The sequence below is a fragment of the Corynebacterium sp. HMSC14H10 genome, from assembly GCF_001807105.1.
GTDB lineage: Bacteria > Actinomycetota > Actinomycetes > Mycobacteriales > Mycobacteriaceae > Corynebacterium > Corynebacterium jeikeium_D.
Genome location: NZ_KV787426.1, coordinates 1 through 40,895, shown reverse-complemented (window position 1 = coordinate 40,895; position 40,895 = coordinate 1). Strand labels below are relative to the sequence as shown.

The window sequence follows — 40,895 nt, the reverse complement described above, 5'->3', positions numbered from 1 at the left end:
ACTCATACAGTTTCACATTTGCAGCCCGTAATCATATTTGGCGTCCGTATTTTTTGGGGTCTGCCCAGTCATTATCTTGAGAATCAGACATACTTTTGTCATGTAACGTTCTTTTTACGCTTGAAGATTTACGCTTGAAGAAAAGGAACCGACCACATGATCAGAACAAAACAACTCTCGGCGGTCGTGCTCACCATCTCCATGCTGCTGGTGCTCGTAGGCTCTTTTGCGGGAATCACAGCAGGGCGTGCACAGGCGCAAGAGGCTGCGAGTACTATCTCGCCAACCATGGTGATCCTGGATGCTTCAGGGTCAATGCTTGCCGACGACGCGGGTGGCCAAACCCGAATGGAGGCAGCGAAGACTGCCACGAGTAAGTTCGCGGGATCTGTGTCAGAGGACTCCGAAATTGGGTTCATGGTCTACGGCACGGAAGTCGGCAATTCGCCGGAGGAGCGGGAAGCTGGCTGTCAGGACATCACCACGCTGCTGCCCGTGCAGGCTGGCAACTCGGCGAAGATTCCTGCTGAAGTAGGAAAGATCCAAGCCTCCGGCCACACTCCGATGGGGCCTGCGCTGCGTCAGGCGGCCGATGAGTTGCCGAAAGAAGGGCAACGTTCGATTGTGTTGGTCTCCGATGGTGAGGACACCTGTGCTCCGCCACCGGTGTGCGAGGTAGCAAAAGAACTCAAGCAGCAGGGCATTGATCTGGTCATCAACACAGTTGGTTTCCTCGTTGATGCAGGCGCACGTGCTGAACTGGAGTGCATTGCTGAGGCCACTGGCGGCGAGTACCTGGACGCCCAGGACTCCGATTCGCTGGCTGAGTCCATGAAGACGCTGGCGACCCGCACCGCACGCACCGCGCAGTCCAGCGCGCAAGAGATACAGGGCGGCGACGTTCCTACGAGCGCTACCCAGGTGCCTGCCGACGTGGAAACGTTCTCGACCAAGCTGCGGGAAAAGACTCCTGAGTCCGAGCGCAGCTTCGGTAATCAGGAAGGCGACGGTGCTGAGTACTTCTCCGTCCCGGTTGCTGAGGGAGAGCGGCTTGCAATTAGTGCGGCCACGGTGCCGGGAGCGTCGTCAGGCGCGACTTTGATGGACCTAGATGTCCGCAACTTCGCGCTCACTATGCATTTGGACGACAGCAGTTGCTTCCTTGCCAATGATTTCGGCAATGGCATCATCGACTCCAATGGCCCCTTTTTCGCATCGATAACAACCAAGCAGCCCGGAGGAGCGGAGGGGGACTGTAAGTCGGGCAATATGGTGTTCTCCGTGGCCCGAAAAGGAGGCCCCTTCGAAGGTCAGGACATTCCTGCAGAAGTAACCATCAAGCGTTTCGCCAACGAAAACCTGACTGATGTGCCGGAGGCGTTCCCGTCCGACAAGGAGAGCTTGAACCCTCCGCCCGCGACACCGGAAGCAGATCAGGCTAAGAAGGTCACCCCAGGTTCGTGGTTCGATGACGCCACGGAACTTACTGCCGACAACATCAGCAGCGTCACGGCCGACATTGTTCCTGGTGAGACGCACGTGTACAAGATCAAGTCCGAGTATGGGCAGCAGCTCCGCGGCGCCGTCAAACTCATTGACGCCCCAGAAGCGGACAAGCTTGCACAGATCTCCGGCCTGGATATCAAGACGCTGAATTCGGCACGCCAGCTCGCCGGTAGCGAGGAAAACCGTCCGGTAAATGAACACCAGATCGGCGAAGAGACAACATTTGGTAACTCGGCCCGGATTAACTACCGCAATCGAATCGGCGAAGATAGTGAAAAGTCGGGTGATTACGAGGCTGAAAGAGCGTGGCTGGATGGTGACCAGTACATCGTTGTCTTCTTCAACAACAGTTGGGGCGCCGGTAAATCCCACGATGTCGCGGATGTTCAAAACGTCCCGGTGACTTACCAGCTGACCACGGAGTTGGTCGGCGAGAAGATCCCGGGCCCAGCTTTTGAACAGGTCGCGCACAAGTCGCCAAGTAGCGAAACCCCGACCAGCAGCCAGCAGGATCCGAAGGCCCCCGAAGAAAATGAGGATGACGGCTCTTCCAACATGATGTGGTTCTCTATTGGTGCAGTTCTGTTAGCCGTCGTCGTCGGCGCGACAATCGCGTTGACCCGTAAGTAACGCTAGAGCGTCCAGTACACGCCGAATCGGTCAGGCTTGACGACGGCTTCCGTGCCCTCGGCAACCTCAGCGCCTGTTAGGCCAAGCGCTTGGCAGGCGCTTTCGACCTCCTCGGCAGAATCGCTGGAGAGGCGCATCGCCACACCGTCGCCGAAGGTGAAATTGTGCATGCCCGGCGAGTCGAGCGTCATGAAATTCCCTGACCCGAAAAGCCGGTTGTATACCTCGGTGGCGGCGGCAGCCTGTGGTTCGTCGCCTGTCCACATGAAGTAGGGAATAACGGCGGGATTCGCTGTCTTTGCGGCAGCATCCGTGCTTGCAGCCCCGCTGGTTAAGGAATCAATCATCAGTTGCCAGTTGACCCCATTGCCGTCTACCAACCAGCCAAAGAGCGGCGAGAAATCGTAGCTGGTCAGGGGCATGAGCGTAGCACCACCGCTGATGGTTTCATCACCCGCCATCAGATGCTCCCACAGTCTGCGCAGCTGGTTTTCCTGACCAGGGGCAAATCGCACCAAAAAAGACACAGCGGGGGTTAATCGGCGGTTCCCGTCCTCAATGAGCTCGAAGTCCATCCCACCGATGGTGAGCGTGGTGGAGTTGGGCTTGATGTTGGAGTGAAAACCTTCGGCGTAAAACCGCGCAGCGGCGCGAGGGTCGTCGTTAAGCGCGATCACGGCCGAAATAGAAACAGTCATGAAAATGAGCCTAACGACGAGCGCTTAACCGCGCAGAGAACGCAGCGTTTGATCCTAGTCAGTGAAGAATCTTCATACGGTGATATCCCCAGTAACGCTGCGCTGATTAGGGGATTTCAGTTAGTGGCGTGGGCTCTGCTCGCGAACTAGGTCTGCAAATCTGTTGATGTAGTCGCGAACAAAGTCCTCAGTGCTTGACGACGTGAATTCTCCTTGTTCGTCAATGAGTGTTGGCGATTGTCCCAGGAAGACCTCTGGCTGACCGAGCATCGGCATGTCGAAGTACGACAGCGCGAGTCGCAAGTTCTTCTGAGAGCTATAACCTCCCATACGGCCGACGGAGTGGCTGATAATTCCCGCGGGCAGGTTCTTCCATGCCACATCACCGTTGGGCTTAGATCCGATGTCAACGGCATTCTTCAGAGCTGCAGGAATTGTGCGGTTGTTTTCTGGGGTGACAAATAGGATGCCATCGCTGGCTTTAATGGTTTCCCGGAAACTGGTGTATTCCGCGGGAGTCGCAATATCGGACACTGCGGGGTCGTCGTAGTCGAAGTTGTAGAGAGGGAGGTCACGAATCTCGACGATGTCGACTTTGAAGTCATCGGGGAAGTACGTGGCTGCCTTGAGTGCAATCTTTCGTGCATAGGAGGCTCGACGCAAGCTTCCTACCAGGATAGAAATCTGTGCAGTCATGCGAATGTTCCTTTCTTAGGATGTATGGGGAAAGACGCGGGTTTAGAAATCCCAGTCTTCGTCTGCGGTGTCTTCGGCTTTTCCGATGACATATGCGGAGCCGGAACCGGAGAAAAAGTCGTGGTTTTCATCTGATCCCGGGGTGAGGGCGGCGAGAATCTCGGGTTTGAAAGCGGTCTCATCATGGTTAAACCGCTGCGGATATCCCAAGTTCATAAGCGCTTTGTTGGCGTTGTATCGAATGAAGTTGGCAACGTCGTCGTAAAGCCCGAGTGGCTCGTATAGAGCTTCGGAGTACCTCAGTTCGAGCTGGTATAGCTCGTCGAGAAGCTCGAAGACGAAAGCCTTCATCTGCGTTTGCGTGGTGGCGTCGTAGGTTTCTACGCCGCGCTGGAATTTGTAGCCGGAGTAATAGCCGTGCACAGCTTTGTCACGCAGGATCAGGCGCACCATGTCGGCGGTGTTGGTCAGGATGCCTCGTGATGCGAAGTGCAGCGGGAGGTAGAAACCGGCGTAAAGCGAGAAAGACGAAAGAAGCGTTGCTGCCGCCTTTCGCTTGAGTGGAACGGCACCGTAATAGTGTTTGAGCACAGCTTTTGAACGTGCCTGCAGGATGTCATTGGCGACTGCCCATTGGTAGGCAGCGTCGATGTCAGGGGTATTGGATAGCGTAGAAAATACTGAAGAATAAGACTTTGCATGCACTGCTTGCATGAAAGCGATATTCGTGTAGACGGCCTCTTCATGTTCGGTGCGGGCATCTTGAATTTGGGAAATCTCCCCGACAGACGCCTGGACTGTGTCGAGCATGGTCAGTCCGGTGAAGACCTTCATGGTCAGCTCGCGTTCTAGATCGGTGAGACGTCGCCAGTCTGCAAGGTCATTGGACAGCGGAACTTTTTCGGGCAGCCAAAAATTTGCTGTTAGGCGATTCCACACTTCGAGATCTTTGTCATCTTGCACTCGGTTCCAGTTGATTGGCCGAAGGCGGGCAGCTGGGTCCTTTCGAAAAGACGGTGGCGTAGTTGAATAGCTGTAGATGTTCAAGAAGTAGCGCTCCTCCAGAATTTTTCCAGGCCCTCTTTGACGTTCTCCACATCGTGGTCTGTCCCCAGTAGCTCATAGTGGTATAGCTCCGGAACCTGGCATTTTGCAGAAATGATGGCTCCGGCTATGCAAAAGTCGGTGCCGAAATTTGTGTTGCCCGAGGTGATGACACCGCGGATGAAACTCCTGTTGGTTTCGTCGTTGAGAAAAGCGATGACTTGCTTAGGTACCGCGCGGCGCCGACATCCGCCACCATAAGTCGGTGTGATCAGGACAAATGGGCTGCAAACGCGAATCATTCCGTCTTTTCGCGGATGTAACGGGATGCGTGCTGCTGGTTGAGCCAGCTTTTGGACGAACCGGTGAGTGTTTTCAGAAGCACTGGAGAAGTACACGATTCGGGGTGACTCCTCCGGTGGGAGTTCCGTGAAAGTCAGCGGCGTCTTCGATGATGAAGACACTCGATTACCTCCTATGTTCAATGGATTGAACATAAAATAGAGGAGTGAATGGGGTGTCAACAAGGCGTTGCCTACATGCGGTTGAAAAGTGCTTAGTCACGCAATTGCGAAGTAAAGCCGCGACTCTTCATTAACGGCGGAAAAACCCAGCAGCTGATCTTCAAGGCGGGAAAGTGGCGGGGTTGCCGGCCGGGGGGAGAGGGAGGAGGTGGTGTCTCTCGGAGGGGGCTCCAGTCGTGCCCCGGGCAAAAGCACAACAGGGAAACAAAACCGCCGCGCTTTGGAAAGGCCCAGTCGATGAGGAGACTGGTTTTCCAAAGCGCGGCGTTTTCTACAGCGCTTTCGCATCAACTACTTCAGCGGACGAACACTTCCGGTGAAGTGCGGACGCTTCTTCTTGCGATCCCACGCGACAATGTTGACTGCGCGGCCGATGTTGGAGCTGCCCTCAGTCAGGTTGTGAGCAGCACCTGCACCGTCACCGGTGTGGGTGAGTGCGACATTGATGGTGGTCGGCAGAACGACCGGCGCACCGAAGGAAATCTGGAACTCGTACGACTGACCCGGCAGAACCTGTGCCTCAGCCAGCGCGCGGGAGGCGGTGTACATGCCGTGTGCAATCGCTGCTGGCATGCCCAGAGCCTTCGCGGAGACAGAGGTGATGTGAATCGGGTTCCAGTCACCGGAAACCTTGGCCCACTTGCGGCCGGTGTTGCCAGCCAGCTTCCACTGAGCGGTGGGGAAGGGAACCTTGAACTGCTCGCGTTTGATGGTCTCGGCGCCGGACTTGATGGCCTCACGCTGTGCCTGGACCTCTTCGAAGCCCTCGGCATCCTTCAGGCGAACGCCCTTGGCCAGATACACCGACTGCTCCTCGACCAAGGTGGCGCCGGATGTGGACGATGTAACAGTTGACTCCAGAACAACCTCAGTGCCCGAGCGGTGAGCGCGGAATGCGGCAACCTTCACCGCGATATCAACTTTGCCACCGAGTGTGACAGGCGAGATTTCGCGGTAGGTGTTCTCGGTGTGGACCAGGCCCATCATCGGCAGCGGGAAATCATCCGCAGCCATTAGCTCCATCTGGATGGGCATGATTAGGGCGTGGATGTGGCCGAAGAAAGCCTGTTCAGACTTCGGGGCGCCAACGACGTCGCGGAAGTCCTGGTCACGGTCGGCATCGACAGTGACGCCCTTGACCACTAGTTCATCGACCTTGATTTCGGTGGAGTTCGGGCGTTTCTTCGCCGAACCAGCAGCTGCCTTGGCGTAGAGCGGAACCAGATTGGGAATGGCATCCAGGGTCTTAGCCATAAGTTTTCCTCTTTCCTCCTTATCGGGAGCCTATGCGGAAGCCGCGACTTCGCTTAGGCGCCGACGATGTTCTGACCGCAGACGCGCAGGACGTGACCATTGACGCCGAGAGCGCGGTCGGAGACCAGGAAGGCGATTGCCTGGGCGACATCGCCCGGCTGGCCACCCTGCTGCAGCGAGTTCACGCGTCGAGCAACCTGGCGGTTGACGAACGGAATAGCAGCGGTCATGTCGGTCTCGATGAAGCCCGGAGCAACAGCGTTGATGTTGCCGCCGCGCTTAGCAAACTCCTCAGCGTAAGCCTCGACCATTGCGATAACGCCGGCCTTGGAGGTGGCGTAGTTGGTCTGGCCGCGGTTACCTGCGATACCGGAGGTGGAAGCCATGGTGGCAATACGCGGAGCCTTCTCGAAGGCCTTGTGGTTCAGCAGCTGCTCGTTCATCTTCAGCTGAGACTCGATGTTGACGGCGATGACCGAGCCCCACTTGGCGTCGTCCATGTTGGCGAACATCTTGTCGCGGGTGATGCCTGCGTTGTGGATGACGATGTCCAGGCGACCGTAGCGGGCCACAGCGGCATCGGCAATGGCGTTGCCGGCGTCGTCGGCAGTGATGTCCTGCTGCAGAGCCAGGCCACCGAGCTCGTTGGCAACCTTGGACAGAGCCTCGCCCGCCTGTGGAACGTCGATGACGATGACCTCTGCGCCGTCAGCCTTGAGCTGGCGAGCGATAGCGGCACCGATACCACGGGCGGAACCGGTGACAGCGGCAACCTTGCCAGCCAGCGGCTTATCCCAGTCGGACGGGATCTCGCCCGCGTCGGAGGTGACGCGGAGGAACTGGCCGTCGATGAAGGCCGAGCGGCCGGAGAGGAAGAAGTGCAGGGAGGAAATCACGGATGGCGCGGTGACCGAGACCCCCGGAGCAACGAGGATGCCGTTGGCGGTGGAGCCGCCACGAACCTCGTGGCCGAGGGAGCGAATCAGGCCCTCGATACCACCGGCGACAGCGTTCTCAGCGATCTCGGCCGGGGTTGCGTTGTGGTGAGCATCCTTGGCGCGGGAGACGGTGACGATGCGACCACCCTTGTCCAGCTTGCGCATGTGCTTTGCAGCAGCGAGCACTGGGCCCTGCAGCTCTGCCGGACGCTTGGCCTCAGTGGCGACGAGGACAATGGCACCAATCTTGTCGTCAGCGGCGTTGCCACGACGGACCTGCAGACCCCACTCAGCCAGCTGAGCTGCAACTGCGTCTGCATCTGCACCCTCGCCGGTGACGAGCACCTTGTCGTTGTTCAGCAGCGGACCGCCCGGCTTGTGGCGGCGCAGGAACGGTGGCTGCGGCAGGCCAGCGGCCTTAGCCAGTCCAGTGAGCGGACCACCGTTGACGAGTTCCTGGTACTTATCGGTCATGGAAAATTCTCCTTGAAAGTAAAAGTGTCTTTATCGGTGGTGCGCTTTTAGACGCGAGCCTCGAGAACTGCGACAACACCCTGGCCGCCCGCAGCACAAACGGAGATCAGGCCGCGAGTGGTCTTGCCGGTCTCGTCTGCCTTCTGGCGCAGCATCTTGGCGAGGGCTGCCACAATGCGGCCGCCGGTAGCGGCGAATGGGTGGCCGGCTGCCAGAGAAGAGCCCTTGACGTTGAGCTTCTCGCGCGGGATGGAGCCCAGCGGGCCTTCCAGTCCGAGCTTGGTGCGGCAGAACTCCTCGTCCTCCCATGCCTTCATGGTGGACAGGACAGTGCCGGCGAAGGCCTCGTGGATCTCGAAGAAGTCGAAGTCGTCGAAGGTCCAGCCGTTGCGGGCCAGCAGGCGCGGGGTGGCGTAAGCCGGAGCCATCAGCAGGCCCTCGTCGCCGTGGACGAAGTCAACTGCGGCCGCCTCGGAATCGACGACGTCGGCAAGCACCGGCAGACCGCGCTCAGCGGCCCACTCCGGGGTGGAGACGAGGACGGCGGAGGCGCCGTCGGTAAGCGGAGTGGAGTTACCGGCGGTCATGGTCGGCTCTGCTTCCAGGCCGCGGCCGAAGACTGGCTTGAGCTTGGCCAGCTTCTCCGGGGTGGAGTCCGGGCGCATGTTGGTGTCGCGGGAAACGCCCTTGTACGGGGTGACGAGGTCAGTGAAGAAGCCCTCGTCGTAAGCGTTTGCCATGTTCTGGTGGGAAGCGGCGGCGAGCTCGTCCTGCTCGGCGCGGGTAACGCCCCACTTGGCGGTGGTGATTGCCTGGTGCTCACCCATGGACAGGCCAGTGCGTGGCTCGCCGGTCGACGGAGTGTCTGGAGCCAGGTCGGACGGACGAGCCTTCAGGAAGACCTTTGCCATGTCCAGAGTGGACTTCTGGCGGCTGGCCTCCAGCAGGATCTTGCGCAGACGGTCGTTGACAGCAATCGGAGCGTCGGAGGTGGTGTCCACGCCGCCGGCGATGGCGGAGTCAATCTGGCCCAGCTTGATCATGTTGGAGACAGAGTTGAGGGCTTCCATGCCGGTGGCACATGCCATCTGAATGTCGAAAGCCGGGGTGTCCGGCGCCAGTGCGGAGCCGAGGACACACTCACGGGTGAGGTTAAAGTCACGGGAGTGCTTCAGTACAGCGCCGGCGGAGACTGCGCCGAGGCGCTCGCCGCCGATACCGAAGCGAGCGACGAGACCGTCGATTGCGGCGGTCAGCATGTCCTGGTTCGACTCGTTAGCGTATTCCTTGGTAGAACGAGCGAACGGAATGCGGTTACCACCGACGACGACTGCGCGGCGCAGAGAGTTATTGTTGGCCTGAGCTGCCATGTGATTGTTCCCTTCAAAATCCTTGAAGTGTGACGTGAATTACTAAATTTAGACAATACTGGTATCGGTGTTTTCTGTCACGTTTTTAGAAATATTTTTGTCCAGTCATCTACCGAGCGGGGGAGGTGAGAGGCAAACACCGTCGTCCACCTGTGAAAAATTCGATGGGCAGCACTCCGAAATCTCAAAAGTTTTCCCGCTTGACGACGGTAATTGCGTCAATCCCCACTAGTTGGGGTGGCGGCCGGAGGTATCAATAGAGTGCAAAGGCGTATAGGGGTTTAGACTTTATCGCCATGCGACCTGAACTTTCCTCGTATAACCATCTTTCCGCGGGCAAGGTCCGGGAAATCTACGAGATTGACCCTGAGACTCTGCTGCTTGTGGTCAGTGACCGTATTTCTGCCTTCGACCACATTCTGGAGACCCCGATTCCTGACAAGGGTCGAGTGCTCACCGCGATGAGCGTGTTCTTCTTCGATGAGATTGACTTCCCGAACCACATGGCTGGCCCGGCTGACGATGAGCGCATTCCGGAGGAGTGCCTAGGTCGTGCGCTGGTGTGCAAGAAGCTGGACATGCTGCCATTCGAGTGCGTCGCACGTGGCTACCTGACAGGCTCTGGCCTGGTCGAGTACAAGGAAAACGGCACTGTCTGTGGCATTGAGCTGCCAGAGGGCCTCGTCGAGGGCTCCAAGTTGCCAGAACCGATTTTTACCCCGGCCACCAAGGCTGAGCTGGGCGAGCACGACGAGAATGTCTCCTTCGACGCCGTTGTGGAGTCCCTGGGGCAGAAGCGCGCCGAAGAGCTTCGCGATGCCACCCTGCGCATCTACTCCCAGGCTGCTGAACTGGCTGCTAAGCGCGGCATCATCCTGGCCGACACCAAGTTTGAGTTCGGCCTCGACTCCGACGGCAACCTGGTGCTGGCCGACGAGGTTCTCACCCCGGACTCCTCCCGCTACTGGCCAGCCGACTCCTACCAGGAGGGTTCGGTTAACCCGAGCTTCGACAAGCAGTACGTCCGAAACTGGCTGACCTGCTCCAAGTCCGGCTGGAAGAAGGGCGAGGGCACTCCGCCGCCGGCGCTGCCGGGTAGTGTTGTGGAAGCAACTCGCGAGCGGTACGTCGAGGCCTACGAACGACTGTCGGGCCGCCGCTTCTCGGACTGGATTGGAGAACCTGCGTGAGCGAAGTGACCTTGGACTCGGCATCCGTCGGCAAGCCTGCAAAAAAGGATTTGCCCGCACCCCGTGCACAACGGAAGCCGGTGACTCGGTCCTTCCACGGAAGGGACTTCACCGATAACTTCGAGTGGCTCCGCGATAAGGAAAACTCCGAGGTTATCGACTACCTAGAGGCTGAAAATGCCTATACGGAGGCTTTTACCTCCGATCTTGACGGCACCGCGGACGCGATTTTTAAGGAGATCAAGTCGCGCGTGCAGGAGACCGACATGTCGGTCCCAACTCGCCTTAACGGCTGGTGGTACTACTCGCGCACGCAGGAGGGCAAGTCCTACGGGATGAGCTGTCGCGTGCGTGCGGAGGCCGGTGACGGTCTTGCCGCGTGGACGCCGCCGACCATCGCCGACGATGCCCCAGCACCAGGAGAACAGGTCATCCTGGATGCCAACGAGCTGGCCGAAGGCCATGATTTCTTCGCCCTCGGCGCAGCGAGCGTCTCCGCGGACGGCAATCTGCTGGCCTATTCCACCGACGTCACAGGCGACGAACGCTACACGCTGCGCGTAAAGGATCTGCGCACGGGTGAACTGCTTGATGACGAAATTGCGGGCATCGCCGCAGGTGCTACCTGGGTCGGCTCCGAGTGGATCTTCTACCAGAAGGTCGACGAAGCCTGGCGGCCGGATTCCGTGTGGCGTCACCGCGTGGGCACCTCCACCGAGGATGATGTCTGTGTCTTCCATGAGCCCGATGAGGCCTACTGGGTTGGAGTCGGCACGGTACGCAGCGAAAAGTACCTGATTATTGAGAGCTCCTCGAAGATTACTTCCGAGGTTTGGTACCTGGACGCCAGTGACCCGACCGGTGAGTTCACCTGCGTGCGCCCGCGTGAGGCCGGTGTTGAATACGACATCGATCACGCCGTCATTAGCGGCCGGGATATGTGGCTGATTACACACAATATGACTGGTTCGAACTTCGCACTGGCCATGGTGCCGGCGGGGTCTTTCGACAGCATTTCGGATCTCACTGAGCTGGTTCCGCACCGCGATGACGTCCGCGTTGAGGGCGTCGACTGCTTCGCTGGGCACATCGCGTTTGGTTACCGTCGTGGCGGTATTGGCCGTGTGGCGCTGGCGGTATTGGGTCAGGATGAGGATGGTGCTGGCTCCGCTGGTGATGCCTCTGATACAAGCCATGCTGCTGCTCCAGTGCCAGCGTCCGCTGTGAACTTCGTCGAGCTCGACTTCGACGAAGAGCTCTACTCTGCAGGCACTACCGGCAATGCTGAATGGGACACCCCGGTGTTGCGCTACGCTTACGGCTCCTTCACCACGCCGTCGCAGCTTTGGCAGATTGATATTGCCTCGGGCAAGCGGGTGCTGCTCAAGGAGCAGAAGATTCGCGGGAAGTTTAATCGCGGTGATTACGTCGCCAAGCGTGAATGGGTGAGTGCAGCCGACGGTGCCCAGATTCCGGTATCGATTATCCACCGCGCGGACCTGGACCTGAGCAAGCCGAATCCGACGCTGCTCTACGGCTACGGTTCCTATGAAGCCTCGATGGATCCTGGCTTTTCCATCGCGCGACTGTCGCTGCTGGATCGTGGGATGATTTTTGTCATTGCACACGTCCGCGGTGGTGGCGAAATGGGCCGCGGCTGGTGGGAGAACGGTCGCGCAACCACGAAGAAGAACACATTCACTGACTTCGTCGCCGTCGCTGACTACCTGCTGGATTCTGGGTGGACCACACGCGAGCAGCTGGTAGCACTCGGCGGTTCGGCGGGCGGCATGCTGATGGGCGTGGTCGCGAACATTGCTGGCGATAGGTTCGCGGGCATTCAGGCCGTGGTCCCGTTTGTCGACTGCCTGACATCCATGCTGATGCCAGAGCTGCCGCTGACCGTGGTGGAGTGGGATGAGTGGGGCGATCCCTACCACGACCCGGAGGTCTACGACTACATGGCCTCCTACGCGCCGTACGAGAACATCTCGGCCGATGCGAAGTACCCGAAGATTCTCGCGATTACTAGTTTGAACGACACCCGCGTGCTCTACGTGGAGCCGGCAAAGTGGATCGCCAAGCTGCGCGAGGTTGTCGGAGGCCAGCCGGGGCAGTTCCTGCTCAAGACCGAGATGTCCGCAGGTCATGGTGGTGTTTCCGGTCGTTACGAACGCTGGCGTCAGACTGCCTTCGAGTACGCCTGGATTGTCCACACTGCTGGTGCGGTGGAGTAACGGCATGGATATGCGCACGCTGCTGTCCGCGCAGGGTTTTGACACCGATTCGCTTTCCGACGATCAGTTGGCCGTCTACCACACCCTTTTTCGGCGGCGGGATGTGCGCCGCGAATTCGCCGGAGAAGTGGTGGACAGGGAGCGATTGATGCGCGTGTTGGCGGCGGCCCATGCAGCCCCGTCGGTGGGGCTGTCCCAACCGTGGGACTTTCATATCATTCAGAATCCGGACCGCCTGCAGCAGTTTGCCGACCACGTAGCCGGACGTCGCGCTGAATTCGCGGCCAAGCTCGAAGGCGAGCGGCGTGAGACCTTCAATCCGATTCAGATTGAAGGAATCGTGGACTCGGGAACGGGCATCGTCGTCACCTATGACCCGACCCGTGGCGGCAAGAACATTCTCGGCCGCGACACCGTCGATGACACCGGCCTCATGTCAGTCGCGCTGGCTATTCAGAATCTGTGGCTGGCTGCTACGGCAGAGGGGCTCGGCGTCGGCTGGGTCAGTTTCTACCATGAGGATTTCCTGGCTGACTTTGTCGGTGTCGAGGCACCCGTGCGCCCGGTGGCCTGGCTGTGCATTGGTCCAGTAACGCACCTGGCCGAGGAGCGTGACTTGGAGAAGTTCGGTTGGCGCAAGGGACTGGCTCTCGATGAGGTTGTGCATTGGGGATAATCCGCGCTGCAGACGCACATTGATGTGCTGCGATGGCGCTTTTTGAACTCTTATTTGAAAGGCTTCTGAGTATTCTCCAAGCCTTGTCCTCTCCGTTACCAAAAATTTACATACGCCTGTTTTTGTTGAATCCATGGCAGGCAGTGGGGTGCAAGAACAGATTCGGACGACCGACCAGGTCATTCGTCCAGCGGGCAAAGAGCTCGTAACTGTTGACGGTGGTGTGGTCGGTTCGCCGCTTTTGGTGTCGGTGTCGGGTTTGCGCGATGGCACATTGCTCGACGTCGCTCGTTTCGTGGCAGCGATGGAACAGCGCGGTATTACACCGTCTCTGCTGGTAGCGCCGCATGCGGGTAAAAACTGGTCGTTGCGGGAAGCTCCGGCGGTGCTGGATTGGCTCCGCCGTCGTAGCGATGACGGCATCGAGATTGTTCTCGCGGGGTTCGATCAGTCAGTTCGAGGCCGAGGCGCGGAATTTGCGTCGTTAAGCGAACATGAAGCGCGTTTGCGCCTGACCGCCGCAACGCGCCAGATGCGTGCGATGGGTTTTGAGACGGACGTCTTTGCACCACCGAAGTGGACCATGTCGCCCGAGACCATGAACGTGCTGCCGGAGCTGGGCTTCCGAGTGGCAGCGGACCGAAATGGTGTCCGCGACCTGACCACTGGTGCTGTTGATCCGACTCGCGTGCTGGCTATCGGCGAGGGCTTCGGCGGCGCCGGTTGGTGGCGCCGTGCGGTGCGCTCCTCGGTGCAGCGCTCGCTGGAGAAGGGCCGCGCGGTGCGCATCTCCGTTAACGCTTCGAAACTGCGGGAGCACAAGCTGCGCCAGGATGTTGTCGGCATCATTGACCAGGCGGTCGATGGGGGTGCGCAGCCGGTCAACCACTCTTCGGTGCCGCTGGGCCGCGAGCTCTTTGAAGGCATGGAGCAGGTCGGCTAGTCGCTACCTCTGACGGCTATCGGGGGACTGCCCTAGTGTGGGGTTTATGAGCAATCTCTTCGACATCCCAGTGACCACCATCGACGGCAACGAAGCAACGATGAATGACTGGGCAGGCCACGTTCTGCTTATCGTCAACACCGCCTCGGAGTGCGGTTTCACGGATCAGTACGACGATCTGCAAGGACTTTTCGACGAATTCGCACCCCGTGGCTTCTTCGTCCTCGGCTTCCCCTGCAATCAGTTCGGTGGGCAAGAGCCCGGCAACGCCGAGGAAATCAAGCAGTTCTGCCAGCGCGAATTCGGCGTTACCTTCCCGCTCTTCCAAAAGACGAAGGTCAACGGCCATGGCGCGCACCCACTGTACAAGCTGTTGAAGGAAACCCCGGACGCCGACGGCGAGGCTGGGGATGTGAAGTGGAACTTCGAAAAGTTCGTTGTCTCGCCCGAGGGTGAGGTCATCGGCCGTTTCCGCTCCAAGGTCTCGCCTGACGACGATGCTCTGCGCGACCTCATCGAGGAAAACTTGCCTATTTAAACTTGGCTATTTGGTGGCGTCCAGCGGTGCCTGCTCGAAGTAGCCCGTGGCACCGTAGCCCACGATGCCACCTCGGTTGCGCAGGGTCATGCTAGCTAGACCGACCTTGCCAAGCTCATCGCCACCGATGGTGACCCAGTCACCCTGAACCGCGACAACCATGTTGGCGTGCACCCCAAGGCCTGCGGGGTAGCGGTAGAAAATGATGTCACCCACCTGAGGAGAGAAGTCCTTGTCGGTGACGAAAGCATCATGTGCCTTGTAGGCATCCATGAGCTGTTCGACATCCGTAACCAGCCATGGGTTCTCGGCTGCGGCAGCCGAATCCTCGGGCGTATCAAAGACCGGAACACCCGCGGACGCGAGCAGGAATGACAAGAATGGCGCAGTCCAGGAACCGGAGCAGTCGACCGTGTTGCCGAATGCGTCAAGGTTTGGATTCAGCTTCGCGGTCTGGTTCGCAGCTGTGGGTGCAGAACCCGGCCTGGTGGCAGCAGCGGCGGCGACGGCATCTGCATCAGCAGTTGGGTCTGCGTCTGAATTCGGGTGCTCGCCGACCTTGGGGATAACGCTGCGGATGTCGTCATCAGTAGCGCCACACGCCAGGCCGAAGTAAACCTCAGGGGAGGGCTGCTCCTCGTACTGATAGCGCGCAACATCCTTCAGAGCCTGCTGATAGTAAGGGCGGTCTGCCTCGGTGCGGGGGAACGTGCCACCACGCCACGCCAGAACATTGATAGGACCGAAGAGCGTGAACCACCCGGCGAAGAGGAATACCGCCGTCAGTACCAGGATGGAAACAGGCGGGATAGCGGCGCGAACACGTTGCAGCATGCTCGGTGAGGATGCGTTCTCCTGGCCGTCGTCAAGCGATGGTGAGGAAGACTCAGACCGTGCTGCGTGAGGCTGCTGTGCGGGCACAGGCGCGGGTGAATCGGTGGTCATATCTTCTCAGGATAGTAGGCGGCGCTGCGCTCGTCCTTGGCGAGTGCGTCTGAGCCGTACGTAATGGCCTAGTCTGCGGCTCCTGCTGCAGAAGAGGGCGTGCAGTTAAACTGTGGTTCATGACTTCACCCGACATGCGTAACGAGGCCGAGCACGACCCTCGTGAGGATCTGCCGAGCTTCCTGCGTGAGCCGGACAAAATAGACAAGCTTCTCTATGCATCGCTGATGCTGGTTGCCGTGTACGGCTTTGCAATCATCCCGTTCCGTGCGGTTTTGCTGCTCAAGTACACGTTCTTGCACACATGGCTGACAGGATCGAATCTGTCGGTGCTGATTCTCGCGTCGGAAAACGAGGACCGGCCGCTCTTCCTCTTCGCTGTTGTAGTGATTGCGGCGCTTTCGACAATCAAGTTCATGCCGTTCTTCTACTGGATGGGCAAGAAGTGGGGCACGGAATTCATAACGATGAGTTTCGGCGGACACCCACCGCGATGGTTTAAGAAGATGGAGAACTTCATCTATGAACGCATCGGGCTGAGTGTGCTGGCATCGTTTGTGCCATTCTCGCCGATTCCGGCCACGATTGTCGTGGCCATCGGTGGTATTGCGAAGGTGCGCGGCTGGGTAGTAGGCGTGTACCTCTTCTTCTGTGCCGCAATGCTCAAGTGCTTCTACCTGTACTTGGGCCTGAAGTTTGGCCCAAGCATCCAGGGCTCCCTGCAGACGATTGACCGGTACGTCACCTACATCACCTTCGCGCTGATTGGCTGGATGTTCCTATCCATCTGGTGGAAAAACAGGAAGCCGGGTAGCCAGGCGGCTTAATCCTGTTCGCGCTCAATCAGCGGCAGCGGGCTGTACTTGTCACGCAATGCCTTCAGTGACAGATCGTGAGCGTGCAGGCGCTTGTCCTCATCCGTCGTCGGCTGGAAGTGCGGTACCGGCTGCGGGTTGAAATCGTCATCAATTGCGACATACGTCATGGTCGAATGCAGTGCCTTGCGCAGGCCGCCGACACCCTTGCGGGGCTCACAGCAGTAGACCTGCACCGACAGGTGCATCGAGGTCGTGCCTGTACGCAGGATGCGTGCGCGCACCTCAACCAGGTCGCCAATGTGGATTGGGCTGTAGAAGCGAATACCACCTGCGTAGACAGAAATGGTCTGGCGCCCTGCCCAGTTGGTGGTAACTGCCGTCGCAGCCTCGTCGATCCACTCCATGGCGGTGCCGCCGTGGACGTTTCCGCCCCAGTTGACATCGGTCGGCTTTGCCAGGAAACGTGTGGTCAGTTCGGGTGCGGAAGAGTCCGCGGAGTAGGTCTGCGCGCGCATGCTGGCTTCGATGTCGCGGCGGAGCTCAAAACGGGAAAGAGCGGCCTTCTCAACGCGCTCTTCTTCCTCCGTTTGCGGCACCCACTTCGGCACTGGAGTCGACTTACCGTTTTCATCCATGGCCACGAAGATCACCAGGCAGTCAGCTGCGCGGGTGAACTTGCCCTCGCGCGGATCAGCCGAGAGCACCTCATTGACGATGTGCATGGAACTGCGGCCGGTATGCGCAATCTTGGAGCGCACCTCGACAATGTGGCCACTGGGAATCGGGCGAGTGAAGTGAATGTGACCGAAGTACGCAGTCACGCAGTAGCGTCCCGACCAGCCGGTCGCGCAGGCGTAAGCGGCCTTGTCAATCCACTGCAACACACGGCCGCCGTGGACAGAATTGGTTCCGGCCATAATGACATCGGTCGGCGATGCCATAAAACGGAGTACAAGAGATGGTGACGCTGGAGCATGCACCTGTTCAGCTTTTTCAGTTGACTGCGTATCCATATATGAAAGCATAACTCTAGGATGAGGTTATGGTATCCAAAATCTCGCCTTTCGACGTTCGCAGCGCTCTTTCCACCGCCGCACCCTGGGCGGCGCAACGGCTTCTCGGCCGCGAATTGCTATCTGACCAAGAGGCTGCCTCCTTCATCGGGCCGGATGGGGCGCAGGGGTCGTCGTTAAGCCGTGCGAGCCTTGCCAAAGCGGTACGTCTGTCCGTGCGGATGCTCGCCCAAGAGGCTCCGGGGCATAGCGTCGAGGTGCGCGTGCCGCCCTTCGTCGCGGTCCAGTGCATTGAGGGCCCCAGGCACACGCGCGGTACGCCGCCCAATGTCGTGGAGATGTCGCCGGAGATTTGGCTGGGACTCGCGTGCGGAATGATCACGTTAGAGCAGGTGCAGGCGCACATCGATATGTCGGGAACGCGCGCGGCGGAAATTGGGAATCATCTGCCGGTGGCGCGCATTTCTTAAAGCCCGTGGGGGGATGCTGAATTGGTGCCCAGGCGGGTGGGGCTATTAGTGTGAATGTCGTGGCCGATACCAACATTTCAGGTGCACCAAAGACCAAACTTTTGCCAATTTCGCCATACGACGATTTGGGGGAGACATCCCCGCGCGAAGAATGTGGCGTTTTTGGCGTTTGGGCACCTGGCGAAGACGTGTCCAAACTCACCTACTATGGCCTGTTTGCCCTGCAGCATCGCGGCCAGGAAGCCGCCGGTATCGCAGTCGGCGACGGCGACCAAATTCTCGTATTCAAGGACCTGGGCCTTGTTTCCCAGGTTTTTGATGAGCAGACGCTCGACGCTCTGAAGGGGCACGTAGCGGTGGGGCACACGCGCTACACCACCGCTGGCGCTCCTGCGTGGGAGAATGCACAGCCGATGTTCCAGATGGCCTCCGACGGCACGGACATCGCGCTGGGGCACAACGGCAACCTGACCAACCACCTCACGCTGTTCCATGAGGCGGTCGACAAGGGCCTGCTGCGTGAAGAGGGCGAGCTGCCCAGTGACTCCGCAATCATGACCACTTTGCTTGCCGACGAAACCGGCAAGATTGACCACCCCGAAGATTACGGCTGCAGCACCAATGTAGAAGCGGCCGCGATGGCACTGCTGCCGCGTTTGAAGGGTGCTTTCTGTCTTACTTTCACCGATGGCGAGACGCTGTACGCCGCGCGTGACCCATACGGTGTGCGCCCGCTGTGCCTGGGGCGCCTGTCCGGTGGCTGGGTAGTCGCATCCGAGACTTGCGCGCTGGATATCGTCGGTGCATCGTTCGTCCGCGAGATCGAGCCAGGCGAGATGGTGACCATTGATGCTTCTGGTGTGCGTTCGCAGCGTTTTGCCGAGACCGCCCACGCTGGATGCATTTTTGAGTACGTCTACCTGGCGCGCCCGGACTCCAACATCCGTGGTCGCTCCGTCAACGCGGTGCGTCTTGAGCTGGGCCGCCAGTTGGCACGTGAGTTCCCGGCTGACGGTGACCTGGTGATGCCGGTGCCGGAATCCGGTACCCCGGCCGCTGTTGGCTACGCCCAGGAATCGGGCATCCCGTTTGGACAGGGGCTGACCAAAAACGGCTACGTGGGGCGTACCTTCATTCAGCCTTCGCAGACGATTCGTCAGCTGGGCATCCGACTGAAGCTGAACCCGCTGAAGGAAGTTATCGCCGGTAAGCGCTTGGTCGTGGTCGATGATTCCATTGTCCGCGGCAACACCCAGCGTGCCCTGATTCGCATGCTGCGTGAGGCCGGTGCAAAGGAAGTGCACGTGCGCATCGCCGCACCGCCGGTGAAATGGCCGTGCTTCTACGGCATTGACTTCGCCTCTCCGGGCGAGCTGCTGGCCAACGGTGTCGATGAGAATGACATTGTCTCCGGTATCGCAACCGCGATTGGTGCCGACAGCCTGGGATTTGTCTCCATCGATGGCATGGTCGCCGCTTCCGAACAGGCAAAGAGCGAAGTGTGCTGTGCCTGCTTCGATGGCAAGTACCCGCTGGGTCTGCCGGAGGGCAATCCGAATGCGGCAGCGGTTGAGAGGATGCAGGCAGCCCAGGCTGCCAAAGCCGCAACGAGCAATTAGCCTCGAAACCTCCTTAGAATGAACTACGAGAACTGAACCGAGAACGAAGCGCAAGCGGTGCTGTAGATTGCAGCCGTTGCTTTGTTCCCGGTCCGCCAATACTCCCGGATACGGCAGTAACGCCGCCCGGGGGAGAAAGTTTAAAGCGAGAGCCTCTAATGACCGAGAACGTTTCTGGTGCTTCCTACGCTGCAGCCGGTGTCGACATCGAAGCCGGCGACCGCGCCGTTGAACTATTCGCCCCGATTGCCAAGAAGGCCACTCGCCCAGAGGTCCGTGGCGGGCTCGGTGGTTTTGCCGGCCTGTTTGCACTGGGCAACTACGAAAAGCCGCTGCTGGCCGCATCCTCCGATGGTGTGGGAACCAAGTTGGCCGTGGCGCAGGCCGTCGGCAAGCACGACACCATTGGCCTGGACCTGGTCGCCATGGTCGTCGATGACCTGGTTGTGTGCGGCGCCGAGCCGCTGTTCCTGCAGGACTACATTGCAATTGGCAAGGTCGTGCCGGAGCACGTCGCCGAGATCGTTTCCGGCATCGCCGAGGGTTGCGTCCAGGCGGGTTGCGCCCTCCTTGGTGGCGAGACTGCAGAGCACCCGGGTGTGATGGAACCGGGTGAGTACGATGTCTCCGCTACCGGCGTCGGTGTCGTGGAAGAGGACAAGCTTCTCGGCCCGGACCGCGTGCGTGAGGGCGATGTCATTATCGCCATGGAGTCCTCTGGACTTCACTCCAATGGCTACTCGCTGGCTCGCTACGTTCTCCTGGAGAAGGCCGGTCTGGAGCTCGACGGTTACGTCGAGGACTTCGGCCGCACCCTCGGGGAGGAGCTGCTGGAGCCAACCAAGATTTATGCGAAGGACTGCCTGGCTCTGATGAACGAGGCCGAGGTCCGCACTTTCTGCCACGTCACCGGTGGTGGATTGGCTGGCAACATGGTTCGCATCATGCCGGAAGGCCTGACCGCTGACATGAGCCGCGCAACATGGACCCCGGGGCCGATCTTCAAGACCATTGCTGAGCTCGGCAACGTCTCCCGCGAGGAGATGGAGAAGACCTTCAACATGGGTGTTGGCATGGTTGCGATTGTTTCCGCAGAGGACCGCGATCGTGCACTGGCTCTGCTGACTGCCCGCCACATCAACGCTTGGGAGCTGGGTACTGTCCGCAAGAGCGAGGCTGGCGAGGACGGGGCTGTTTTGCGCGGCAGCCACCCGCGCTTCTAAGCGTCGGCCGGCCGTCGGTTTACTGCGACGGGCGGCCGGGGACTGGGCCGGCTGGTCTGCCGTGGAGGGCGGCCTACTGATGCGACGGGGCGGTCTAGATTCTGGGTTGCACAACGGAGATCCCAGAAAACCACGGGCTGCAAATGTGAAACTGTATGAGTTTATGACACTTTCGAGCCGTTTTTCGGGCGATTTTTGTCATAAACGCAGTCAGTAACTCGGATTGATCCGCCACCGCCGAACATAATCGGCGGAACATAAACGCAGTCGACTAAGCAAAAGCAAGCACCCACCAACGGAATCGTTGGTGGGTGCTTGCTTTATTGAAATAGAAACGCTTTGCGGAAAATACGACAGCGGTTAGCTTGCGCTAGCTGTCGCGACCAGCGCCTGAGGCCCATTCCTCCCAGTCAGAGTAATAGTCGTCTCGATCGGACTCGTTCGACTTGCCGACGAGTTCCCGCTGCAGACGTTCCAAATCCATTTCTGGTGAATCGTACTTGAGCTGACGGGCAACCTTCGCCTGCTTTGCTTTCGCACGGCCGCGACCCATGGCCTGACCCCCTTGTGTAATCCGTGGGGCGGCACGGGGATACGGCCGACCCACTTATGTCTTATTGCGTTAATTCCTGTAAGACACCATAGCCGATTTTTAGACGAAGGGGTTACGCGGGGAGGCCCATAGTGGGTCGTGTCCTCGCGCTCAGACAACTCAATATGTGCTGTGGCCTGGGGAAATGTCCTTTCTGAAAAAGAATGGAAAAAGTTATTTTTTCACCACTCTGTCTGGTGGCTTTACCTATTTCCTGTTACCTATTTCCCACGCAGGCGGTTGATGGCCACACGGCCCGGCGGCAGCTGCTCAACGCGGTCGATGGAGGAAGGGTCGACGGCCACGGCGCAGTCACCCACCACAAGGCCCTCGCGCTCCTGAGCTGAGCGTTTAAGCAGAGCCAAAGCAATCGGGCCGTAATCGGCATGTTGCACGACGGTGCCCACGCGGCCCACGGCGCGCTTGCCCATCATCACTGGATTGCCGGTTTCCGGCAGGGTGGCCGAGCCGTCGAGCTGCAGCATCACCAAAACTCGTGGGGAGCGACCAACATTGTGGACACGTGATACCGTCTCTTGGCCGCGATAGCAGCCCTTGTCCAAGTGCACGGCAGCCGTGTCGAATTCAGAAGCAATCCAGCGGGGAGCCTCATGCGGAATCATCTTCTCGTCTACGTCGATTCCCAGCTCGGGCCGCAAGGAGACTACGCGTTCGGCCTCCCAGCCCATCAGGCCGACTGGGGAGGCGCCAGCGGCCACCAGCGCGTCCCAAGCACCGACTAAATCCTGTCGGCGTACGAGCACATCCACACGCCCGCCGCGTGGCCACGGCAGGTGCCGGACGTAGGAATGTCCCACAGTCGTAGCTTTACCCACCTGCGGGAATGCGAGACCAGCGGCTACCAGGACCTCAGGGGCATTCGGCCCCATGACGGAAATAATCGCCCTTTCTACCTCAGCAATTTCCACCTTGGACCAGAACACCATCATGTTCAGGTACTTCAACAGGGAGTCGAAGCCGGCAGGGGGCACGTCGATAAGCACGGAATCGTCCAAAACAGTCAACGTCATGTGATGGAGAACGTGACCGTTTGCATCCAGGTTCAGTGCTTCAGTGACAGTGCCGGGAGCGGCTTCGTCGACCTTCTGCGAAAAAAGTGTGTTGAGGTAGGTCAGGCGATCCTCGCCAGTGACCTCAATAACGCGGTAGTACGAGCGATCTACTACGCCGCAGTCCTCCTGCAGGTGACGTTGCTCTACCAGCGGACGGCCGTAGTGCCATGCCACGCTAGCTTGCCCTGTGGTTTGCTCAACGTTTTTCGCTGAGTTTCCGTCTGGGGCGTTCTCTGAGGCCTTCTCCAAACCTTCCATCTGTCCGCCCAGTTCGAGGGCAGCGGCGCCAGCCACGTGAGACATCAAAGGACTTACATACTCAACACTCACTCCCTCATGTTAACCAGAAATCCTCAAATTAAGCATGGATTAAGCTTGTGTGTATGACGGATTCGCTTTCTTCTCTAGTGCTTATCGACGTCTTCGCAGACGGCGGCCCGATTGCTGTCGAGGCAGGACAGCCGTTCCTCTACGCGGATGATCTCGGAGCTATTCGCGGCGACGGAGTTTTTGAAACACTCCTGGTCAGGGGTGGTCATACCTGTAATACTGACCGGCACGAGAAGCGATTCGCATCGTCAGCGCTAATGCTGGATTTGCCAACCCCAGATCTGCAGCAGTGGCGGGCGGCTACCGAGGTCGCACTACAGGAGTTGCGCGATAGGTCAATTGAGGGGGATGCGACGTTGCGGTGGGTGTACTCGCGTGGTCGTGAGTCCACCGGAGAGCCGACTGGCTACGTTTTGGCTAGCTCCGCGGAAAAGGTGGCGGAAAACCGTCTGAAGCCGGTATCGGTCATGCTTGCAGAGCGCGGTTTCTCGCTCGACCTTGGCTCCCGTGCACCGTGGGCGCTCATCGGCGCGAAAACGTTGTCATACGCAGCTAATATGGCCGCTTTGCGCTATGCCAAGTCCAAGGGTTTTGACGATGTCATCTTCACGTCCGCAGAGGGCAAGCTCTTGGAAGGCCCAACATCGACCATCATCGTTCAGCGCGGCAATGAACTGCTGACTCCCAACCCCGGTGAAGGAGTGCTGCCGGGCACAACTCAGGCAGCGCTGTTTGAAACAGCCGCCAACTGCGGCTGGAAAGTCACCCCGACGGTCCTGGTGCCCGGGGACCTATTCACCGCCGATGCGGTATGGCTGGTGTCTTCGGTGCGTATCGCGGTCGTGGTTAAGTCCATCGATGGTGAGCCCATCCGGCAGCCGGATGCAATCGCGGAAAAGGAATTCCGCGACCTGTGTGACGAGGCGCTGGCGACGCAGTAGGGCGCCAAACGGTGGGGCTTGACGCAGTAGAGCCCCGCAGTAAGGCCACACAACGTCCGTCGTAAAGCGGGGAGAACCTAGCCCGCGTAGCGCTTGAGCTGCGCGGACATGCGGGGAGCGAATTCCTCATCCCGCAGGCGCTCGTCTACCCACCCGAGATCGTTGTTCGGCATCAGACCGTAGAGGCGCTTGCCCGGGCCAAGGGATGCAGGACCGGTAGCAGTGACCATTGTGGAGGCTGCTTGCAGCTCCCATGCGCGCTCGGAAACCGGCTTGCCGTAGTAGATCTCAGTGACGCCGGTGGAGTGGACGCAGATGAACTCAATCTCGTCCTCGTTGTTAATGCGCCAAAATCCTGTTTCGCGCTGGTCAGGGCCGGTCGGCTTGCCTTCTTCGTCCAGCTTCCAGATGCGCGACTCATACTTCAGGTAGTTCTCGCCATCGTGGCTGAAGATGAGCTGCTGGCCGAAGTTGTACTCGCCGTCGACGACAGTGTTCGCCTGCCCCTCACCGCGCCACACGCCGACCAGCGGCAGTAGTGCCAGCAGGCCGTCGTGAATATTCGGGCCGAAGCGCAGGTTAGCGGTCTCGTCGGGGATCGGGAGCCCCTCAAGCTCAGTGATGTTGCGCGTAGCGGTGCTCTTGGCCTGTTCGGCCGCGCGGTTGATGGCCTCGTTGCCGTCGAGGCGAGGGGCTTCCGCAGCTGCAGGCTCCTGTGCAGCGGCGTCTGTCTGGTTGCTGCCATTCTTCTCGGTCATGCTTCACACTCTACCGCTGAAGCTCTTGTGGCCATGTATGGGCTGTTGTCGCATGGTGCTAACGCTGCACCGACGCTTAACGGCGATGCTTGACGACGGCCTTAGCGACGCACCCGACAGTTCTTCTCCGGCAGCTTCTCCGTGGATTGAGCTGACGCCTCGGCATCCTGCTGGGATGTCGGCGGCATGAAGTTTGTTGGCGACACGGTGCACAGAATCTGTTCGCCTTCGATGGTGATAGAACCGCCCGACACGTACACGCGAGTCGCCGGCATGCCCATCGGTATATCTGAATCCCGCAGTGTCAGAGCGAAGGTGTCCATAATGTGCTGCGTATCAGCCTCAGACAGCTCAGGTTTGATGTGGCTTTTAGAATCCGTTGGGGACGAGGGCGCAGAAATAATCTCCATCGGCGTAATGACCACGTCGCGGCTGACAATGCGCAACTTCGCCGTAACCTGGGTTTTTCCCTGCCATCCGGCTGGCGTGGCCTCGAAGATAGCCTCGGTCTCCCAGCCGCCGGTGGGGGAGGAGTCCTTCAGGCTCTGGATGCTCAAATCGGTCAGTCCCAGCTTGTTTCCCAGAGAGACACCGTCGAGCGAGAGCTTAGTGAAGTACTGCTTCGTCGGCGATTCTGGGAAATTACCGCTGAGCACTGCCGATGCCGGGATCTTAACGTTGGAAGCTCCGTACTCCAGAGATACCAAGCCGAAGTCGGGCACCTCGACATCGCGGATGCGCGAGGTTACGGAGCTCCACTTACCCGTAACAAAGGAAGACAAGTAGGCCTTGCCACCAATGGCGACGTATGGGGTCATCTCCAGCTGAGCAGTCTCCTGAATATGCTCGGAGAGCTTGTACTCCGCATGGCTGGCGAAGCCCATGTCGGTGGCGACTACCAGCGCGGCAACGGCGAGGATAGAGCCACCGATCTTCTTCTGTCGTCGGGAAATGGACACACTCTATTAGTACCCCATCGCTTTTGGCTCAGACGACATCGGGGAAGTGTTGAATTCGCTGCTGTGTATAGGGTGGGGCGTATGAACGTAACCGAACTGCTTGACGTAGACACCACCGTCGCCAGTACGCTGCTGCAGCACGCCCACTCCACCGACGGCGTGGAGGCGTTCGGCGAGGCTTTCGTCCGAGGGCTTGACGACGACTCTTTCGGGCATCGACACTTTGCGATTATTGAGAACGACCGTTACTTGGGCCTGGCAGCCGTTGCGCCGGATGCAGTGGAGATGGTTGTTGATCCGGAGTTTCGTAAGCAAGGAGTCGGGGCGAAGCTGCTTGCGCACATCGATGCTGAGGTCGGCGAGCGCCTGCCTATCTGGGCTCACGGTGATGTCGCCGGTGCCAGCCGTTTGGCAGAGTTGACGGGACGCAAGGTCATCCGCGAGCTGTTGCAGATGTCCATTTCGAGCTCAGCGTTGGAGAAGGCTGCGGGGGCCGTCGATAAGCGCGATGATGTTGAAGCGCTAACCCTGACTGCGGCACGCGCGAAGTGGGGTGAGGCGGCCGTGGATCGGGCGTGGTTGGCTGTGAATAATGAGGCGTTTGACTGGCATCCGGAGCAGGGAGGTTGGTCGCAGCCACAACTCGATCGCGCTCGGAACGTGCAGTGGTTCGACCCGGAGGGCGTGTTCTTTGCTGCGGATGTGGCCGGGGCGCGCGACAGTGCGGAGGAGATTTGCGGTTTCCACTGGACGAAGTGGCACGCCGAGGAGTCTGTGCCAACTGGTGAGGTGTATGTGATCGGGCTGAGCTCGAAGGCACGCGGACGTGGCCTGGGGCGATGGCTGACCAATGTTGGGCTTTCCTATCTCCGGAACCGGGGAGCGGAAAAGGTAATTCTCTATGTGGAAGGCGACAATGCGCCGGCAGTGCGCACGTACCGTGCGGTCGGTTTCGAGGTGGCCCGCCGTGATGTGATGTACGGCGCGTAGATGCGACGGTTCGGTTTATTGGGGGAGTTATTGAAGGCGAGTTGTTGAAGGGGGAGCTTAGCTTTATCTCAGTTTTAGGTGGTTTTCCTCTGGCGCGGGGGCAATGATTCTTGTGTTTTTGAGGAGATGCTGTCCAATCCTCAGTGTTTCAGGGGCGCATTTTAGGGCCTCTTACAGGGAAAATGAGGATAAATAAAGAATTACTTGCGCCGTTCACCAATTGTTAATGTTCTGAACAGGTTCCGGTTACTATCGGTAGATAGGTTCAGCGCAGTGGACCGGAGTGTGGCGGTTCCACGTGAACTGTTTCACTCATTGTGTAAAACCCCGGAGGATTTACTGTGCTGAAGAAGAACCGTGCGGCATCTGTCATTGGTCTGGCCGCTGTTGCAAGCCTTACCCTGGCTGCTTGCTCTGAAGAGGGCGGCGAAGGCGCTTCTAACGTTGAGGGTCTGGCTGACGTCACCGGTGAGCTGCAGGGCGAGGGCGCTACCTCGCAGCAGCGCGCCATGGATCTGTTTGCCACCAAGTTTGAAGAGACCGGCTCGACCCTGTCGTACAACGCATCTGGCTCTGGTTCCGGTCAGACTCAGTTCATTGCCGGCACCGTTGCTTTCGCTGGCTCTGACTCCCCGCTGAAGGAGAAGGACGGCAAGGACCAGGTCGCAGAGGCTAAGAAGCGCTGCGACGGCAATGAAGCATGGCACCTGCCGATGGTTATCGGTCCGGTTGCCGTTGCCTACAACCTCGAGGGTGTTGACGTCGCTCTGACCCCGGCTCTGGTTGCTGAAATCTTCGACGGCAAGATCACCAAGTGGAACGACCCGAAGATCGCTGAGGTCAACGAGGGTGTCGATCTTCCGGAGAAGGACATCAAGGTTGTCTACCGCTCTGAGGAGTCCGGTACTACTGATAACTTCATGAAGTTCCTGAGCGCAGCTGCTCCGGAGCAGTGGCAGCACGAGGCTTCCAAGTCCTTCCCGACTGCTACTGGCCAGGGTGCTAACGGCTCGGCTGGTGTTGTCAACGAGGTCGCCAACATCGACGGTGCTATCACCTACGTCGAGGCTGGCTTCGCTGAGGACAAGGACCTGGGCATCGCCAAGATGGACTTCGGTCATGGTCCGGTTGAGCTGAACAACGACACCGTCGGTAAGGCTCTGGATTCCGTCACGTTTAAGACTGAGGGTCACAACATGGTTGTTGACACCGACGCTCTGTTCGCAATGGACGAGGAAGGCGCTTACCCGCTGGTTCTGACCACTTACGAAATCGTCTGCTCCGCTGGTTACGACGAGCAGACTCGTGACCTGGTTAAGAACTTCCTGAAGGTTGTTCTGGAAGAGGGCCAGGGCCCAGAGCTCGAAGAGCTGGGTTACATCCCGGTTCAGGGTGAGTTCAAGGACAAGCTGTCCGCAGCGGTTGACGCTATCAAGTAATTCTTTGCGTGCAACGCGGGTGAAAGCAGAGTTGGCTCTGTCCTTACCCGGTTGGCGCGAGGATCACTTCAGCCGGCCACGCAGATCTGAGCTGTAGGCCGAAAACCTGACGTAGACCGGTTGGCTTTATATATCGACACCTCAGTTGATTGGGTACCGCTCGTAGAGGGGTACAGAGGCCAATCGGTCTTCATGTGCGTTTAAGCACAAATCACTTCTACTTAGGAAATGAGATCATGAGTTCCTCGACTCCCATTGAAGGGAAGCAGGAGGCTGTAGACAGCAGTCTGTTGCAGTCCTCAGCACCGCAGGTGGATTCCTCCGGCGACGAGAGCTCGGAAGAGCAAGCCATTCAGACCGGCGTTGTTCGTCCTGGTGACCGAATCTTCAAGATTCTGGCGGTAGGATCTTCCGCATTGGTGACTGCTGCCATCATCGCAATTGCAGTGTTCCTGCTCCTGCGCGCAGTTCCGGCAATGTCCCGTAACGAAGCGAACTTCTTCACCTACACCGAACGATGGAACCTGGCGGATACCTCCGCCATGTACTTCGGTATTCCGAACATGTTTCTGGTGACCGTCGCGGTTTCCATCCTGGCGCTGATTCTGGCTATGCCGGTTGCGCTGGGTATTGCTATCTTCCTGACTGCCTATGCTCCAAAGAAGATGGTCAAGCCGCTGGGTTACCTCGTGGATTTGCTGGCTGCAGTGCCGTCGATTGTTTACGGTCTGTGGGGCTTTATGGCTCTCGGTCCGGCCTTGGCTGGTCTGTACGGGTGGTTGGCTAAGACACTGGGCTTTATCCCGATGTTTGCCCTGTACCCAAACTCGCCGGCATTCGAGACCGGTCGAAACCTCTTCACCGGTGGCGTTGTGCTGGCAATTATGATTCTGCCGGTTATCGCGGCTACCACCCGTGAGGTCTTTGTTCAGACCCCGCGTGGTCACATTGAGGCATCGCTGGCTCTCGGTGCGACCCGTTGGGAGATGGTCAAGCTGGCTATTCTGCCATTCGGTCGTTCTGGCTTTATCTCCGGCTCGATGCTGGGTCTGGGACGTGCTCTCGGTGAGACGATGGCTCTCTACCTCGTGATCTCCCCGTCCTCGGCATTCCGTGGCTCGCTTTTCGATGGTGGTACCACCTTCGCAACCGCAATTGCTAATGCGGCACCAGAGTTCAATGACAACCTCAAGGCCGGCGCATACATGTCCGCAGGTTTGGTGCTGTTCTTGCTGACCTTCGTGGTCAACTCCGCAGCCCGAATGATTGCGAAGAAGTAGCAAGGTCGTAGGAAAAGAAACGAGAAGTAACAATGACTAGTTCAACTACTGATTCTTCGCCTCACGGCCCTGCAGACATGGTCCCCACCACGGAGTCGGCTTTCACCCAAATTAAGGGTTCCCGCAAGGTGGCAGACAACGTCTCCACGGTCCTCATTTACTGCTGCATGGCTCTTGCCCTGATCCCGCTGGTGTGGGTTCTCTTCGAGCTTGTCGTCCGAGGCACCCCGTCACTGCTGAGTGGTGAGTGGTGGACTGCTTCCCAGCGTGGTGTCACTGTTGGTGCGTCTGCCGGTGGTGTTGCTCACGCAATCGTCGGTACCTTGGTTCAGGCTCTGGTCACGACTCTCATGACCGTGCCGTTCGGTATCTTCGTCGCCATCTACTTGGTCGAGTATGCAGGTAACTCCCGTCTGGGCAAGGTCACCACCTTCATGGTCGACATCCTCTCCGGTGTGCCGTCGATCGTCGCGTCGCTGTTCATCTACTCGATGTGGGTGGTCATGTTCGGCATGAGCCGTTCCGGTTTCGCTGTCTCGCTGGCGCTGGTTCTGCTGATGCTGCCGATCGTTGTGCGCAACACCGAGGAAATGCTGCGCATCGTTCCGCACGAGTTGCGTGAAGCCTCTTACGCTCTGGGTGTTCCGAAGTGGAAGACCATTTTGAAGATTGTGCTCCCGACCGCACTGTCGGGCATCGTCACCGGCGTCATGCTGGCCGTCGCCCGCGTCATGGGTGAGTCCGCACCGATGCTGATCCTGGTTGCAACCTCGCGAATCATCACCTATAACCCGTTCGGCCAGTCGCAGTCCTCGCTGCCGCTGTTCATGCTGGACATGTACAAGGCCGGTAATACCGGTGCGGCATTCGACAAGATGTGGGGCGCAGCGCTCACGCTGGTTCTCATCATTGCCCTCATCAATATCCTGGCGCGCTTCGTATCCGCCAAGTTCTCCGTCAAGAGCAGTTAATGCTGGGCGCCTAACGTCCGCTATTTCAAGGAAGGTTTTTGAAAGACCATGGCTAAGCGCCTAGACCTTAACGATGTCAACATCTACTACGGCGATTTCCACGCTGTGCAGAACGTCGACCTGCACGTCCCGCCGCGTTCCGTTACCGCATTCATTGGCCCGTCCGGCTGTGGTAAGTCCACCGTGCTCCGTTCGCTGAACCGTATGCACGAGGTCATCCCGGGTGCCTACGTCACTGGCGAGGTGCTTCTCGACGGCGAAAACATCTATGGCCCGAAGATCGATCCGGTCTCCGTTCGTAACACCATCGGTATGGTGTTCCAGCGTCCGAACCCGTTCCCGACCATGTCCATCGAGGACAACGTCGTGGCTGGCCTGAAGTTGGCCGGTGTTAAAAACAAGGCTCATCTCCAGGAGGTTGCCGAGAAGTCCCTGCGCGGCGCCAACCTCTGGGATGAGGTCAAGGACCGCCTGGACAAGCCGGGTGGCGGCCTCTCCGGTGGTCAGCAGCAGCGTCTATGCATCGCACGTGCAATTGCAGTTGAGCCGGAAGTTCTGCTGATGGATGAGCCGTGTTCCGCACTGGACCCGATTTCCACCCTGGCAATCGAGGACCTGATTCATGAGCTGAAGGAAGAATTCACCATCGTCATCGTGACCCACAACATGCAGCAGGCAGCTCGTGTGTCCGATCAGACCGCATTCTTCTCCCTCGAGGCAACCGGTAAGCCGGGTCGCCTGGTTGAGGTTGGCCCGACCAAGAAGATCTTCGAGAATCCAGACAAGAAGGAAACCGAGGACTACATCTCCGGTCGCTTCGGCTAAACGCTTTGCGTATGCCGTAATAAGCCAATAAGAGCCCCGTACTTCACGCGTGTTCACGCGAGGTACGGGGTTCTTATTGTTGTTGCAGTTTATGAGATTGCTATGTCGCGCACATGTTTTGCCACCTGATTGTCTAACCGCGGAGGTGATTTGTGCCGGGGAAAACAGTTTTTGTGGCGGGATCAAGCAGTTACTGACTAGGTTTATGTCAGATGAATAGCGTTTACTCACAGTAAAGTGTCATAAACCTAGTCAGTTTCTCGGTTTGAGGCGGTGTTGTGGCTGGGGAGGTGTTTAGCCTGGTGTGGCTTAAAAACGGCTCCACTCCGGCCTAAAAACCCGCGCCCCAGGCCAGCAGCCACCCCCAACATCCCTACAGCTCAGCCCAACACCCAGCCCCGCCCAGCAGCCCTACAGCCCAACCCCCAACAGCCTGCAACTTCACGGACCTACATCCGCAGGTGACGCTCCAAGGCCTGCAGGCGTTGGTTAAAGCTGCGCTGGTCGCGTTCGTCCTCAAGCTTGTCCAGGTAGACATCGCGCTTGTAACCGGTGGCCAGGTAAATAATCCGGGCGGCAACCTCGACAGCGTGATCCGCGTAACGCTCGTAGAAGCGGCTCAGCAGAGTGACATCCACTGTCTGCGCAGGGGAGTGCGGCCAATTATCGTCGTTGGTCAGCGTAAACAGGTGCTGGTGAATGTCATCGATGCTGTCATCGGTCTTATCCAAGGCCAATGCCTGGTCAACGTCGTAGTCGATGAGCACCTGACGGGTTTCGTGCGTCATCTGCTCAGATACGGAGGCCATCTCGCGGAAGAACCCCTCCACGGGCTCCGGCAGTGCCTTGTTCGGGTGGCGACGCCGGGCAACGTTGGCAATATGCACACTCAACGCGCCCATGCGGGAGATGTCCTCGACAATGTAGAGGCCACTGACAATCTGTCGGAGATCACCAGCCACAGGAGCTTCGCGGGCCAACAGCTCGAAGGCTCGCTGCTCCGCATCCTGGCGTAGGTCCTCAAGAGAATCAATCTGGGAAAGAACTGTTTCAGCCGAGACCAAATCAGCCTCGAAGAGGGCCTTGTTCGCAAGCTTGTGCATGGAGCCAACTCGGTCACACATCACAATCAGGCTGTGGGCCAAGTTGTCCATTTGTTCTCGGTAGACAGTGCGCATGCGTTCCATAGTAGGCAATCCTCAACAACGTCGCGCGTTAGTGGGGAGCCCCCAATTACCCCTCGTAAAGTTATGTAAACACTCGCTCAGAACCGAAGCTTAGCCACCGGAGTGCATAATCTCCGCGCCCTCGGGCACGGTGTCGTCCTCCGGGTCGTCCAGCCAGCCCTCCGGCAAGACCACCTTTGCAGGGGACCCCTGTCGGCCGCGGGCGCCGTCGGCGTCCTCCGGGCGGGCGTGGGCGCTGGGGCCGTCGTAAAGCGGTGCGAGAATCTCGTCGAGCGTTGCCAGCGAATCGACGCGCGCAAGAGACTTCCGCACCTCACTGCCGGCAGGGTAACCGCGCAGGTACCAGGCGATGTGCTTGCGCAGGTCGCGGCAGCCCTTACGTTCGCCCTCGTGCTCCACGAGCAGTTCCGCGTGACGACGGATAATCCCCGCGACCTCACCAAATGTTGGTGCCGGCGGCACTTCTTCGCCACGCAGCTCGGCGGACAACTGCGCGAACAGCCACGGGCGGCCAAGGCAGCCGCGACCGACGACGACACCGTCGCAGCCGGTCTCGTCGAGCATTTTGCGGGCATCGGTGGAGGCAAAGATGTCGCCGTTGCCAAGCACCGGGATATCGCTGTAGCCGGAGTCGACCATGTGCTCCTTCAGCCGCGCGATCTGCGACCAGTCAGCGTGGCCGGAGTAGCGCTGCGCTGCGGTGCGGGCATGCAGAGCCACAGCCTGGGCGCCCATCTCAGCGGCGATGCGGCCGGCATCGAGATGCGTGTGGTGCTCGTCGTCGATACCGACGCGGAATTTCACGGTCACCGGGATGTCCGTGCCCTCAGTGGCTTTTACCGCTGCGGCGACGATGTTGCCGAAGAGACGGCGCTTATACGGCAGTGCCGAGCCGCCGCCCTTGCGAGTGACCTTCGGTACCGGGCAGCCGAAGTTCATATCGATGTGGTCGGCGAGGTTTTCGTCGACAATCATCTTTGCGGCCTCGTAGGTCCACTTCGGGTCAGTGGTGTAGAGCTGCAGGCTGCGCGGGTTTTCGTCAGGCGCGAAGGTGGTCATGTGCATGGTCTTCTCGTTGTGCTCGACCAGTGCTCGCGCGGTGACCATCTCGCAGACATAGAGGCCCGAGACCGTGCCTGTACGCTGCAGCTCCTGCTCGCGGCACAGCGTTCGGAATGCCACGTTGGTGACACCGGCCATCGGAGCGAGTACCACGGGGGAAGCGAGCTCAAAGGGGCCGATGTGCATGTGCGCGGACGTGGCATCGGCGGGCTTGGCGGCGCTGAGTGGACTCGTGGAGGTATCTAACACGTACAGTATTGTGTCACGCTGAACTGCCGTTTTCGAATCTGTTTTGGGCGGCCGGTTGAATCGCCCCGGTTAGCGCTGCGTCCGCGGATGCCTGACGACGATCACCGTCCGGCGACCCCTCCCACCGGGCAGGTCGGTGGTATTCCGAAGAATTTCCAGGATGTGGTTCGACTCTTCGTCGAGGTGTTCGGTGGGTTCGTCGAGAAGCAGGATTGGCGCTGTGCTGACAAGTGCCCGGGTGAGAATGAGCCTGCGCCGCTGACCACCCGAGAGACTGTCCGCGCCGCTGTCCAGAATCGTGTCCAGGCCGTCGGGTGCGGCATCGACCCAATTGCGCAGGCCCACGGCGTCCAGTACGGAGTAGATGTCATCGTCGCTGACCTGCGGGTTACCAATAGAGATGTTGTCCCGCACCGTCGTGGCGAAAATGTGCTCATCCTCGGCGATAAAACGCACCAAGTCGCACTGCTCCGTGTTTACGTGGGGCTCTCCGGCACTTGCCGCACTGCGCCACAGCTCACGTCCGTCTCCGTCAGTGATAGTCACCGTGCCCGCAACCGGCGGGATTAGTCCGGCGATTGTCTTCAGCAGCGTGGTCTTTCCGCTTCCCGACGGCGCCGTGATCTCCCGGTAGTCGCCAAAGGTGACCTCGAAGTTTTGCATCGGCAGTTGAGCTGGCTGGGCAGCGGGCTCTTCCGCAGTATTCGAACTGTTGTCGTCGGGGTAGCCCACGATTAAGTCTTGAACCTGCAGAGTTGGCCGAACTGTCAGGTGGTTCTGAGCGAGCGGGGACGTGTGGATTGGCGCTGTGGGGACTGGGGCTGAGCGCATGGCATCCGCTTCCCCTGATTCACTCGCACTTGACGCGAGCGTCAGCAAGGCTTCCCTCGATTGCGCCAGTGTTTGCGCAGCAGCTGGCAGCGGACCAACCGACTCAAAAGCCGCCAGCGGCACCAGAACCAGAACCGTCAGCCACTCGGGAGAGTGCAGCAAACCGCCGCCAGCGCCCCCGGCCGAATCCGTCACTAACCACGACGCTACGACCACGGTCAGGACAGCGGTCAACACGCTAGCCGCGGTGCTCAGTGCGGAGGCGCGGGCATTTGCTCGACCTGCGGCGTCATCGATGGCCGCAACCGTTTTGCTGGAGGATGACGCGGCAGAGACTGCCTCATCCAACTGGCCGTGGATACGCAGGCCGGCGGCGTCGGAAAGCAGCGCTTCGACGGCAGCGGCATGCGACTGAAGCGCGGCCGCGCGACGCTGACTTGAGCGCGCAGTGGTGCGATACGTCAGGTAAGGAGCAACACCGCCGGCCAGAAGCAGTCCCACCGCCAGGAGAACCGCAGCGGCAGGCGAGAGTAGAGCCACAAAAATGACGGCGATGAGAGAGGTCATCAGCGCCACCAATGCGGGCACTATTGATCGCACGACGGCATCGGCAAGTGCGTCAATATTCGCCCCAAGCGCTGTGACAATATCGGAACGCTCACGCAGCGCCAGCGTACGGTCGGCCACGAAATGCTCCCATAGCTTCACGCGCGAGCGCTCGGCGGTGCGCAACGCCACATCGTGGGAGACCAACCGGTCGAGGTATCGAAACGCAGCTCGCGAAATACCCAGCGCGCGCACAGACGTCACCGCCAAGGTGATGTCCATCAGCGGTGGCATCTGCCAAGAACGCGTAATCAGCCACGCCGACACCACGGTCAGACTCAGCGCGGACAGCAGCGTGATGATGCCCGCCAACACCGGCCACACCAGGTCGCGGGGTTTCACCAGGCGACGAAGCGCTTGCAGAGTAGTCATCGCGACTGCACCTCCACCACGCCGTCGGCGGCCGCAATCAACAGCGGATCATGGCTGGTGGCAATCACTGTGGCTCCGCGCCGGGCACGTGCGTGCAGGAGCCTAATCACGGACTGCGCACTGTCGGCATCCAGGTGAGCTGTCGGTTCATCGAGGAGGACGAGGTCGCGGGTGTCGTCGGCAAGCTCGCGCCGAAGCGCCTCCCGCTGACGTTGCCCGAGCGAGCGCCGCGAATTGTCTCCCACCGTCGCTGCGTCCAACACTGGGCGCTGGGGCAGCCACGCGATGCGCCGCAGCAGATCCTGGTCACGGAGAATGCGCTGGCCGTCGCGAATAGTTACGGAGCCTTCCAACCCCTCGTGCACGATGCCGGCGACCGCAAGCAGCGCTGTCGTCTTGCCCACGCCGTTCGGCCCCGCCAGCACCGTCACTGTGCCTGGCTGCGCGATGGCGCTTAATTCACTTGGCCGCACGCCGTCTCGCCCCGGCGCGGAAAGGCGTTCGAACACGACCGTGGGGGCGCTGTGGACACTGCTTGACGACGTTCCTTCGGCCACCTCTTCCACAGTTTCAGAGGTGGTGTCTGTGGAGTTTGGAGTCTGGCCAGCGTCCTTGTCTAACAGTTCCGTGACTTCGGTGGCAGCGACCACACCGTCCTGGGCGGCGTGGAATTTCTGGCCAACCTGGCGCACCGGGCCATAGATTTCTGGGGCGATGATGAGCACTGCCAGGCCGGTTGCCAGCGTCATGTGGCCTCCCAGAAGTCGGAAACCGATGCCGACGGCGATGAGGGCGATTGACAGGGTGGTGAGGAATTCCAGGACCGACGCGGATAGGAAAGCGATGCGCAGGACCTCCATGGTGGATTTCCGGTGGCGGGTCGACAGGCGCTTGATTTCCTCGCTGGGGGTGTCGGCCATGTTGTGCGCTTTGAGCGTTGGCAGGCCGATGACCAGGTCGAGAATCTGACCACGCACCGTGCCGATGTCGGCCAGACGGCGTTCTGTGCGGCCCTCAGTGAGGCGACCTACCAGCCACATGAACAGTGGAATGAGTGGCAGCGTGACAACCGCGATGGCAACCGATGGGAGGTCCAACCATGCGACTGCGACCAGTGCCATCGGGGTAGCCAGCGCTGCGGCCACCAGTGCGGGGAGGAATTCCGCCACGTAGACGGCCACACCATCGAGCCCGACCGAAAGCAATGCGCGCCAGTGCGCGGTGTCGACAGTGCGAGGATCGCGCAGAGCCAGGGCTCGCAGTGCCCGGCTGCGCAGGTCTGTGGCCACGCGTGCACCCGCAGATTGGCCGAAACGCACGAGCGCGTAGGAGCAGGCCACCCGAACGAGTACAGCGGCCGTGGCTATCAGCGCGAATAATGTCCAATTAGGAGTTGCCTCACCCAGAACCTGCGCCGTAATAGTGCCGATTGCCAGCCCCAACGCGATTGTGGCACCTGTGCTCGCGGCGGTCAGTGCGCCCGCGAAAATGACCCAACGCCAGGCTGGGGCCGACAGCTTGAATAGTTTCGGATCGACAGGTGCCACTTTTTAGAAACTAACCTCCAACGGACGGTCTACTGCGAGACCTTACGTTCAGCCATCAACCGCTTGCGGAATACCCAGTATGTCCACGCCTGGTAGGCAATCACCAGTGGGGTAATCACCAGCGCGGTCCAGGTCATGATTTTCAGCGTGTAAGGGTTAGAGGCGGAATTCCAGATATCGAGGGAAACGCCGTCGGCAAGCGTCGTCGGCATCAGATACGGGTACATGGCGCCGAAGACAACGGTGGTGACGGCGACTACGGTGACCGCGGTTGCGGAAAAAGCGATGCCATCGCGGTTGCCTACGGTTGCGGAGATGGCAATGACCAACCCCGCGACGGCGATGACGACAACAGCCCACAGCCAGGTCTTTCCGTAGCCCAGCTGTGTCCAGATGAGGAACACGCCGCCAAATATCAGCGCCGACAGTGCCGGAATTCGAGCGGCGTTGCCGACCTCGTCGCGTAGCTTGCCGGCGGTCTTCAGCCGCAGGAACGTAACTGCGTGAAGAGCGAACACAGCCGCAAACGCAATCCCGCCGACCAGGGCGTACGGGTTCAGCAACCCGAGCAGGGTACTAAAGCCGGAGTCCAAGTTCTTGTCGGCATTCAGCGGGACACCACGCACCAGGTTCGCGACCGCTACGCCCCACAGAATCGGCGGCAACCAGGAGCCGAAGATGATTGCGCGGTCGCACCAGGCGCGCCAGCGCTCATCGTTGACTTTGAAGCGCCATTCCAGCCCGACAATACGGACAATCAACGCCACCAGAATCAGGAAGAGCGGCAGGTAGAAGCCGGAAAACATGGACGCATACCATTCCGGAAATGCCGCGAAGAGCGCGCCGCCAGCGGTAATTAGCCACACTTCGTTGCCGTCCCATACCGGCCCGATAGTTCCGAGCATCGCTTTACGACGCGGTTCATCGCGGCCAACGAACGGCAGCAGCATTCCGACGCCGAAGTCAAAGCCCTCGAGCAGGAAGTAGCCAGCGAAGAGGAACGCGATCAGGATAAACCACAAAACGGGAAGATCTAATCCGAACATGTCAGAGATACATCCTTATCTACTTTGTGTCCTCAGTCGCGGAGACTTCGGAGTCGGGGCTGGCAGCGGACTGGGCATGGACCTTGTTGAATCGAACCGGAGACGAGATGATCGCGCCCAGATCGGTAGCGATTGGGGACGATGGGCCAGCGTGCTCGGGGTCATTGCCGATGGCGTTGATTGCCTCAGCGGATTCGGTCGGAGGTCCGGCAATAACTGCGCGGCGAATCAACCAGAACCACACCACTGCCAAAATCAGGTAGAGCAGGGTAAAGCCCACCAGGGTGATAATCACCGTGGCCGGTGCGTGGTCGGACACACCCATATCGACGGTCATGCGAATCAGCTCGGTGCGCGGGTCGCCCGCGTGATCCGGGTTCGGGTGCACAATCCAGGGCTGACGGCCCATCTCCGTAAAGATCCAGCCAGCGCTGCTGGCCAAGAACGGGAACGGAATCGCGAGGATACTGCAAGCGGCGAAAATGCGGGCTCGCTTGCCCGTCGGCACGCGCCCCTTGCGAGTAAATAGCCAAGCGAAAAACGCGATAGCCAGAGAACCGACCATGAGCCCAATCATGGCGCGGAAAGACCAGTATGTGACGAACAGATTCGGAGAGTAATTGCCTGGGCCGAAGACCGCCTCAGCTTTTTCTTGCAGGTCCTGCACGCCCTGGAGCGTGACGCCACTGAACTTGCCCTCGGCCAGGAAAGGCAGCACCCATGGCACCTCGATGAGATGCAGCACCGAGTCGCAATTGTTGTGCGTACCGACGGTCAGAATCGAGAACATTGGATCTGTCTGCGTGTGGCACAGGGACTCGGCCGATGCCATCTTCATCGGCTGCTGCTCGAACATAAGCTTGGCCTGGATATCGCCGGTGATAAACACCGCCAGCGAGCTGAGCACAGTTGTCCAGAGCCCGACCTTCATGGACTTGTGAAACGTCCGTTCGTGAACAGTATTGCTCTGGCCACCGCGGCGGCTCTGAACCAGCCACCAGCCACTGACGCCGACAACGAGCGTGCCGGCGGTAAGGAAAGAGCTGGCCACGGCATGCGGGAAAGCTGCCAAGGCAGTGGAGTTGGTCAACAGTGCGCCAAAGTCTGTAAGCTCTGCGCGGCCGGTTTCCGGGTTGTAGACCGCGCCTACAGGATGCTGCATGAACGAATTGGCGACGATGATGAAATACGCCGAGATATTCACCGCAATAGCGACAATCCAAATCGAGAGCGTGTGCATCCAGGTGGGGATACGCCCCCAGCCGAAAATCCATAGGCCCAGGAAGGTGGATTCCAGGAAGAACGCGATGAGTCCTTCAAGAGCCAGCGGGCCGCCGAAGACATCACCGATCATGCGGGAGTACTCCGACCAGTTCATACCGAACTGGAATTCCTGGACGATACCCGTGGCTACGCCCATGGCGAAGTTAATAATGAAGATGGTGCCGAAAAATCGTGTCGCTCGGTACCAGAGGTCATTTTTCGTCGTGGCCCACAGTGTCTGCATGAGCGCGACGAGCGGAGCTAGACCAATTGTCAGCGGGACAAAAATGAAGTGGTAGACGGTGGTTATGCCAAATTGCCAACGAGATATATCGACGACATCCATGTTTCCTCGACTGAAAAAGTAGACATAAACGATGCGTGTACTCCGACGGATTTGTCGAAGCCTGCATCAAGTGTCCGCAGTATTCCTGCTTATTAATTCAGTCGGACAGGAGGGGTAAAAAGTTCCGGGGCGTGAACTTATCGACTCTCGAGGGGGCAATTATCAAAAATCGGCGCGCTATTGCTAGGCTATTTTGTTGCGCGGGCCTTTAGCTCAGCTGGTAGAGCTACGGACTTTTAATCCGCAGGTCGCGGGTTCGAGCCCCGCAGGGCCCACAAGCACGAAAAACCCCAGGTCATCAACGGCCTGGGGTTTTGTCGTATCTTGCCTGTATTTTTCCTTCTGCGGCACCTACTTCTCCCGCTTGTGGTAGCCCATCCGTGGCTTGAAGCCCGCCGGGTGCTTGAGCTGCGCCACTGCATCGGCGACTATCAGGCGGAAGCGTGGCTTCATCGGTGGCATCTGTGAGATCTGGAACCATCCGACATCAGTGGATTCATCATCAGCGACATAGGGGACGTCGTCGCCAACAACACTGCAGCGCATGGAGATATCCAGATATGAGGCAACATCGCCGTTGAGGTGTTCGATAGGGCCAACGGCGCCAGTTCCAAGCAGGGCCTCAACTGTGACATCGAGTCCCGTTTCTTCCTTTACCTCTCGCACGGCGGCGTCGTGAGGCTGCTCGTCCGGGTCGATAATTCCGGTGACTGGGGTCCATTCACCATTATCGGAGCGACGAACCAGCAAGACCTCGGGCAAGGCGTACATCGGTGCATTCGGCGGAACATCGCGAATGACGATAGCCGTGACACCGGGGAGCCAGAGCGGAGCGTGGCCCACTTTTTCGCGGAGCTGAACAATGAAATCCGGAATTGCCATAATTGCGAGCTTATCTGAGTACTAGTAGCGTCCGCGGAAATAGTAAGAAACTCCAGTTCAACCGTGGATTTTGGGAAAAGGGTACTTATCCTCTATAGTTCTTTACGTTGCCAAGAGCGCGCGCAATTGCAATGTTCATACACTGCAGATGTACGCGGAATATGCCATTGAGTGGCCAACTCTTTGCAGCGTTAAGTCGGGCTCCCATCGTCTAGAGGCCTAGGACTCCGCCCTTTCACGGCGGCAACACGGGTTCGAATCCCGTTGGGAGTACCACTAAAAATCATGATGGCCCTGTGGCGCAGTTGGTTAGCGCGCCGCCCTGTCACGGCGGAGGTCGCGGGTTCAAGTCCCGTCAGGGTCGCAATTCTAAACGCCAGTTCCGGTTGGAGCTGGCGTTTTTTGCTTTTGGTTAGTGGTGCGCTGGGCGTCGGCGTGGGTAATGGACAAAAAGTGTGTCTGATTCTCAAGATGGTGACTGGTGAGAAGCCAAAAACTACGGGCTGCAAATGTGAAACTGTATGAGTTTATGACACTTTC

Annotated in this window: 36 protein-coding genes and 3 tRNA genes; 19 read left to right on the top strand and 20 right to left on the bottom strand. The window is 59.2% G+C overall.

Annotation, left to right across the window (positions count from 1 at the left end):
* The first annotated feature begins 156 nt into the window (after window positions 1-156).
* On the top strand, window positions 157-2,136 hold the full coding sequence (locus HMPREF3135_RS06595; protein ID WP_070438803.1) for a vWA domain-containing protein: 1,980 nt from the start codon (window positions 157-159) through the stop codon (window positions 2,134-2,136).
* Window positions 2,137-2,138: 2 nt separating this feature from the next.
* Here the strand turns inward: HMPREF3135_RS06595 and HMPREF3135_RS06590 are convergent, their stop codons facing one another.
* The 7 genes from HMPREF3135_RS06590 to HMPREF3135_RS06560 all read right to left on the bottom strand — a co-directional run bounded on the left by HMPREF3135_RS06590 (window position 2,139) and on the right by HMPREF3135_RS06560 (window position 9,134).
* A complete protein-coding gene (locus HMPREF3135_RS06590) occupies window positions 2,139-2,834 on the bottom strand; it encodes a VOC family protein (RefSeq protein WP_070438800.1) in 696 nt (231 codons plus the stop codon).
* Between the two features lie 120 nt (window positions 2,835-2,954).
* A complete protein-coding gene (locus HMPREF3135_RS06585) occupies window positions 2,955-3,530 on the bottom strand; it encodes an NADPH-dependent FMN reductase (RefSeq protein WP_016421405.1) in 576 nt (191 codons plus the stop codon).
* A 42-nt stretch (window positions 3,531-3,572) separates the two neighbouring features.
* Entirely contained in the window at window positions 3,573-4,577 is a 1,005-nt protein-coding gene (gene nrdF, locus HMPREF3135_RS06580; RefSeq protein ID WP_083280630.1) for a class 1b ribonucleoside-diphosphate reductase subunit beta, read from the bottom strand.
* Complete coding sequence (nrdI, locus tag HMPREF3135_RS06575; RefSeq protein WP_080971522.1) at window positions 4,574-5,038, bottom strand: class Ib ribonucleoside-diphosphate reductase assembly flavoprotein NrdI; 465 nt, start codon at window positions 5,036-5,038, stop codon at window positions 4,574-4,576. Before nrdI ends, nrdF begins: the two co-directional genes overlap by 4 nt.
* Before the next feature lie 351 nt (window positions 5,039-5,389).
* Window positions 5,390-6,352 carry a MaoC/PaaZ C-terminal domain-containing protein gene (locus HMPREF3135_RS06570; protein ID WP_016421402.1) on the bottom strand — a complete coding sequence of 321 codons (963 nt, stop codon included), beginning with the start codon at window positions 6,350-6,352 and terminating at the stop codon, window positions 5,390-5,392.
* Window positions 6,353-6,405: 53 nt separating this feature from the next.
* A complete protein-coding gene (locus HMPREF3135_RS06565; RefSeq protein ID WP_049173074.1) occupies window positions 6,406-7,764 on the bottom strand; it encodes a 3-oxoacyl-ACP reductase in 1,359 nt (452 codons plus the stop codon).
* Between the two features lie 47 nt (window positions 7,765-7,811).
* Window positions 7,812-9,134, bottom strand: coding sequence for an acetyl-CoA C-acetyltransferase (locus HMPREF3135_RS06560; protein ID WP_070438798.1), 1,323 nt, complete (start codon window positions 9,132-9,134; stop codon window positions 7,812-7,814).
* Between the two features lie 296 nt (window positions 9,135-9,430).
* Between HMPREF3135_RS06560 and HMPREF3135_RS06555 the strand changes: the two genes are divergently transcribed.
* From HMPREF3135_RS06555 to HMPREF3135_RS06535, 5 genes are all read left to right on the top strand, one after another.
* Entirely contained in the window at window positions 9,431-10,324 is an 894-nt protein-coding gene (locus tag HMPREF3135_RS06555; protein WP_070438796.1) for a phosphoribosylaminoimidazolesuccinocarboxamide synthase, read from the top strand.
* Window positions 10,325-10,374: 50 nt separating this feature from the next.
* Window positions 10,375-12,561: a S9 family peptidase gene (locus HMPREF3135_RS06550; RefSeq protein ID WP_049193831.1), complete on the top strand. Its 2,187-nt coding sequence runs from the start codon at window positions 10,375-10,377 to the stop codon at window positions 12,559-12,561.
* A gap of 4 nt (window positions 12,562-12,565) precedes the next feature.
* Window positions 12,566-13,237, top strand: a complete 672-nt coding sequence (gene bluB, locus HMPREF3135_RS06545) for a 5,6-dimethylbenzimidazole synthase (protein ID WP_049173072.1) — start codon at window positions 12,566-12,568, stop codon at window positions 13,235-13,237.
* A 133-nt stretch (window positions 13,238-13,370) separates the two neighbouring features.
* Window positions 13,371-14,180 carry a polysaccharide deacetylase family protein gene (locus HMPREF3135_RS06540; RefSeq protein WP_222865562.1) on the top strand — a complete coding sequence of 270 codons (810 nt, stop codon included), beginning with the start codon at window positions 13,371-13,373 and terminating at the stop codon, window positions 14,178-14,180.
* A gap of 46 nt (window positions 14,181-14,226) precedes the next feature.
* Complete coding sequence (locus HMPREF3135_RS06535; protein ID WP_049173070.1) at window positions 14,227-14,718, top strand: glutathione peroxidase; 492 nt, start codon at window positions 14,227-14,229, stop codon at window positions 14,716-14,718.
* Between the two features lie 6 nt (window positions 14,719-14,724).
* Here the strand turns inward: HMPREF3135_RS06535 and HMPREF3135_RS06530 are convergent, their stop codons facing one another.
* Entirely contained in the window at window positions 14,725-15,663 is a 939-nt protein-coding gene (locus HMPREF3135_RS06530; protein ID WP_224783816.1) for a hypothetical protein, read from the bottom strand.
* A 119-nt stretch (window positions 15,664-15,782) separates the two neighbouring features.
* Here HMPREF3135_RS06530 and HMPREF3135_RS06525 point away from each other — a divergent pair, with 119 nt between their 5' ends.
* Window positions 15,783-16,490: a hypothetical protein gene (locus HMPREF3135_RS06525; protein WP_049193818.1), complete on the top strand. Its 708-nt coding sequence runs from the start codon at window positions 15,783-15,785 to the stop codon at window positions 16,488-16,490.
* Here HMPREF3135_RS06525 and HMPREF3135_RS06520 read toward each other — a convergent pair.
* Complete coding sequence (locus HMPREF3135_RS06520; protein WP_016421392.1) at window positions 16,487-17,494, bottom strand: acyl-CoA thioesterase; 1,008 nt, start codon at window positions 17,492-17,494, stop codon at window positions 16,487-16,489. The genes HMPREF3135_RS06525 and HMPREF3135_RS06520 overlap by 4 nt on opposite strands.
* Window positions 17,495-17,523: 29 nt before the next feature.
* On the opposite strand from HMPREF3135_RS06520, the gene HMPREF3135_RS06515 reads away from it, so the two are divergent.
* The 3 genes from HMPREF3135_RS06515 to purM all read left to right on the top strand — a co-directional run bounded on the left by HMPREF3135_RS06515 (window position 17,524) and on the right by purM (window position 20,806).
* A complete protein-coding gene (locus HMPREF3135_RS06515) occupies window positions 17,524-17,964 on the top strand; it encodes a sterol carrier family protein (protein WP_016421391.1) in 441 nt (146 codons plus the stop codon).
* Between the two features lie 101 nt (window positions 17,965-18,065).
* The gene (gene purF / locus HMPREF3135_RS06510; RefSeq protein ID WP_224783822.1) at window positions 18,066-19,583 is read left to right on the top strand and encodes an amidophosphoribosyltransferase; all 1,518 of its coding nucleotides are present in this window, start codon (window positions 18,066-18,068) and stop codon (window positions 19,581-19,583) included.
* A gap of 158 nt (window positions 19,584-19,741) precedes the next feature.
* Window positions 19,742-20,806, top strand: coding sequence for a phosphoribosylformylglycinamidine cyclo-ligase (gene purM, locus HMPREF3135_RS06505; protein ID WP_016421389.1), 1,065 nt, complete (start codon window positions 19,742-19,744; stop codon window positions 20,804-20,806).
* A gap of 370 nt (window positions 20,807-21,176) precedes the next feature.
* On the opposite strand, the gene HMPREF3135_RS06500 is transcribed toward purM, so the two are convergent.
* Together HMPREF3135_RS06500 and HMPREF3135_RS06495 are read right to left on the bottom strand one after the other, a co-directional pair.
* A complete protein-coding gene (locus tag HMPREF3135_RS06500) occupies window positions 21,177-21,359 on the bottom strand; it encodes a DUF3073 domain-containing protein (protein ID WP_005511943.1) in 183 nt (60 codons plus the stop codon).
* A gap of 260 nt (window positions 21,360-21,619) precedes the next feature.
* Window positions 21,620-22,774, bottom strand: coding sequence for a CAF17-like 4Fe-4S cluster assembly/insertion protein YgfZ (locus HMPREF3135_RS06495; RefSeq protein WP_049190237.1), 1,155 nt, complete (start codon window positions 22,772-22,774; stop codon window positions 21,620-21,622).
* 80 nt (window positions 22,775-22,854) lie between these two features.
* On the opposite strand from HMPREF3135_RS06495, the gene HMPREF3135_RS06490 reads away from it, so the two are divergent.
* Window positions 22,855-23,742 (top strand): aminodeoxychorismate lyase, encoded by an 888-nt coding sequence (locus tag HMPREF3135_RS06490; RefSeq protein ID WP_016421387.1) that lies wholly within the window; start codon window positions 22,855-22,857, stop codon window positions 23,740-23,742.
* A gap of 77 nt (window positions 23,743-23,819) precedes the next feature.
* Here the strand turns inward: HMPREF3135_RS06490 and HMPREF3135_RS06485 are convergent, their stop codons facing one another.
* Together HMPREF3135_RS06485 and HMPREF3135_RS06480 are read right to left on the bottom strand one after the other, a co-directional pair.
* Complete coding sequence (locus HMPREF3135_RS06485) at window positions 23,820-24,500, bottom strand: heme-binding beta-barrel domain-containing protein (RefSeq protein ID WP_016421386.1); 681 nt, start codon at window positions 24,498-24,500, stop codon at window positions 23,820-23,822.
* 101 nt (window positions 24,501-24,601) lie between these two features.
* Complete coding sequence (locus HMPREF3135_RS06480) at window positions 24,602-25,459, bottom strand: LmeA family phospholipid-binding protein (RefSeq protein ID WP_070438789.1); 858 nt, start codon at window positions 25,457-25,459, stop codon at window positions 24,602-24,604.
* Between the two features lie 81 nt (window positions 25,460-25,540).
* Between HMPREF3135_RS06480 and mshD the strand changes: the two genes are divergently transcribed.
* The 5 genes from mshD (at window position 25,541) to pstB (ending at window position 30,964) form a co-directional block, all read left to right on the top strand.
* Window positions 25,541-26,449, top strand: a complete 909-nt coding sequence (mshD, locus tag HMPREF3135_RS06475; protein WP_070438786.1) for a mycothiol synthase — start codon at window positions 25,541-25,543, stop codon at window positions 26,447-26,449.
* A 377-nt stretch (window positions 26,450-26,826) separates the two neighbouring features.
* Window positions 26,827-27,888: a phosphate ABC transporter substrate-binding protein PstS gene (gene pstS, locus HMPREF3135_RS06470; RefSeq protein ID WP_224433877.1), complete on the top strand. Its 1,062-nt coding sequence runs from the start codon at window positions 26,827-26,829 to the stop codon at window positions 27,886-27,888.
* Window positions 27,889-28,124: 236 nt separating this feature from the next.
* Window positions 28,125-29,168 (top strand): phosphate ABC transporter permease subunit PstC, encoded by a 1,044-nt coding sequence (gene pstC, locus HMPREF3135_RS06465; protein WP_070438783.1) that lies wholly within the window; start codon window positions 28,125-28,127, stop codon window positions 29,166-29,168.
* Between the two features lie 77 nt (window positions 29,169-29,245).
* Window positions 29,246-30,139 carry a phosphate ABC transporter permease PstA gene (gene pstA, locus HMPREF3135_RS06460; RefSeq protein ID WP_049173081.1) on the top strand — a complete coding sequence of 298 codons (894 nt, stop codon included), beginning with the start codon at window positions 29,246-29,248 and terminating at the stop codon, window positions 30,137-30,139.
* A gap of 48 nt (window positions 30,140-30,187) precedes the next feature.
* Window positions 30,188-30,964 carry a phosphate ABC transporter ATP-binding protein PstB gene (gene pstB, locus HMPREF3135_RS06455; RefSeq protein WP_016421380.1) on the top strand — a complete coding sequence of 259 codons (777 nt, stop codon included), beginning with the start codon at window positions 30,188-30,190 and terminating at the stop codon, window positions 30,962-30,964.
* A gap of 449 nt (window positions 30,965-31,413) precedes the next feature.
* On the opposite strand, the gene phoU is transcribed toward pstB, so the two are convergent.
* The 6 genes from phoU to HMPREF3135_RS06425 all read right to left on the bottom strand — a co-directional run bounded on the left by phoU (window position 31,414) and on the right by HMPREF3135_RS06425 (window position 39,473).
* Window positions 31,414-32,151, bottom strand: a complete 738-nt coding sequence (gene phoU / locus HMPREF3135_RS06450; RefSeq protein ID WP_080969597.1) for a phosphate signaling complex protein PhoU — start codon at window positions 32,149-32,151, stop codon at window positions 31,414-31,416.
* 90 nt (window positions 32,152-32,241) lie between these two features.
* The gene (dusB, locus tag HMPREF3135_RS06445; RefSeq protein ID WP_042388893.1) at window positions 32,242-33,399 is read right to left on the bottom strand and encodes a tRNA dihydrouridine synthase DusB; all 1,158 of its coding nucleotides are present in this window, start codon (window positions 33,397-33,399) and stop codon (window positions 32,242-32,244) included.
* Window positions 33,400-33,531: 132 nt separating this feature from the next.
* A complete protein-coding gene (gene cydC / locus HMPREF3135_RS06440) occupies window positions 33,532-35,271 on the bottom strand; it encodes a thiol reductant ABC exporter subunit CydC (protein ID WP_016421376.1) in 1,740 nt (579 codons plus the stop codon).
* Window positions 35,268-36,818 carry an ABC transporter ATP-binding protein/permease gene (locus HMPREF3135_RS06435; protein ID WP_083280629.1) on the bottom strand — a complete coding sequence of 517 codons (1,551 nt, stop codon included), beginning with the start codon at window positions 36,816-36,818 and terminating at the stop codon, window positions 35,268-35,270. The genes cydC and HMPREF3135_RS06435 overlap by 4 nt, the downstream gene beginning before the upstream one ends.
* 29 nt (window positions 36,819-36,847) lie before the next feature.
* A complete protein-coding gene (gene cydB / locus HMPREF3135_RS06430; RefSeq protein ID WP_049190244.1) occupies window positions 36,848-37,864 on the bottom strand; it encodes a cytochrome d ubiquinol oxidase subunit II in 1,017 nt (338 codons plus the stop codon).
* Between the two features lie 19 nt (window positions 37,865-37,883).
* Complete coding sequence (locus HMPREF3135_RS06425) at window positions 37,884-39,473, bottom strand: cytochrome ubiquinol oxidase subunit I (RefSeq protein ID WP_049190245.1); 1,590 nt, start codon at window positions 39,471-39,473, stop codon at window positions 37,884-37,886.
* A 202-nt stretch (window positions 39,474-39,675) separates the two neighbouring features.
* Here HMPREF3135_RS06425 and HMPREF3135_RS06420 point away from each other — a divergent pair.
* Window positions 39,676-39,748 (top strand) — tRNA-Lys (locus HMPREF3135_RS06420).
* A 76-nt stretch (window positions 39,749-39,824) separates the two neighbouring features.
* Here HMPREF3135_RS06420 and HMPREF3135_RS06415 read toward each other — a convergent pair.
* Complete coding sequence (locus HMPREF3135_RS06415; protein WP_016421372.1) at window positions 39,825-40,355, bottom strand: NUDIX hydrolase; 531 nt, start codon at window positions 40,353-40,355, stop codon at window positions 39,825-39,827.
* Window positions 40,356-40,555: 200 nt separating this feature from the next.
* Between HMPREF3135_RS06415 and HMPREF3135_RS06410 the strand changes: the two genes are divergently transcribed.
* Both HMPREF3135_RS06410 and HMPREF3135_RS06405 read left to right on the top strand, forming a co-directional pair.
* A tRNA-Glu gene (locus HMPREF3135_RS06410) sits at window positions 40,556-40,631 on the top strand.
* Between the two features lie 14 nt (window positions 40,632-40,645).
* Window positions 40,646-40,719: transfer RNA gene (locus HMPREF3135_RS06405), tRNA-Asp, on the top strand.
* Window positions 40,720-40,895: the final 176 nt, after the last annotated feature.

Coding starts and splice junctions, on each gene's coding strand:
- bluB (WP_049173072.1), top strand. CDS start 12,566: ATGGATATGCGCACGCTGCTGTCCGCGCAGGGTTTTGACACCGATTCG.
- HMPREF3135_RS06570 (WP_016421402.1), bottom strand. CDS start 6,352: ATGGCTAAGACCCTGGATGCCATTCCCAATCTGGTTCCGCTCTACGCC.
- HMPREF3135_RS06590 (WP_070438800.1), bottom strand. CDS start 2,834: ATGACTGTTTCTATTTCGGCCGTGATCGCGCTTAACGACGACCCTCGC.
- HMPREF3135_RS06530 (WP_224783816.1), bottom strand. CDS start 15,663: ATGACCACCGATTCACCCGCGCCTGTGCCCGCACAGCAGCCTCACGCA.
- pstC (WP_070438783.1), top strand. CDS start 28,125: ATGAGTTCCTCGACTCCCATTGAAGGGAAGCAGGAGGCTGTAGACAGC.
- HMPREF3135_RS06540 (WP_222865562.1), top strand. CDS start 13,371: ATGGCAGGCAGTGGGGTGCAAGAACAGATTCGGACGACCGACCAGGTC.
- HMPREF3135_RS06525 (WP_049193818.1), top strand. CDS start 15,783: ATGACTTCACCCGACATGCGTAACGAGGCCGAGCACGACCCTCGTGAG.
- cydB (WP_049190244.1), bottom strand. CDS start 37,864: ATGTTCGGATTAGATCTTCCCGTTTTGTGGTTTATCCTGATCGCGTTC.
- pstB (WP_016421380.1), top strand. CDS start 30,188: ATGGCTAAGCGCCTAGACCTTAACGATGTCAACATCTACTACGGCGAT.
- HMPREF3135_RS06515 (WP_016421391.1), top strand. CDS start 17,524: ATGGTATCCAAAATCTCGCCTTTCGACGTTCGCAGCGCTCTTTCCACC.
- dusB (WP_042388893.1), bottom strand. CDS start 33,399: ATGCACATCGGCCCCTTTGAGCTCGCTTCCCCCGTGGTACTCGCTCCG.
- HMPREF3135_RS06565 (WP_049173074.1), bottom strand. CDS start 7,764: ATGACCGATAAGTACCAGGAACTCGTCAACGGTGGTCCGCTCACTGGA.
- HMPREF3135_RS06560 (WP_070438798.1), bottom strand. CDS start 9,134: ATGGCAGCTCAGGCCAACAATAACTCTCTGCGCCGCGCAGTCGTCGTC.
- HMPREF3135_RS06535 (WP_049173070.1), top strand. CDS start 14,227: ATGAGCAATCTCTTCGACATCCCAGTGACCACCATCGACGGCAACGAA.
- cydC (WP_016421376.1), bottom strand. CDS start 35,271: ATGACTACTCTGCAAGCGCTTCGTCGCCTGGTGAAACCCCGCGACCTG.
- HMPREF3135_RS06415 (WP_016421372.1), bottom strand. CDS start 40,355: ATGGCAATTCCGGATTTCATTGTTCAGCTCCGCGAAAAAGTGGGCCAC.
- HMPREF3135_RS06500 (WP_005511943.1), bottom strand. CDS start 21,359: ATGGGTCGCGGCCGTGCGAAAGCAAAGCAGGCGAAGGTTGCCCGTCAG.
- HMPREF3135_RS06585 (WP_016421405.1), bottom strand. CDS start 3,530: ATGACTGCACAGATTTCTATCCTGGTAGGAAGCTTGCGTCGAGCCTCC.
- mshD (WP_070438786.1), top strand. CDS start 25,541: ATGAACGTAACCGAACTGCTTGACGTAGACACCACCGTCGCCAGTACG.
- HMPREF3135_RS06520 (WP_016421392.1), bottom strand. CDS start 17,494: ATGGATACGCAGTCAACTGAAAAAGCTGAACAGGTGCATGCTCCAGCG.
- HMPREF3135_RS06555 (WP_070438796.1), top strand. CDS start 9,431: ATGCGACCTGAACTTTCCTCGTATAACCATCTTTCCGCGGGCAAGGTC.
- HMPREF3135_RS06595 (WP_070438803.1), top strand. CDS start 157: ATGATCAGAACAAAACAACTCTCGGCGGTCGTGCTCACCATCTCCATG.
- pstA (WP_049173081.1), top strand. CDS start 29,246: ATGGTCCCCACCACGGAGTCGGCTTTCACCCAAATTAAGGGTTCCCGC.
- HMPREF3135_RS06485 (WP_016421386.1), bottom strand. CDS start 24,500: ATGACCGAGAAGAATGGCAGCAACCAGACAGACGCCGCTGCACAGGAG.
- purM (WP_016421389.1), top strand. CDS start 19,742: ATGACCGAGAACGTTTCTGGTGCTTCCTACGCTGCAGCCGGTGTCGAC.
- HMPREF3135_RS06495 (WP_049190237.1), bottom strand. CDS start 22,774: ATGTCTCACGTGGCTGGCGCCGCTGCCCTCGAACTGGGCGGACAGATG.
- HMPREF3135_RS06490 (WP_016421387.1), top strand. CDS start 22,855: ATGACGGATTCGCTTTCTTCTCTAGTGCTTATCGACGTCTTCGCAGAC.
- HMPREF3135_RS06425 (WP_049190245.1), bottom strand. CDS start 39,473: ATGGATGTCGTCGATATATCTCGTTGGCAATTTGGCATAACCACCGTC.
- phoU (WP_080969597.1), bottom strand. CDS start 32,151: ATGGAACGCATGCGCACTGTCTACCGAGAACAAATGGACAACTTGGCC.